This is a genomic window from Pseudomonas sp. NPDC012596 (assembly GCF_042902325.1).
GTDB lineage: Bacteria > Pseudomonadota > Gammaproteobacteria > Pseudomonadales > Pseudomonadaceae > Aquipseudomonas.
Window position 1 is genome coordinate 229213 of record NZ_JBIBEB010000003.1, and the last position, 55773, is coordinate 284985.

Annotated in this window: 54 protein-coding genes (1 of these 54 only partly in view); 27 read left to right on the plus strand and 27 right to left on the minus strand. The window is 63.6% G+C overall.

Annotated features, from left to right (window positions below; genetic code table 11):
• From ACFY68_RS05695 to ACFY68_RS05720, 6 genes are all read right to left on the minus strand, one after another.
• A protein-coding gene (locus ACFY68_RS05695) for a hypothetical protein (RefSeq protein ID WP_387524289.1) crosses the window boundary here: on the minus strand, positions 1–204 show its 5' portion. 117 nt of this gene lie to the left of the window's left edge; only the first 204 of its 321 coding nucleotides appear in the window; it begins with the start codon at positions 202–204; its stop codon lies off the left edge, out of view.
• Between the two features lie 321 nt (positions 205–525).
• Positions 526–939 (minus strand): alternative ribosome rescue aminoacyl-tRNA hydrolase ArfB, encoded by a 414-nt coding sequence (gene arfB, locus ACFY68_RS05700; protein WP_346613376.1) that lies wholly within the window; start codon positions 937–939, stop codon positions 526–528.
• A 182-nt stretch (positions 940–1121) separates the two neighbouring features.
• Positions 1122–1607, minus strand: a complete 486-nt coding sequence (locus tag ACFY68_RS05705) for a heme-binding protein (RefSeq protein WP_387524293.1) — start codon at positions 1605–1607, stop codon at positions 1122–1124.
• A gap of 59 nt (positions 1608–1666) precedes the next feature.
• Entirely contained in the window at positions 1667–2998 is a 1332-nt protein-coding gene (locus tag ACFY68_RS05710) for a cytochrome c (RefSeq protein WP_387524296.1), read from the minus strand.
• Between the two features lie 10 nt (positions 2999–3008).
• Positions 3009–4634 carry a GMC family oxidoreductase gene (locus ACFY68_RS05715; protein WP_387524299.1) on the minus strand — a complete coding sequence of 542 codons (1626 nt, stop codon included), beginning with the start codon at positions 4632–4634 and terminating at the stop codon, positions 3009–3011.
• Positions 4627–5172: a sugar dehydrogenase complex small subunit gene (locus ACFY68_RS05720; protein ID WP_387524301.1), complete on the minus strand. Its 546-nt coding sequence runs from the start codon at positions 5170–5172 to the stop codon at positions 4627–4629. The genes ACFY68_RS05715 and ACFY68_RS05720 overlap by 8 nt, the downstream gene beginning before the upstream one ends.
• Positions 5173–5756: 584 nt before the next feature.
• Between ACFY68_RS05720 and ACFY68_RS05725 the strand changes: the two genes are divergently transcribed.
• From ACFY68_RS05725 to ACFY68_RS05740, 4 genes are all read left to right on the plus strand, one after another.
• A complete protein-coding gene (locus ACFY68_RS05725) occupies positions 5757–6890 on the plus strand; it encodes an alanine--glyoxylate aminotransferase family protein (RefSeq protein ID WP_387524304.1) in 1134 nt (377 codons plus the stop codon).
• A gap of 109 nt (positions 6891–6999) precedes the next feature.
• Positions 7000–7692: a YetF domain-containing protein gene (locus ACFY68_RS05730; RefSeq protein ID WP_346613382.1), complete on the plus strand. Its 693-nt coding sequence runs from the start codon at positions 7000–7002 to the stop codon at positions 7690–7692.
• A 58-nt stretch (positions 7693–7750) separates the two neighbouring features.
• On the plus strand, positions 7751–9325 hold the full coding sequence (locus ACFY68_RS05735; RefSeq protein WP_387524306.1) for a sensor domain-containing diguanylate cyclase: 1575 nt from the start codon (positions 7751–7753) through the stop codon (positions 9323–9325).
• Positions 9326–9402: 77 nt separating this feature from the next.
• Positions 9403–9717 carry a hypothetical protein gene (locus ACFY68_RS05740; protein ID WP_387524309.1) on the plus strand — a complete coding sequence of 105 codons (315 nt, stop codon included), beginning with the start codon at positions 9403–9405 and terminating at the stop codon, positions 9715–9717.
• Between the two features lie 51 nt (positions 9718–9768).
• Here ACFY68_RS05740 and ACFY68_RS05745 read toward each other — a convergent pair whose 3' ends face one another.
• Entirely contained in the window at positions 9769–10770 is a 1002-nt protein-coding gene (locus ACFY68_RS05745; RefSeq protein WP_387524312.1) for a zinc-dependent alcohol dehydrogenase family protein, read from the minus strand.
• Between the two features lie 118 nt (positions 10771–10888).
• Here ACFY68_RS05745 and ACFY68_RS05750 point away from each other — a divergent pair, with 118 nt between their 5' ends.
• Together ACFY68_RS05750 and ACFY68_RS05755 are read left to right on the plus strand one after the other, a co-directional pair.
• Positions 10889–11809 (plus strand): LysR substrate-binding domain-containing protein, encoded by a 921-nt coding sequence (locus ACFY68_RS05750; RefSeq protein WP_387524315.1) that lies wholly within the window; start codon positions 10889–10891, stop codon positions 11807–11809.
• A gap of 53 nt (positions 11810–11862) precedes the next feature.
• Positions 11863–12027, plus strand: a complete 165-nt coding sequence (locus ACFY68_RS05755) for a hypothetical protein (RefSeq protein ID WP_387524318.1) — start codon at positions 11863–11865, stop codon at positions 12025–12027.
• 17 nt (positions 12028–12044) lie between these two features.
• Here the strand turns inward: ACFY68_RS05755 and ACFY68_RS05760 are convergent, their stop codons facing one another.
• The 4 genes from ACFY68_RS05760 to ACFY68_RS05775 all read right to left on the minus strand — a co-directional run bounded on the left by ACFY68_RS05760 (position 12045) and on the right by ACFY68_RS05775 (position 17167).
• Positions 12045–12467 carry a hypothetical protein gene (locus ACFY68_RS05760; RefSeq protein ID WP_387524321.1) on the minus strand — a complete coding sequence of 141 codons (423 nt, stop codon included), beginning with the start codon at positions 12465–12467 and terminating at the stop codon, positions 12045–12047.
• Positions 12455–14545, minus strand: a complete 2091-nt coding sequence (locus tag ACFY68_RS05765; RefSeq protein WP_387524324.1) for a PAS domain-containing protein — start codon at positions 14543–14545, stop codon at positions 12455–12457. Before ACFY68_RS05765 ends, ACFY68_RS05760 begins: the two co-directional genes overlap by 13 nt.
• Before the next feature lie 86 nt (positions 14546–14631).
• Positions 14632–16254, minus strand: a complete 1623-nt coding sequence (locus ACFY68_RS05770; protein ID WP_387524327.1) for a methyl-accepting chemotaxis protein — start codon at positions 16252–16254, stop codon at positions 14632–14634.
• Between the two features lie 106 nt (positions 16255–16360).
• Positions 16361–17167 carry an outer membrane protein OmpK gene (locus tag ACFY68_RS05775; RefSeq protein ID WP_387524330.1) on the minus strand — a complete coding sequence of 269 codons (807 nt, stop codon included), beginning with the start codon at positions 17165–17167 and terminating at the stop codon, positions 16361–16363.
• A 633-nt stretch (positions 17168–17800) separates the two neighbouring features.
• On the opposite strand from ACFY68_RS05775, the gene ACFY68_RS05780 reads away from it, so the two are divergent.
• From ACFY68_RS05780 to ACFY68_RS05800, 5 genes are all read left to right on the plus strand, one after another.
• On the plus strand, positions 17801–18826 hold the full coding sequence (locus ACFY68_RS05780) for an ABC transporter substrate-binding protein (protein ID WP_387524332.1): 1026 nt from the start codon (positions 17801–17803) through the stop codon (positions 18824–18826).
• A 39-nt stretch (positions 18827–18865) separates the two neighbouring features.
• Positions 18866–19891: a Rieske 2Fe-2S domain-containing protein gene (locus tag ACFY68_RS05785; RefSeq protein WP_387524335.1), complete on the plus strand. Its 1026-nt coding sequence runs from the start codon at positions 18866–18868 to the stop codon at positions 19889–19891.
• Between the two features lie 66 nt (positions 19892–19957).
• Entirely contained in the window at positions 19958–20812 is an 855-nt protein-coding gene (locus ACFY68_RS05790) for an ABC transporter ATP-binding protein (RefSeq protein WP_387524337.1), read from the plus strand.
• Positions 20813–20897: 85 nt separating this feature from the next.
• Positions 20898–21626, plus strand: coding sequence for an ABC transporter permease (locus tag ACFY68_RS05795; protein ID WP_346613483.1), 729 nt, complete (start codon positions 20898–20900; stop codon positions 21624–21626).
• Between the two features lie 16 nt (positions 21627–21642).
• On the plus strand, positions 21643–23076 hold the full coding sequence (locus ACFY68_RS05800; protein WP_387524340.1) for an amidohydrolase family protein: 1434 nt from the start codon (positions 21643–21645) through the stop codon (positions 23074–23076).
• 522 nt (positions 23077–23598) lie between these two features.
• Here ACFY68_RS05800 and ACFY68_RS05805 read toward each other — a convergent pair.
• Together ACFY68_RS05805 and ACFY68_RS05810 are read right to left on the minus strand one after the other, a co-directional pair.
• A complete protein-coding gene (locus ACFY68_RS05805) occupies positions 23599–24216 on the minus strand; it encodes a dTMP kinase (protein WP_387524343.1) in 618 nt (205 codons plus the stop codon).
• A gap of 2 nt (positions 24217–24218) precedes the next feature.
• Positions 24219–24725: a peroxiredoxin gene (locus ACFY68_RS05810; protein ID WP_387524346.1), complete on the minus strand. Its 507-nt coding sequence runs from the start codon at positions 24723–24725 to the stop codon at positions 24219–24221.
• Between the two features lie 272 nt (positions 24726–24997).
• Here ACFY68_RS05810 and ACFY68_RS05815 point away from each other — a divergent pair, with 272 nt between their 5' ends.
• Entirely contained in the window at positions 24998–26005 is a 1008-nt protein-coding gene (locus ACFY68_RS05815) for a zinc-binding alcohol dehydrogenase family protein (RefSeq protein ID WP_387524349.1), read from the plus strand.
• A 47-nt stretch (positions 26006–26052) separates the two neighbouring features.
• Here ACFY68_RS05815 and ACFY68_RS05820 read toward each other — a convergent pair whose 3' ends face one another.
• Both ACFY68_RS05820 and ACFY68_RS05825 read right to left on the minus strand, forming a co-directional pair.
• Complete coding sequence (locus ACFY68_RS05820; RefSeq protein ID WP_387524352.1) at positions 26053–27423, minus strand: MFS family transporter; 1371 nt, start codon at positions 27421–27423, stop codon at positions 26053–26055.
• Between the two features lie 137 nt (positions 27424–27560).
• Entirely contained in the window at positions 27561–28484 is a 924-nt protein-coding gene (locus ACFY68_RS05825) for a LysR substrate-binding domain-containing protein (RefSeq protein WP_346613401.1), read from the minus strand.
• Positions 28485–28748: 264 nt separating this feature from the next.
• Here ACFY68_RS05825 and ACFY68_RS05830 point away from each other — a divergent pair, with 264 nt between their 5' ends.
• The 10 genes from ACFY68_RS05830 (at position 28749) to ACFY68_RS05875 (ending at position 37607) form a co-directional block, all read left to right on the plus strand.
• Positions 28749–29279 (plus strand): thiamine pyrophosphate-binding protein, encoded by a 531-nt coding sequence (locus ACFY68_RS05830; protein WP_346613402.1) that lies wholly within the window; start codon positions 28749–28751, stop codon positions 29277–29279.
• Entirely contained in the window at positions 29267–29863 is a 597-nt protein-coding gene (locus tag ACFY68_RS05835) for a thiamine pyrophosphate-dependent enzyme (RefSeq protein ID WP_387524354.1), read from the plus strand. Before ACFY68_RS05830 ends, ACFY68_RS05835 begins: the two co-directional genes overlap by 13 nt.
• 71 nt (positions 29864–29934) lie before the next feature.
• Positions 29935–31098: an acyl-CoA dehydrogenase family protein gene (locus ACFY68_RS05840; RefSeq protein ID WP_346613404.1), complete on the plus strand. Its 1164-nt coding sequence runs from the start codon at positions 29935–29937 to the stop codon at positions 31096–31098.
• Between the two features lie 56 nt (positions 31099–31154).
• Positions 31155–32357 (plus strand): CaiB/BaiF CoA transferase family protein, encoded by a 1203-nt coding sequence (locus ACFY68_RS05845; RefSeq protein WP_387524358.1) that lies wholly within the window; start codon positions 31155–31157, stop codon positions 32355–32357.
• A 30-nt stretch (positions 32358–32387) separates the two neighbouring features.
• Complete coding sequence (locus ACFY68_RS05850) at positions 32388–33137, plus strand: electron transfer flavoprotein subunit beta/FixA family protein (RefSeq protein ID WP_387524361.1); 750 nt, start codon at positions 32388–32390, stop codon at positions 33135–33137.
• A complete protein-coding gene (locus tag ACFY68_RS05855) occupies positions 33137–34066 on the plus strand; it encodes an electron transfer flavoprotein subunit alpha/FixB family protein (protein ID WP_387524364.1) in 930 nt (309 codons plus the stop codon). The genes ACFY68_RS05850 and ACFY68_RS05855 overlap by 1 nt, the downstream gene beginning before the upstream one ends.
• Before the next feature lie 13 nt (positions 34067–34079).
• Positions 34080–34922, plus strand: a complete 843-nt coding sequence (locus tag ACFY68_RS05860) for a MaoC family dehydratase N-terminal domain-containing protein (protein WP_387524366.1) — start codon at positions 34080–34082, stop codon at positions 34920–34922.
• Positions 34919–35734, plus strand: coding sequence for an HpcH/HpaI aldolase/citrate lyase family protein (locus ACFY68_RS05865; RefSeq protein ID WP_387524369.1), 816 nt, complete (start codon positions 34919–34921; stop codon positions 35732–35734). The genes ACFY68_RS05860 and ACFY68_RS05865 overlap by 4 nt, the downstream gene beginning before the upstream one ends.
• Before the next feature lie 86 nt (positions 35735–35820).
• On the plus strand, positions 35821–36381 hold the full coding sequence (locus ACFY68_RS05870) for a TetR/AcrR family transcriptional regulator (protein WP_387524372.1): 561 nt from the start codon (positions 35821–35823) through the stop codon (positions 36379–36381).
• A gap of 86 nt (positions 36382–36467) precedes the next feature.
• The gene (locus tag ACFY68_RS05875) at positions 36468–37607 is read left to right on the plus strand and encodes an FUSC family protein (RefSeq protein WP_387524375.1); all 1140 of its coding nucleotides are present in this window, start codon (positions 36468–36470) and stop codon (positions 37605–37607) included.
• Here ACFY68_RS05875 and ACFY68_RS05880 read toward each other — a convergent pair.
• The 4 genes from ACFY68_RS05880 to ACFY68_RS05895 all read right to left on the minus strand — a co-directional run bounded on the left by ACFY68_RS05880 (position 37596) and on the right by ACFY68_RS05895 (position 41958).
• Complete coding sequence (locus ACFY68_RS05880; protein WP_387524378.1) at positions 37596–38639, minus strand: hydroxyacid dehydrogenase; 1044 nt, start codon at positions 38637–38639, stop codon at positions 37596–37598. The two genes, ACFY68_RS05875 and ACFY68_RS05880, sit on opposite strands and share 12 nt — an antisense overlap.
• 12 nt (positions 38640–38651) lie before the next feature.
• Positions 38652–40007, minus strand: a complete 1356-nt coding sequence (locus ACFY68_RS05885; RefSeq protein ID WP_387524658.1) for an MFS family transporter — start codon at positions 40005–40007, stop codon at positions 38652–38654.
• 147 nt (positions 40008–40154) lie between these two features.
• Complete coding sequence (locus ACFY68_RS05890; RefSeq protein ID WP_387524381.1) at positions 40155–40970, minus strand: alpha/beta fold hydrolase; 816 nt, start codon at positions 40968–40970, stop codon at positions 40155–40157.
• Between the two features lie 91 nt (positions 40971–41061).
• A complete protein-coding gene (locus tag ACFY68_RS05895; RefSeq protein ID WP_387524384.1) occupies positions 41062–41958 on the minus strand; it encodes a LysR substrate-binding domain-containing protein in 897 nt (298 codons plus the stop codon).
• Between the two features lie 104 nt (positions 41959–42062).
• On the opposite strand from ACFY68_RS05895, the gene ACFY68_RS05900 reads away from it, so the two are divergent.
• Genes ACFY68_RS05900 through ACFY68_RS05915 form a run of 4 tightly spaced genes read left to right on the plus strand, consistent with a single transcriptional unit; the run spans position 42063 to position 45266 of the window.
• The gene (locus tag ACFY68_RS05900; RefSeq protein ID WP_387524387.1) at positions 42063–42728 is read left to right on the plus strand and encodes an RraA family protein; all 666 of its coding nucleotides are present in this window, start codon (positions 42063–42065) and stop codon (positions 42726–42728) included.
• Entirely contained in the window at positions 42728–43390 is a 663-nt protein-coding gene (locus tag ACFY68_RS05905; RefSeq protein ID WP_387524389.1) for an RraA family protein, read from the plus strand. The genes ACFY68_RS05900 and ACFY68_RS05905 overlap by 1 nt, the downstream gene beginning before the upstream one ends.
• The gene (locus tag ACFY68_RS05910; protein WP_387524392.1) at positions 43390–44040 is read left to right on the plus strand and encodes an RraA family protein; all 651 of its coding nucleotides are present in this window, start codon (positions 43390–43392) and stop codon (positions 44038–44040) included. The genes ACFY68_RS05905 and ACFY68_RS05910 overlap by 1 nt, the downstream gene beginning before the upstream one ends.
• Complete coding sequence (locus tag ACFY68_RS05915; RefSeq protein WP_387524395.1) at positions 44037–45266, plus strand: pyridoxal phosphate-dependent aminotransferase; 1230 nt, start codon at positions 44037–44039, stop codon at positions 45264–45266. The genes ACFY68_RS05910 and ACFY68_RS05915 overlap by 4 nt, the downstream gene beginning before the upstream one ends.
• Before the next feature lie 7 nt (positions 45267–45273).
• Here the strand turns inward: ACFY68_RS05915 and ACFY68_RS05920 are convergent, their stop codons facing one another.
• Positions 45274–45978 carry a FadR/GntR family transcriptional regulator gene (locus tag ACFY68_RS05920; RefSeq protein ID WP_387524398.1) on the minus strand — a complete coding sequence of 235 codons (705 nt, stop codon included), beginning with the start codon at positions 45976–45978 and terminating at the stop codon, positions 45274–45276.
• Between the two features lie 96 nt (positions 45979–46074).
• Here ACFY68_RS05920 and ACFY68_RS05925 point away from each other — a divergent pair, with 96 nt between their 5' ends.
• Entirely contained in the window at positions 46075–46818 is a 744-nt protein-coding gene (locus ACFY68_RS05925; protein ID WP_387524401.1) for a FadR/GntR family transcriptional regulator, read from the plus strand.
• A 3-nt stretch (positions 46819–46821) separates the two neighbouring features.
• On the opposite strand, the gene ACFY68_RS05930 is transcribed toward ACFY68_RS05925, so the two are convergent.
• The 7 genes from ACFY68_RS05930 to ACFY68_RS05960 all read right to left on the minus strand — a co-directional run bounded on the left by ACFY68_RS05930 (position 46822) and on the right by ACFY68_RS05960 (position 55705).
• Positions 46822–48603: a glycosyl hydrolase family 28 protein gene (locus tag ACFY68_RS05930; protein ID WP_387524404.1), complete on the minus strand. Its 1782-nt coding sequence runs from the start codon at positions 48601–48603 to the stop codon at positions 46822–46824.
• A 153-nt stretch (positions 48604–48756) separates the two neighbouring features.
• The gene (locus ACFY68_RS05935) at positions 48757–49524 is read right to left on the minus strand and encodes an ABC transporter ATP-binding protein (RefSeq protein WP_346613422.1); all 768 of its coding nucleotides are present in this window, start codon (positions 49522–49524) and stop codon (positions 48757–48759) included.
• An 11-nt stretch (positions 49525–49535) separates the two neighbouring features.
• Positions 49536–50375, minus strand: coding sequence for an ABC transporter ATP-binding protein (locus ACFY68_RS05940; protein WP_387524407.1), 840 nt, complete (start codon positions 50373–50375; stop codon positions 49536–49538).
• A gap of 11 nt (positions 50376–50386) precedes the next feature.
• Positions 50387–51304, minus strand: a complete 918-nt coding sequence (locus tag ACFY68_RS05945) for an ABC transporter permease (RefSeq protein ID WP_387524410.1) — start codon at positions 51302–51304, stop codon at positions 50387–50389.
• Positions 51305–51328: 24 nt separating this feature from the next.
• Positions 51329–52945: an ABC transporter substrate-binding protein gene (locus ACFY68_RS05950; protein ID WP_387524412.1), complete on the minus strand. Its 1617-nt coding sequence runs from the start codon at positions 52943–52945 to the stop codon at positions 51329–51331.
• A 45-nt stretch (positions 52946–52990) separates the two neighbouring features.
• Entirely contained in the window at positions 52991–54028 is a 1038-nt protein-coding gene (locus ACFY68_RS05955; protein WP_387524415.1) for an ABC transporter permease, read from the minus strand.
• A 66-nt stretch (positions 54029–54094) separates the two neighbouring features.
• On the minus strand, positions 54095–55705 hold the full coding sequence (locus tag ACFY68_RS05960; protein ID WP_387524417.1) for an ABC transporter substrate-binding protein: 1611 nt from the start codon (positions 55703–55705) through the stop codon (positions 54095–54097).
• Positions 55706–55773 lie beyond the last annotated feature (68 nt).

The window sequence follows — 55773 nt, forward strand, 5'->3', positions numbered from 1 at the left end:
GACCTTGGCAGCGTCCACATTCGCCCTAGCGGATCTGAGCTGCTCGGCATCACCGGAAGACTTCGCGGCTCTTACAGCTCGCCGCGCCTCCATCAGCGCGTGCACAAGGCGCTCGCGCTCTTCCTCCGATAGCGCTGGATCGCTGCACCGCCACAACTGGCCTTTGACTACAAAATAGCGGCCATCTGGTGTTCTCGGGTACATATCGCTGCTCCCATGGTGCGCATAGGGGATTTACGACTGCTCCGCAGCCGATCACAGGCAAGCCAGCTCCTACAAAAACCCTGCAGCGTTGAACGGGACACCACGCTTGCCCTGGATCCGGGCATAGAAGCCGGCCGGCAACCGCTGTTCACCCAGTCCCCAGGAATGGATCGCGGTCCCTGTAGGAGCTGGCTTGCCTGCGATCGGCTGCGAAGCAGTCGTAAAATCGGTACCTGCGCAGTGCCAGACAGAATGCGCATACAAGATTTACGACTGCTCCGCAGCCGATCGCCGGCAAGCAAGCACCATAAAAGTACAGTCCTAGAAGTCCACCTTGCCCCGCCCCGCCTTGACAGTGCTGCGCCGGGCTTTACCTTCGAGGCGCCGAGTCTTCGAGCCGAGAGTAGGCTTGGTAGGGCGGCGTTTTTTCTCGGTCTTGCCAGCAGCGATGATCAACTCGGCAAGGCGCGCCAGTGCGTCAGCCCGGTTCTGCTCCTGGGTGCGGTACTGCTGGCCCTTGATGATCAACACGCCGTCGGCGGTGATGCGGCTGTCACGCAGCGCCAGCAGCCGCTCTTTGTAAAACTCGGGCAGCGATGAGGCCGGGATGTCGAAGCGCAGGTGCACGGCGCTGGACACCTTGTTGACATTCTGCCCACCCGCGCCTTGCGCGCGGATGTATGTCAGTTCGATTTCGGCATCCGGCAGATGTACGTTATTGGAGATGGTCAGCATGACATGGCCCTCTTGATACTCGCCATTATCACAGCCTTCGCCGCTCTCCCATAGACATTCCAATGAAAGGGACTTCAGCAACTGATGCAAGCGGTAGGCCCCAGCTCCACTGGTTTCCAAGGCTCGGGGAACTGGAGCGCGTACTACCGCCATCGATTAAGGCAAGTGCAGCAACTCAACAGTTAGCGAGCGCCGTCCAACGCGTGCGCACCTGCCACCGAAATCGGGTCATCGTGGGCACCTACCGCGGTGCTCACGCCCACTGCACCGATCACCTTGCCGTCGACCAGGATCGGCTGACCGCCCGCCAGGGTGGTGACGTCCAGCGCCAGCAGCGCGGGGTGGCCGTCATTCACACGGTTTTCGAAATTGACGCTGGGCGCGCCGAACAGCGCCGAGGCCTTGGCCTTGCGCATGGCAAGGTCTGCGCTGATGGCGGTAGCGCCATCCATGCGGCGGACCACGATGGGGTAGCCGGCATTGTCGACCACGGCGATCGAACCCGCCCAGCCCTGTTGCCTGGCGTACAGGTCGGCGGCCTGGGCGATACGCTCGGCAGCGGCCAGGTCCAGTTGTTTGATCGAAGGCAAGGCCACCTTTTCGGCAGCCTGGGCGCCACCGGCGACGCCCAGGGCAAGCACGGCGGACAGCAGGAATCGTGCAGACATGAGGTTCTCCTTAGGATGTTGCGAAAGCGCCCGGCAAGCCGGGCGTGTGGGTAAAGGCTTCAGCGCAGCTTGGCTACTTCTGCAGCGGTGACCTGCACCTTGGAGTTGCCGAACTGCTTGAACAAGAAAGTGCTCAAGGTGGCCACCTGGGCATCGCTGAGGTTGGCGAAGCTCGGCATGAACACCTCCTGGCCATCGACCTTGCGGCGCACCCCGCGCAGCAGCACCGACACCACGTTGGTCGAATCGGTTTCGCCGAGCACACTGTTGCCGAACAGCCGCGGGTACTCGCCCACTCCCTTGCCCGTGACTGCATGGCAGGTGGCGCAGTTGGCGTTGAACATCACTTCAGCACCTAGCGCATCGCTGTTCGGGTCGTACTGCGGATGGCTGGCGCGCAGCGCAGTGGTGCCGGTGTAGGCCTGGCCCTGGCCGGTGCGGGCGGGCGTGCTACCCGGGTTGCCGTTGGCGGGCAGGTCACGCAGGTAGGCGACCATGGCGTGCAAGTCGGCATCGGGCAAGTGGTTCAGGCTATTCTCCACCGCCTCGGCCATGGGGCCAGCGGCGTTGGCCTTGCCGTGCACGGCACCGGTCTTGAGGTAGGTGAACAGCTCGTTATCGCTCCAGGTGCCGACACCGCCAGGCCCGCTGGTGATGTCATAGGCCTTCCAAATCCCCAGGTCGCCGCCCGCCAGGTTTGCACTGCCAAGCCCCTGGATGAAGTTACGCGGGGTGTGGCATTCGCCGCAGTGCTCCAGGCTCTGCACCAGGTAGGCGCCGCGGTTCCATTCTTCGCTCTTGCCGGCTACCGGCAACTGGCGCCCGGACTTGAAGTTCATGAGGTTCCAGAACGCCATGGCCCAGCGCTGGTTGAACGGGAAGCTCATGGTATTTTCCGGCGGTTTGCTGTCGATCGGCTTGATCGTGCGCAGGTAGGCCACCAGCGCCAGAGCGTCGTCGTCGGACATGCCCGTGTACGAGGTGTACGGCATGGCCGGGTACAGGCGCCGGCCATGCTGGGAGATACCGTTGCGCACTGAGCCGACGATCTCGGCGTCGGTGAACGTGCCGATGCCGTTGACCGGGTCCTGGGTGATGTTGGTGGAGTAGAGCCTGCCGAACGGTGTGTCGAAGGTCATGCCGCCGGCATAGGGCTTGCTCGCATCGGAGGTGTGACAGGCCACGCAGTCCGAGGCCAGCGCCACGGCGCGGCCACGCTCGACCAGTGCCGCACCGCCCTGCCCCGGCTTGGCCACCGGCATGTCGATCTGCGCTTGCTGCCAGATCACGCTGCCGGCGCCTATACCTGCGGCGACCGCCACGGCAAGGCCGGCCCAGGCCAGCGCCCGCCGGCGTGCGCGCGCTTTGATCGTTCCTGTTTTCATCAGCATGCGTAGGTCCTCACACCGAAGCCTTGATGATGCTGTCGGCGGCCAGCAGCGACAGCGCCACCCCGGTCAGCGTCGAGTTGACCAGCGCGGCGGTAGGCATCACGCCGGTTCCGCCGAAGTACAGGTTCTCGTGGTCGTGGGCCTGGGCCAGCTTGTTGCACACCGAGGTGTGCGGGTCGCTGCCCATGCTCAAGGTGCCGGTGATGTGCTGGCTGTTGGTGTACTGGCCGCGCTCGGAGAACTTAACCTCGGTGCCGCCAGAGGCCTTCACGCAGTCGGCAAAATGCTCGCGGCAAACGTCGTAGCCACGGTGCACGTACTCGGGGAAGCGGTAGTGCACCTCCATCTTGGGGATGCCCCAGGCGTCTTTCTGGTCGCTGAGGACGATGCGGTTTGCTGGGTCCGGCAACATCTCGAACATCGATTTGAGCAGCACGAAACGTTCTGCGTCGCGCTTGATCTTCTCGTTCAGTTCGTTGCCGTAATAACCCTGGGCCACGTACTTCTCGGTCAGGTAACGGGTCGGGTTGTCGTTGTGCACGTCGATGCGCAAGGCCGAACGCTCGCTGCGAAACGCGCCGTCACGGGTGTTGTTGATGCTGCCCGGGCACATCGGCCCACGCCCCACGTACAGGGGTTCGTCGGCCAGGTATTCCACGGCACTGGCCGGGTGATCCATCAGGCGACGGCCAACCTGGTCGGTGGCGTTGGCCACGCCGTTGGGGTTGCGCTCGTCCTTGGACATCAACAGGATCTTCACGCTTTCCATGGCGTTGGCGGTGAGCAGGAAATGCTTGCCGGTGACCCGATGAATCTCCTTGTTGTGGTCGATGAAGTGGGCGGCGACGATGCGGTTGCCCTCCCCGGTCTCGAGCTTGAACACCACCGCGTTGCTGAGCAGGTTCAGCCCCAGGCCCTGGGCGCGGCGCACCGACATGCTGCCGTTGTACTGGGCACCAATCGGGCAAATGGGCATGCAGTTGTTGTTGCCGCAGCATGCGGGGCGATCGTCGTAGGCAGTGCTGTTGCGCGCCTGCGGGCCAGGCAGCAGCTCCAGGCCAACCGATTGGTAGCGCTGGCGCAGGCGCTCGAACGCGTAGGGCAGCGGCAGTACGTCCATGGGGTATGGCATCGAGCGCGGCGAGCCGTAGTCACCGGCCAGTGCACCGCCGCCAGACACGCCCATCTCGACCTCAGCTTCGCAATAGTAGGGTTCGAGCTCGTCGTAGCTGATCGGCCAGTCCACCGATTGGCCATACAGGGACTGCATACGGAAGTCGTTGGGGATCAACCGCCACGCTTGGCCAGCCCAGTGCCAAGTGGTGCCACCGACGCCGCGGATGTACTGCGCGGTATAGGGTGCCGGGCCCTTCTGGATCAGGTAGCCGTTGTCGTGGGGGACGAAGTTCGGGTGTGGCGCCCATGGCATCATCGGGTACGGCGCCATGTGGTTGTTCTTGTACGCGCCATTGCGGTAGTTGGACACCAGCATGCCCTGGTCCAGCGGTGCGCCGGCCTCGAGCATCAGCACCGACAGGCCCTTGCGCAGCAGCTTTACGGCAGCGGCGCCGCCAGCGGCACCGGCGCCAATGATGACCACGTCGGCCGACATGGGGGTGGAATTCGAATCAGGCATGGCGTTCGGCATCTTTTTGCAGGGCGTAGGCAGGAGGATTGACCCAGAAGTTCGGGCTTCCGGTGCAGTAGCTCGGGGGCTCGACGAAATCGGACACGGCCTGGTACGCCGCCACGCTCTCGAACGCCACGCACTCGCGCACCCCTTCGGCATCCTCGACGGTGCCCAGGTACAGCGCAGTATTCATGCGCAGGAACAGGGTCCTTAGGGCCGGGTCTTTGCTGGCCAATCGTTGCAGGCGCTCGGCTGGGGTATTGGGCGCCGACAGTTCCGGTAGCGTAGCCAGCAACTGCTCGACCAGCGTGTCCAGGCCTGGGAGGGTCGACTGCAGTTTGTGGTGAACCAGGTTGATCAGCTCGCGATCGACACCGATCTGGCCGCAGAGCTGGTCTGCGAGAGCGATGAATGGGGCCGGGGCAACAGGGACTTCGAGTGCGCCACCGGCCGCCAGGGCCTTGGGCAGAAGTGTGGGTGCGCCCAGCGTCAGCAGCATCATGCCAGCGCCGCTGGAGACAAAGAATTCTCGTCTACTAAGCATGGGAAGTACCAATGAATGGAGAGCTGCCCAAGAGGGATGGCACAGTGCCCCCCTGCAAGGCGGCGCCACCCTAGCACATGTTACTAAATGTGTAGTTAATTTTTAACGGCGTTGAAACGCCCTTTCTAGAGCGGTTTAGTGCATTTATCTGCGACTTAAGGTGAGTGGTTTTTCGTGGATAAATCAGCTAGCCCCGGGGCTTCTGTGGCTTGAGGCTTAATGTTTACGGCACTCAGGAAAAATCTTGGGATCCAAAACTGACCGCCAATGCCGCGTCCGATAAACGCACACTTTCGTGACGATGACTGGCTTGAGGGGGCATGTTGTGCAGCCGTTCGTGGCTCCGATAGGCCCGCTATGATGATACTGCGTTGTCTGTAGGAGCTGGCTTGCCTGCGATCGGCTGCGAAGCAGTCGTAAATCCTGAATCCGCATCCTGTCTGGCACTACGCAGATACCGATTTTACGACTGCTGCGCAGCCGATCGCAGGCAAGCCAGCTCCTACAATGACGGCGATACACAAGTGTTTGTAAAGCCCTGGCGCAGGGTCGATACCACTGACATCCATGTAAAGGAGTTATCCATGTCAACGATTTACCCCAGCATCGATCCTGAGGGGCTGATCGAGTACTCGGTGGTCTACACCGACCGCTCGCTCAATCACATGTCCCAGGCATTTCAAGGCGTGATGAAGAACATATCCAGCACCCTGAAACAGGTCTACAACGCCCAGGCTGTTGCGGTGGTCCCAGGCAGCGGCACATTCGGCATGGAGGCAGTGGCACGGCAGTTTGCCACGGGCCAGCAATGCCTGGTGATACGCAACGGCTGGTTCAGTTACCGCTGGAGCCAGATCCTTGAGATGGGCAACATTCCGGCGGCCACCACGGTGCTTAAAGCCCGGCCGATCGACTCGGGTCGCCAGGCAGCGTATGCACCGCCCCCTCTTGACGAAGTAGTGGCAGCCATCAAGGCGCACAAGCCGCAGATCGTGTTCGCCCCCCACGTTGAAACCTCGTCAGGGATTATCCTGCCCGACGACTACTTACGGGCCGTCGGCGACGCCGTGCATGCGGTGGGTGGCTTGTTCGTGCTGGACTGCATCGCCTCCGGCACAGTCTGGGTCGATATGCACAAATGCGCCGTGGACCTGCTGATCAGCGCACCGCAGAAAGGCTGGAGCGCCTCCCCTTGCTGTGCCCTGGTGATGTTCAGCGCGCTGGCCCTCGAGCGTATCGAGCAGACACACAGCAGCAGCTTTGCCTGCGACCTGAAAAAGTGGCTTCAGATCATGCAAGCCTACGAACAGGGCGGCCATGCCTACCATGCAACCATGCCCAGCGACTCGCTCGCGCGCTTCAATGCTGTGATGAACGAGATGCAAGCCTACGGTTTCGACAAGGTCCGCAGCGAGCAACAGGCGCTGGGCGACCGGGTGCGCGCCATGTTGGCCGGCAAAGGCATCAGAAGCGTGGCGGCTGCCGGTTTTCAGGCGCCTGGCGTGGTGGTGAGCTACACCGATGATGCAGGCATCAAGACCGGCAAGAAATTTGCCGACCATGGCCTGCAGATCGCTGCCGGGGTACCGTTGCAATGCGACGAGCCCGCCGATTTCCAGACCTTTCGCATCGGCTTGTTCGGGCTCGAAAAACTGCACAATATCGAGCGCACGGTCAGCACCCTCGAGCAGGCGTTGGACGAAGTCTTGGCCAAGTAAGGCATCAGTTTAGCCGCAGCAGCGACGCAGCTTGGCAGTGGGCTGCGTGCTGCTGGGCCACGAGCCCTAAGTCGCTTTGACCCACTGGCCAGCAGAACAGGAAAACCGAATGGTCTCGTTCGATCTTCAACGCATGCTGCTGGGCGACCTGCCCTTGACCTTTCTTCTGGAGGTCGCCCTCAGGGTCTTCGCAGCCTTTGCTGCCGTCTTCTTCTTCCTCAAGTTCAGCGGCCGACGCGGGATCAAACAGCTCTCCCGCTTCGAGCTGGTCGTTATTCTCACACTCGGCTCCGCTGCCGGCGATGTGACGTTCTACGAGGATGTTCCGCTGCTGCCCGTCGCGTTGGTGTTCCTGACCCTGCTCTTGCTGTATCGGGGGACGGTCCACCTCATGAAGCGCAGCAAGACCTGCGAAGCCTGGATTGATGGGTTACCCATCACCGTGGTGAAAGGTGGAATGTACGAGGTTCATTCACTGCGCAATCTGAATATTTCCGCCAACGAGCTGTTCATGGAGCTGCGCCAACGCGGCGTAGAGCATCTGGGGCAAGTACGTTTGGGCCTGCTGGAAACCGATGGCGAGCTCAGCTTGTATTTCTATGAGCCCGAAGACACCAAGCCAGGGCTGTCAGTGCTGCCCTTCGAACATCGCCCGGAATACACCTCACCGCCCTCTGCCGGCCTCTACTGCTGCGTCAGCTGCGGTTTTCCGACCTACCAGGAAGCGCAAGGCACGGCTGCATGTGAGCGTTGCGGCCATGGCGTATGGTCTCCAGCGCTGAGCACACCTCGCAACCGTTAGCCGATCCCCGTCTACGCTTGTGCCAAACTTTCCAGCTATTGAGGGATGAGGCGTACTCATGGGCAAAGTGCTGTCATCGCGTATCGGCCTGCGTGGCCTGGTTCTTGGCTTTGTCCTGCTCGCCGTGCTGGCCACCTTGTGCAACAGCTTGATCACCGCCTACGGTGTGCAGCGCGACGCGTTGGTGCACTCGGCGCTGGAGGCCAACCGTGCCTACGCCTTCAAGGTCGCCTCGAGCATCGATCAGTTCCTGTACTCGGTGAATGAACGCCTCAAGTACAGCAGCCAGCGCCTTGGCGATGGCTTCGCCAATCAAGCGTTGCTCAAGGAAGAAGCGCGTCGCCTGCAAGCGCAGGACTCGGAGTTGAACACCGTGCTGATCACCGACCCTGCGGGCAAGGTAGTGCAGGCTTACCCGCCTGCGGTGCCGATAGGTTCGAGCGTCAGCTCCGCCGAACTGCACGAAGCGCTCGAACTGCGGCGCCCCTTGGTCAGCCAGGCTTTTACCTCAACCAGCGGCAAGCTGATCGTTTTCGTCTCTCAGCCGATCTTCAGCCCCACAGGCCAGTATCTCGGGCTGGTCGGTGGTTCGGTGTTCCTGCAACAGCGCGGGGTGATGCATTCGCTGATCGGCGAACATCACCTGGAAGGCGCCTTCGCCTTCGTCGCCGACGGCAACCGCCGGTTGCTTTACCACCCCGACCAGCAGCGCATCGGTGAAGTGCTCGGCTGGAGCCAGACGGTGGACAAGGCCTTGCTCGGTGACAGCGGCACAATGGAGACGGTCAATTATCAGGGCGTGCCCATGCTCGCAGGCTTTGCCCACGTGCAGGGCTCCAACTGGGCCGTGGTCGTCCAGCAACCCCGGGAACAGGCGCTGGCACCGCTGGGCAAGCTGATGCGCGACATGCTGGTCAGGATTATCCCGGCCGGCGTGATTGGGCTGCTGCTGATCCTGCTAGGCGTGATGCTGATCACCCGCCCCTTGCGGGCACTGGCCGGCCATGCCATCGACCTTTCGACACCCAACGCCACGGCCGAACTGTCCGCGATCAATGCCTGGTACGCCGAGGCAGCGGCGATCCGCCAGGCGTTGGTACTGCAGTCGCAACAGCTGCAGCAGAAGATCGGCACCTTGAACGCCGCAGCCGACACCGACCCGTTGACCGGCCTTGCCAACCGGCGCGCGATGAACGCAGCACTCCAGGCGCTCGACTCGACTCAACAGACCTATTCGGCGCTGGCGTTGGACATCGATCACTTCAAGCGGGTGAACGACACTTTCGGCCATGATGCAGGTGACCTGACTTTGCAAAAGGTCGCCCAAGTGATACGTGACTGCACCCGGGCCGGGGACCTGGCGTGCAGGGCCGGTGGAGAAGAGTTCTGCCTGCTGCTGCCGAACACTGCGCTGAGCACGGCCTACGAGGTGGCCGAGCGCATCCGCACGACGCTCAGCGGTATCTCGCTGCCGCAGGTCGGCACGGTGACCATTTCCATCGGCGGGGCCTGCCGGGACGCAGCCACGCCTGACGCACCGGCAATCCTCAAGCGCGCCGACCAGCGTCTGTACCTGGCCAAACAGAACGGGCGTAACCGGGTGGTGACTGATGATTGCTTGACGCTCAACTGAAGCGCGCACTGTGCATGGCTGTTGGCAGCGCAGTCATGTACCCTCCCTCGCGCCATGCAATCGCCCGGAAATCGATTTTGTCCTCCAATGCCTTGACCCCCCGTGAAACCTACCAGCTGCTACGTGATATCGCGCTGGGTATTCGCACCATGCGCCGCCTTGGCGAGCAAAGCTGGGCGCAGGTCCAGCCCGGCTTGATGACGGTGGAGGTAGAAGGTTGGGTGCTCACCTTCTGCAACGACAGCGACACCCTGGGTTACTGCGCCAGCTGTTACGCACCAGACGGCAGGGCCTATGTCCTGGGCTCAGACCAGAAATTCGGCACCGACCCGATCGAGCTGATGAGTACCTGGGAGCACGGCGAGTTGCAGCGGCTGCTCAAGGCACTTTGACGCCAGCCACGGGCGCCTGGCCCTGCCGCTGTTGCAAGGCCAGGTGCTGCCTCAGGAGGGGTTAGGCACGAGCAGAATCTTGCCGCCCCGCTCGCCCTTGGCTGCGGCAGCGACCGCCGCCTTGACTTGGCTCAGATCATAGGTCGCTTCGATGGGCGCACTGAGCTTCCCTGCGGCTACCAACCCAGCCAGTTCGGCAAAAAGCTGGGCCTGTTGGGCCGGGCTGGTGGTGCGGAACCATCGAGCCAGCCAAAAGCCTTTGGCTGTGACGTCATTGAATACCAGGTCTCGGGCCGACAGCTCGGACGGCGCCCCGCTCAGCGCGCCGTAGGTCACGACCGTACCGCTTTCAGCCAGCGTGGCTGCCAGGTACCGGGTAGATGCGCCGCCCACGGCATCAATCGCCAGCTTGATAGCTGCGCCTTCGGTAGCCGCTTTCACCCGGGCGGCCAGATCGTCGCCATCCACCAGCACAACATCGCCACCCAGCGCAGCGACGCCTGCCACTGCTGACTCCCGCCGTACCACGTTTACAGTTCGAACCCCGCGCAAGGCCGCCAACTGGACCACATAACTGCCTACAGCCGAGTTTGCGGCGTTCTGGATAATCCAGTCCCCTGGCTGCAATTGCACAAAATCACTCAACAACAGCGCTGCGGTCGGCGGGTTGACGGCGAGCATGGACAGCTGGGCGTAATCGGCCACATCCGGTAACGCAATCAGACGCGCGGCATCCGCGACCAGGTGGGTAGCCCAGGTGCCGGAGCCTACGGGCAACAGCACAACCTGGCCGACCGCAATATGGTCGGCCCCGGGCCCGCGTTCGATCACCCGGCCGACACCTTCATTTCCGCCCACGGCAGGCAGTGGCGGCAGCGAGCCGTACTGGCCTGTGAGCGTCAGCACATCACTTGGGTTGATAGGCGCTGCCATCACTTCAAGCAGTACTTGCCCCGGTTGCAGGTCAGGCACTTCAAACGGTACGGCTTCGATAACAGCTTCAGGTACAGGGCCACGTTCAGTGTATCGGGCCTGGAGTTTGGTGGCTGGCATGGGTCGGTTTCCTCGCATTCAGGGTGCCGCAAGACTAGGAAAAAATCCTCCAGCCCGAAATCGTCATAATAGGTAATATGTTTTGTCTTTAAGGCAATAGTGCCCCGAGTGTGATGTGATGGACAAACTGCGTGCCCTGAATTACTTCCTCAAAGTGGCCGAAACACTTAGCTTCACCGAAGCTGCGAAAGCTTTCGACGTGCCAGCCTCATCGATCTCCCGCAGGGTGTCCGAGCTTGAAGCCGCCCTCGGCGCGCAGCTGCTGCACAGGACCACCCGCACGGTCCGGCTCACTGAAGCGGGTGAACTCTACCTGGGGCAGGTGCGAGTAGGCATGGCCCAGCTCACCGCCGCAGAAGAGCATTTGCGCGAGCGCGGCAACAAACCAGGCGGCACGCTGCGCATCAGCTGTATGGCGGGTTACGGCAGGGTCATGCTGATGCCGGTACTGCAGGCCTTCAGTGAGCAGTACCCGGACATCCTCCTCGACGTGCACTTAAGCGACGAATTGGTCGACCTGGGCGGCGACCAGTTCGATATCACCATCCGTGGCGGCGCGCAGCCTGAAAACCGCGTAGTCGCGCGTCGGCTCGACGCGAACCGTTTCGTCCTCGCAGCATCGCCCCGTTATCTCGCGACCCATGGCGTACCGAAATCCCTGGCGGATTTGGCCGGCCATTCGGCGCTGCTGTATCGCGGCCCGAGCAACGTGCTCAAATGGGTTGGCTTCGATGGCACCCACTGGATCAACCCCGCTGTCATACCGGCGTTCATCAGCAATGACGGCGCCAGCCTCCTGGCGCTAGCCTGCCGGCATCGGGGCATGGTTCTGCTACCAGAATGGAGCTTGAAAGGTTACCTTGCGCGGGGTGAGTTGGTGGCGGTGGCGCTCGAGCAGCACTTATCCGTTACCCGGAGCGATCAGGTCGGCATTTTCATGCTTTACCTGCAGGCTCGATACTCGATCCCAAAAATCCGCGTAGCCGTCGAGTTCATTCATGAGCGACTTGCCCGACCAGACGAGGGTGCTGGCAGTTGAGCGCTGTTTCAGCCTGGCTGCGCGACCCACTACTTTTACCGCTGGAAGCCTTGATGAATAAATTGATCCTGCCTGTTGCCATCTTCGTCAGCGTGATCATCGCGGGCAAAATAGCCGAGCATTACGAGATGCAGGGCAGTTGGAAAATCGGCGTGCTGTGCGTTGTGGCCGCCGCCGTGCAGATCGCGGTGACGCGCTACCAACGCTCGCGCCAGTAGCAAGCGCTCACTGCCCCTCACATCAGGCAATAGAACTCGCTGACCTCTGCAACGATCTGGCCCTTGGCATCGTACAGGCGTGCCTCTGGGGTCAGCGCCATGGAGCGCGCTTCCAGCACATAACGTTCGCCCGCTTTGAAATGCCCGTACGGGATCGTCAGGTAGCACTGGCGAACGGTGGTACCGCCCATCATGCTCATCCCTCCACCGCCGCCCACCTCGTAGTCGAACCTGACGATCAGCTCATGGCTACCCGGGCTTACCTGAAAGAAGCGCCCGTCGCTCAGGCGTTGTTTATCCAGACGCTCAGCCATCAGCACGCGGTCATTGGGAAATGGCACCGAGAAATCGACCCAGGCCATCTGTGGATTGGCGGTTGGCATGGGGGCCTGGCAACCCGCAACCGCCAGGGTTGCGAGTAAAGGCATCAATCTGCGCATGATGGGTGTCCCAAGCGTGGTTGCCGCAACAGGGTACTGACGTTCAGCGTCAGCGTTTCGAGCGCAAAGGGTTTGGTCAGTACAGCAGTGTTGGCTTCCAGCGCAGCCCCTTCAAGAATGTGCGGCTGCACGTAGCCGGTCATGAACAGGACCGGCAAACCTGGCCGGGACAAACGCGCGGTCTCGGCCATCTGCCGGCCGTCGATGCCGCCCGGCAAGCCGATGTCCGTCACCAGCAGGTCGATACGGGTGTCTGACCGCAGCAGTTGCAGGCCGGCGAGGCTATCAGCGGCCTCGATGACCACGTACCCGCAGCTGCCAAGCGTTTCGCTCACGAACATGCGCACGGACGGCTCGTCATCGACGACCAGCACCGTTTCCCCTGGCGAGGCTGACGGCGCCTGCACGGGTGGTTTCGAACGTTCCTCGCGCTCGACCTGCGCGGCGTGGCCAGGTAGCTGCAGGTAGACGCGTGTACCAGCCCCCTCTTGCGAGGTGATCTTCACCTGCCCACCCGACTGCTTGGCGAACCCGTACACCATCGACAAGCCCAGGCCGGTGCCCGCGCCGACGGGCTTTGTGGTGAAAAATGGCTCGAATGCCTTGGACAGCGTATCGGCATTCATGCCAATGCCATTGTCGGCTACGCAGATGGTCAGGAAGGTACCCGGTGTAAGTTCAGGGTCCAGGTCCGGCCCCTGCTCGAGCACTTGGTTGCAGGTACTGATGGCAATTTCGACGCCCCCTGCGTCACGCGCGTTGATGCACAGGTTCAGCAATGCATTTTCAACTTGTGCAGGGTCCACCAGGCAGACGCTCGATTGTGCCTGCAATGCCACCCGCAGGTTGATCGATGGGCCAACGGTACGGCGGATCAGCTCTTCCATATCGCTGATCAAACGGTTCACGTCCGTTTGCACCGGCAATAACGTCTGCCGGCGCGAGAACGCCAGCAGCCTGTGGGTCAGTGAGGCCGCCCGCTGCGCGGCGCCATGCGCCACCGACAGATAACGTTCCACGTCGGCGACACGGCCTTGTTTCAGGCGGATCTGGATCAGGTCCAGGCTGCCGGTGATCCCCGCCAGCAGATTATTGAAATCATGGGCGATGCCCCCGGTCAGCTGGCCGACCGCTTCCATCTTCTGTGATTGACGCAGCGCCGCCTGGGCCGCTTCGCGTTCAGCAACCGCCTGCTCGACCCGTGCCTCGAGGGTGCGGTTCAGCTCCAGCAGTTTCGATTCGGCGCTTTTGCGCGCCGTCACGTCGATGGAGGAGCCGATCAGCCCGATCACCTCCCCCGTATCGCTCAGCAGTGGCGCCTTGATCGAGAGCCAGTAGGTTGCCGAGCCATCCGGCATGTCCACGCGTTCTTCCACTTGCTCCGCAACACCACCGCGCATGATGCGCTGATCGGTCTCCATCACCTGGCGGGCCTGGGCCTTGTCTTCCAGAAACTCCACATCGGTCTTGCCCAGATAGAACTGCGGCGGCTTGCCGATCAGCCGAGTGGCGCCATCGTTGGCCACCAGCATGCGCCCCTCAAGGTCCTTGGCGTAGACCACACCGGGTACCGCAGCGGTGAAGGTACGCAGCAACGCTGACATCCGGTCGCGTTCGGCCTCGGCCGAGCGGCGCGATTCGATGTCCATCAGCACGCCTGGGAAGCGCACCGCCACGCCTTCGCTGTTCAGCTCCGCGCGGCCGTTGGCCTCGATCCAGCGATAACAGCCGTCCTCCTGGCGCACCCGATATTCGCAGCGGAACGCCCCGCCCCGGTCCATGGCGCCCTGGATGTCCGCCCAGACGCCCTCGCGGTCGTCTGGGTGAATGGATGCAAAAGCCTCCTCGATCGCTATCCCTGCCATGCACCGGTCCGCGGGCAGCCCGAAGGAACGGGAGAAACGTTCGTCCGCCGTCACGCGGTTATCGGGAATGTCCCACACCCAAGTGCCGATGATGGCGCCGGCGTCGAGGGCCAGTTGCAATCGCTCGGCGGCATTGGTGGGAAAAGCCTTTTCCTGATCCTGCGCCGCAGACGTGCTGGTATGGCTGGAAGTACCCAGGCTCTCGCGATCCATGATTCATCTCTTCGTTGCACTGCCTGTATGGTCGCATATGACAGCCAATTGCGCAGGTGGTGCAACACGCCTGAGCCGCGTGCGGCTCAGAGCTGAAACCGCTTCATCATCCCGTTCAAGCCAATCGACAAGCTGGCCAGCTCCTGGCTCGCCGCGCTGATCTGGTCCGCACCCTCCGAGGTTTGCACCGCCAGGTCCCTGATGTTCAGCAGGTTGCGGTCCACTTCCCGGGCCACTTGAGCCTGTTCTTCAGTGGCACTGGCCACCACCAGGTTGCGCTCATGGATCGCGCTGGCGCCGTTGCTGATCTCATCCAGTGCCTGCCCGGCCAGCTCGGCCACCTGCAAGGTATGGCCCACCTGCTGGCTGTTGCTCTGCATCGACTGCACTACCCGCGCCGTGCCGCTGCGGATGGCATTGACCATTTCCTCGATCTCCAGCGTCGAGCTCTGGGTACGAGCTGCCAGCGCCCGCACTTCATCCGCCACCACGGCAAAACCGCGCCCGGCCTCACCCGCCCTCGCCGCCTCGATCGCGGCATTGAGCGCCAGCAGGTTGGTCTGCCCGGCAATCGCGCCAATCACGTCGAGCACCTTGCCGACCTGCTGGGACTGCACCGACAGCGCTTCGATCTGCCGCGACGCCTCATGCACATCGTCACTCATCTTGCTGATCGAGCTGATCGCCTCGCCCACCCGCTCACGACCGCGGCGTGCCGCGTCTTCCGACTGACGGGAGACTTCGGAGGTGCTGACGGTGTTGCGCGCCACCTCCTCCACCGCGACGCTCATCTCGGTTACCGCAGTGGCGGCCTGCTGGATTTCGTCGCTTTGCCGATTGAGGTCGCGGGAGGTTTGCTGGGTAATCGCCGACATCTGTTCGCTGGCCGCCGCCAGCTGGTGCGAGGAGTCGCCGATCAGGCGCAGGGCATCTTTCAGGCTGGCCTGCATGGCCGCCAAGGCGTGCATCAGCTGGGTGGCCTCATCACGGCCGCTGGCGTGCACGGTGTGGGAAAGATCGCCGCCTGCAATGTTCTGGGCCACGCCGATGGCTTCGCGCAGCGGGCTGACGATGCTGCGGGTCAACAGCCAGGCAAGGGCAATGGTCAGCACCAGCACCAGGCCGATGACGCCGAAGGTCAGGTACAGGGCGCGCTGGTAATCGTCGCGGGCCTTGGCCGTGTACTGTTCGGCGGCGTCGCTGCTGAGCTTGACCAGGTTGTCGTAGAGTTCGCCAATGCGGTTGGAGATGTCCTGCATGGCGCCGCTGAGCATGGCCTGCATCTGCGGCACCTGGTTCTGCTCGGACAACCTTTTGTATTGGTCGAGCAGCACGTGGTACTGCCCGATCAACTGCTGCATCTCGGCAAACACCGGCTTGCCTGCCGCCGGCATCACTGCGCCATAGCCTTTGACGCCGTTGTCCAGCAAACCTTTGAGTACCTCCAGGCGCGCCAGGGTCGGCGCTAGCTGCGCAGGCTCGCGGGCAATGGCCATGCGCAGGGTGATGACCCGCAAGCCCAGCGTATGGCTGCGGACTTCACCCAGGTAGCGGGTGCCGACGTTGGTCACCTGCTCGGTGTACACCACGGCTTCGCGCATGCTGGAGATCTTGTTGATGGAAAACAGCCCGAGCACCACCACAAGGGCGGCGATCAGGCTGAAACTCAGGTAAGAGCGGGTGGCGATGTTGAGGTGGCGCAGGGGCATGGCGACGCATCCAAGTGGCAGTGGAATGTACTGCCCATTACGTTCGGCATGGCTCGCAGAAGGTTTAGTGCTCGAATGCGCCTAATGCTCGATAATCGAACACTACTCAAAAATGCGCCTTCAGCAACACGCTCAGCGCATTCTGATCGGTCGGGAACCCGTGGCTGTCCTCGATCCCATACTTGTCCGACCAGTAATCCCACTCGACCCCCGCGTAAAACCGCTTCGGGGTATGGCCCAGCGCCTTGCCCACGTCGTATTTGATTTGCGGGTTGAAGTGAAAACTCTTCGCCACATAGTTGGACGTGCCCTTGCGCCCGACATCATTCACATACCACTCCAGGTAACCGTCGAACAGAATGTCCGACCTACCCAACGGCAGGGTCATCGCCCAGGTCGGGTTTATCTGCCATTGCCCCGATGCCTTGCCGGTGATGCCGTCGGGCTTGCGGTAGTAGGTGTTGAGCGAAAAGCGGTCGAAGCCCGGGATCAGCAGGTCCACGGCAGGGCCCAGCAGGTACTTGCGATTGCGCCCCTCACCGCGCTCGTAGGTGGCAGCGACCAATACATCCTTGACGATGCCATAGCGCAGGCTCTGCCCGCTGACCTTGCCCAGCGACAAGCGCGGGGAGAATTCACCGTAGTAGGTATGCCCGTCATTGCCGGACAACCCGTTCGACCATTTGTTGTCGACGAACAGGAACACGTCGCCCCAGGTCCAGCCGCTGGCATGCTCGAAGGTGATGGTCTGCTGAATGTCGTTGCCGGTGCCGTCGACTTTGTAGTTATGGCCATACAGGTAGCTAAGGCTGTTGTCGCTCCACATCAACGGGCCGGCCTGCGCGCTGGCGCTGGCCAAGGCGCAGAGTGGCAGGAAGCTGTGGCATAGCCAGGCAAGAGGGTCGAGTTTCATGTGCATCCCTTGGGTCGAGGTGGGTGAGGTTCACCGGCAAGGGACGCAGCGGACGGACCTCTCCTCTGGCCACAGTGCAGACTGTGGCGCCACCCTTGCCGGGCGTGCGGCGCGAGGCCGCCAGAGCAATGTCCCATGCCATTTCAGGCACTGACCGCTTCTACTCGGCTTAGCCTTAGCAGGGCGCGTGCCAAGTGATCGAATACAGTCTTGGTCGGTGATTGTGGCCAATGTGCCAACTCAATGAATACCGATAAGCAGCCATATTGCGCACTTTAATAGCGCTGGCCATCGCTGCCTTGCACCTTCTCGGTTCACGACCTGCCCTCGCCATACGAATGCAGGCGCGGCGTAGGCGGCATTGAGAAATTGGCACGCTTCTGGCTTTGTCCACCTTTGAGTAGAAGCGGTCAGTGCCAGGCATGGCATGGGGCATTGCTCTTGCGCCTCCGGTGGGGCGTACATCCGAGCGGATGTTTGCACGCGGCCTGATAGCCCTGGGCAATAGAGAAGTGTCGGCCGTGATCGTGCGTGCAATGCGCTGTCTCGTGTGCCCCGTTCTCCCCGCTCGGTCCTGTTGCTGGCGTGCTCATGAGCACCCCGGCGGATTTCGAATCGAGGTGGAGAACAATCATGAAAAACCGCTTTGCTTTGGCTCACCCGCTTCGCTCGCTGTTGGCAGCGGCGGTGCTCCCCGCAATGGTCGGCAGTGCCCCGGTGGCGATGGCCAACGACAAGGTCGTGTTGCTCACCTCCTGGTACGCCCAGGCCGAACAAGGTGGCTTCTACCAGGCCGTGGCCGAGGGGTTGTACGCCCAGGAAGGCCTGGATGTCACCATCCGCATGGGCGGCCCGCAGGTCAATGGCATGCAACTGCTGGTGAGCAAGCAGGCCGATTTCATCGTCAACTACGACCTGCAGGTCCTCAAGAGCGTGGAGCAAGGGCTGCCGGTGGTAGCGGTAGCCGCACCGTTCCAAGGTGACCCGCAGGGCTTGATGACCCACGCCGACGTCGCCGCCCTGGACGGCCTAAAAAACAAGCAAGTGCTGGTGTCCACCTCCGGCCAGCAAACCTGGTGGCCTTGGCTCAAGGGCAAGTACCAGCTCGAGGACAACCAGGCGCGGCCCTATACCTTCAACCTGCAGCCGTTCCTGGCTGGCGCTGACACCACCCAGCAGGCCTATGCCAGTTCGGAACTGTTCCAGGCCATCAAGGCAGGCCAGAAACCCAATTTCTTCTTGTTCGCCGATGCCGGCTACCCGCCCTACGGCTCTACGCTGGTTACCCGCCAGGACGTCATCGAGCAGAACCCGGAGCGCGTTGCAGGGTTTGTCCGCGCCTCACTCGAAGGCTGGAAGCGCTACCTGGAAAACCCCGCCGCAGGCAACGCGCTGATCAAGCGCGACAACCCCAACATGAGCGATGAGCTGCTGGCCTGGGGCGTCTCGACCCTCAAGCAATACCAGCTGGTGACCGGTGGCGAGGCAGCCACCCAGGGCATCGGCACGATGAACGACGCCCGCTGGCAAGCCACGCGCGACTTCATGGTCGAGGCCGGCCTGCTTGGCGCCGCCGCCCCTTGGCAGCAGGCCTACACAACCCGCTTCGTGCAAGGCCTCAAGGTGCTGCCCGGCAACTTCCAGGCCGCCAGCCGCTGAACCCCATAACAACATTCAACGCCGTGAGGAAACTGGATCATGTTGGTCACCAAACAACCTGTGTTGCGCCGCTTCTGGTACGCCCTGCTGCCCATGACCGCCCTGGACGACGGGCCAAAACCGTTCACCTTGCTCGGTGAAGCCCTGGTGCTGTGGAAGCACCCGAATGGCACCCCGGTAGCGATGCGCGACCGTTGCTGCCACCGCACCGCCAAACTGTCCAAAGGCTTTGTCAGCGAAGACGGCAATATCGCCTGCGGCTACCATGGCTGGGAATACGACTGCAGCGGCACCTGCGTGAAGATCCCGCAGAACCCCACGGGTGCCATCCCGCCCCGCGCGGCGGTCAAGGCCTATCACTGCCAGGAAAAATACGGCTATGCCTGGGTGGCCCTGGACGATCCGCTGCAGCCGATTCCCGAGTTCCCCGAAGACGGCGCATCCGGCTACCGGCGTATCTTCCAATTCTATGAAGAGTGGAAAACCAGCCCCCTGCGGGTCATGGAAAACGCCTTCGACAACTCGCATTTTTCTTTTGTGCACAAGGCCAACTTCGGCCTGTTCGACCAGCCCCAACCGGCCCGCTACGAATTTCGCGAAACCGATTACGGCTTCGAGGCCGAAACCCGCGTGCCAGTGCGCAACCCCGAAGAAAGCTTCGCCATCACCGGCACCCGTGCGCCGATCACCGAGCGCCACCTGGTCAACCGCTATTACCTGCCGTTCTCCCGGCGTTTTGGCTGCATGTACCCGGACAGCGGCATCCACCACATCATCTACAACTGCGCCACGCCGATCGATGACGGCCGGCTGATGCTGGTGCAGTGGTTGTACCGCAACGACAGCGAAGCACAGTGCTCGACCCAGGCGCTGATCGACTGGGACGCCGCGATCACCGCCGAAGACCGCGACATCCTCGAGGCCACCGACCCGGACGCCTGCATCGATACCCGCCGGCGCGTCGAGCTGCACATGCCCTCGGACAAGCCCGGCCTGGTAATCCGCCGGCAACTGCAGGGCCTGCTCGAAGCCCATGGCGAAAGCGAAGTGTTCGCCAGCCACTGACCGCCTGTTCAGCGCCCCGGTGCGCCGGGGCATACGCAACCGCTCATTGCCCGTGGGGAGAGCGCCATGTTGATGCAGACCCTGTCCAAAGCCAGCGCCCAGTTGCAACTACCACCCAATACCGACGCCGTGGGTGCCGATACGCCGCTGTTCGCCAACCAGGTCGAAAAAACCTACGGCAACGGCACCCATGCCCTGAGCCGCGTCAAGCTGGCGATCCAGCGCGGCGAATTCGTTTCGTTGCTGGGCCCTTCAGGCTGCGGCAAAAGCACCTTGCTGAAGATGTTCGCCGGCCTCGAACAGCCCAGCGCCGGCCACGTGCGCTGGTGGGGCAAGGATGCCCCGGGCGGTGATCCTCGCGCGGCCAGCGTGGGCCGCAACCTCGCGATGGTGTTCCAGGAAGCCACCTTGATGCCGTGGGCCAAGGTGCAGGACAACGTGCGCCTGCCGCTGGACCTGGCGGGTGTGCCCAAAGCCGACAGCCAGGCCAAGGTACAGGCAGCACTGGAGCAGGTAGGCCTGGGCGCGTTCGGCAATGTTTACCCGCGTGAATTGTCTGGCGGCATGCAGATGCGTGCCTCGATTGCCCGGGCATTGGCCACCGAGCCCAACCTGCTGCTGATGGACGAACCGTTTGGCGCGCTCGACGAGTTCACCCGCAACAAGCTCGACAGCGACCTGCGCCAGCTTTGGGCCGAGCGTGACCTGACGGTGGTGTTCGTCACCCACAGCATTTTCGAGGCGGTGTATCTCTCGTCGCGGGTCGTGGTAATGGGTGCTCGCCCCGGGCGTGTGATCGCCGATGTCGCCATCGACGGCCCGCAGGTACGCGACGAGGCCTACCGCACCTCCCCGGCGTTCATCGCGCAATGCGCTTACCTGTCCCAGCTGCTGGCCCAGGCCAACGGCGAACCGGCTTGAGGGCCTCTGAATGAGCCAAACCCCTGCTCCCTGGTTACGTAACCCCGCCGTGCTGCGCATCGTCTCGCCACTGCTTGTCGGCACCTTGCTACTGGGCCTGTGGCAGCTGGCCTGCATCGCCTGGCAGGTACCGGTGTACCTGGTGCCCTCCCCTGCAGACATCGGCCGCACGCTGATCATCGACGGCCCGATGCTGCTCGGGGCACTGTGGATGACCCTGAAAATCACCTTCCTGTCGTTCGCCCTTGCGGTCGTTATCGGCACCCTGGCCGCGTTCGTGTTCGTGCAGAGCCGGGTGATCGAAGCCAGCCTGTTCCCCTACGCGATTCTGCTGCAGGTGACGCCGGTGGTGGCGATCGCCCCGCTGATCATCATCTGGTGCAGCGACACCACCGTGGCGCTGGTGATCTGCGCGACGCTGGTCGCGGTGTTCCCGATCATCGCCAACACGGTACTGGGCCTGCGCAGCGTCAACCCCGGGCTCGTCAACCTGTTCCGCCTCAACCGCGCCAGCCGCTGGCAGGTGCTGCTGCGCCTGCGCATCCCCAGTGCCTTGCCGTGCTTTTTCGCCGGCCTGCGGATTGCCAGCGGGCTGGCGTTGATCGGCGCGGTGGTGGCGGAGTTCGTGGCTGGCACCGGCGGGACCGGTGCGGGGCTTGCGTACCAGATCCTGCAAGCGGGCTTTCAACTCAACATTGCGCGGCTGTTCGCCGCCCTGGTGCTGATCGCCCTCACCGGCGTCGCGCTGTTCAGCCTGATGGCCCTGCTGGCACGCCTGAGCCTGCGCCACTGGCACGAAAGTGAACTGGGCTAAGCCCCTGGAGCCGTACATGAAGCACTATGCCGACAGCTGGCTGATACGTAACGCCAGCGCCATTCTCACCGGGCTACGCGGCGCGCCAGCGCGTCATGCTGGCCCAGACATCCGCATCAGCCACGGGCGCATCGCCGCCCTCGGGGCGCTGCAACCGCTGCCAGGCGAGCAGGTGCTCGACGCCACCGATTGCGTGGTCTACCCGGGGTGGGTGAACACCCACCATCACCTGTTCCAGTCGCTGCTCAAGGGTATCCCGGCAGGTATCGACCAAAGCCTGGGGGCCTGGTTGGGAGCGGTGCCCTACCGCTACCGCAGCCTGTTTGATGAACACAGCTTCCGCCTGGCGGCGCGTATCGGCCTGGTGGAGCTGGCCCGCTCCGGCTGCAGCACGGTGGCCGACCACCATTACCTGTACCTGCCAGGCATGGCGTTTGACAGCGCGCAGATTCTGTTCGAGGAGGCCGAGCGGCTAGGCCTGCGCTTGGTGCTGTGCCGGGGCGGGGCAACCCAGGTGCGCCAGGCCGAAGGCGCGGCAAGCGCTGGGCCGGAAACCCTGGGTCAATACCTGAGTGACGTCGAGCGGCTGGTGCGCACCTACCACGACCCCGCCGCCGATGCCTGGCGCCGGGTAGTGATGGCCCCCACCAGCCCGCCGTATTCGATGCCGCCCGAGCACCTGCGCGAAACCGCCAGGGCTGCGCGCAGGCTGGGTATCCGCCTGCACAGCCACCTGAGCGAAACGGTGGAGTACCAGAACGAAGTGCAGCGCCGCCACAACCTGTCGCCGGTGGCATTCTGCGCGGAGCACGAGTGGCTCGGCGCCGACGTGTGGTTCGCCCACCTGGTCAAGCTCAGCCGCGAGGAAATCCAGCTTTTGGGCGCTACCGGCACTGGCATTGCTCATTGCCCGCAGAGCAACGGCCGGCTGGGCAGTGGCATCGCTGACATCGTCGCCATGGAAGCGGCAGGTATGCCTATTTCGATCGGCGTAGACGGCGCCGCCTCCAACGAGGCCTGCGACATGATCAGCGAAACCCACGCCGCCTGGCTGATGCAGCGGGCCAAGGCTGGCGAGCGGGCCTTGCCAGCCTATGCCGGCGGCCAACAGGAGGGCGGCGCGCATGTTGCCTGCGTGGAAGACGTGGTGCGCTGGGGCACTGCCGGTGGCGCGCAGGTGCTGGGGCTGGAAGCGCTGGGCACGCTGGAGGTGGGCAAGGCAGCGGACCTGGCGCTGTATCGGCTGGACCAGCCGCGCTACTTCGGCCTGCATGACGTAGGCATTGCGCCGGTGGTGGGCGGTGGCCGGCCGACATTGCGCGCATTGCTGGTCGGCGGGCGCCTGAGCGTGGAGAACGACGCTATCCCTGGTCTGGACCTGGCGGAACTGGGCAGCCAGGCGCGCGAGGCCGTGGTGCGGCTGCAACGGGCGGTGGGGGTGCGGGCGTGAGGTGGACAGTCGCTTGGTGCTTGCCATGGCATGTTCAGGGCCTATGAGATCGAGCGCCGCCCGCGCGGCGCTTCGCGGGGCAAGTCGGATCGCCGCACCGCCGCTCCCACATTTGTTGCAACATGCCATGGCCTGATAGGCCATGGTTGTTAGCCTTGGCGCATGGCTGAAGACAGGTGGGGCGCCGGCAGCACCAGCCGAGAAATTGCGTCGTGCCAACAAGGCTGGCAACTATGGCCTCACAGGCCATGGCACGTTGCAACAAATGTGGGAGCGGGCTTGCCCCGCGAAGCGCCGCGCGGGCGGCGCTCGATCTCAAAAGCGCTGAAGATTCCAAGGCAAGCGCTTCGCGATGCGCCGCGCGGGCGGCGCTCGATCTCAAGGGCGCTAAAGATCCCAAGGCAAGCGCTTCGCGCGGGCGGCGCTCGATCTGTGCATCACCACAAAAACCAAGCCAGGCCCCCGGTAGCCCCAACCCTATCTCCCGACAAACCTATCGCAACCCCGACCACCACCCCATTCCTAAAGCCCACCAAGCACCCTACCAACCTGCCCAACCACCTGCCTCGTCGCCTCTTCAACCGTCCCTTCATTCCGGCACAACACCCACCCATTATCAGCAACCGCTCGTTCAAACGCCTCGGTACTGGCCACCTGCTCTGCCAGGTTGAACATCACCGTACTGCGCAGCCCCGCCGTACGCGCCGCGGCCCTCGCCCATGAAATCTCAGCGTCGGTGACCACGCCCACATGCAGGTCTGGCACGCGCACCTCGCGCGCCATGTTCAACCGCAGCACCTCGGCAAACGGGATCAGGCGACGGAACGCGGCATCCGATGGGTACCAGCGATCGATCAGGATGATGCTGTCGGCGGGCTGTTTGGGCAGCACGTTCAGGGTAATCCAGCGACGGCTCTCGGCCAGGCGTTCACACACCTGCAACTCCAGTGCTCGGCTGGGGTTTCTCACGAGTTGGTTGACCAGCGCCATGGTCTCGGCCCGGCCCGGGTCGTTGTTGCGCTCGCACAGCCGCACCACCTTGTGCTTGTCTGCCCTCAAGGCGTGGGTGACGGCCTCCAGCAAGGTGGTCTTGCCGGTTCCTTTTGGCCCATCGAGCGAAACGAACAGTGAGCGGCCCATGTTCAAGCCTGTCGCAGGAATGCAAGCATGGCCTGGGCATCCGCAAGCTCGAGCTTCCCGGGGGCGTCCACGACGACACGCTTGACCACCAAGTCTTCGACCAGCAAGGCATAGCGCTGCGAACGCAGCCCCATACCCCGCGCCGACAGATCCTGGGCCAAACCCAGGGCCTGGGTGAACGTGCCGTTGCCGTCACCGATCATGCTGACCGTGCCACCCACCTGCAGCGCGTTGCCCCAGGCATTCATCACGAAGGCATCGTTGACCGAAACACAAAGCACCTCGTCGACACCGGCGTCTGCCAATTCCTGAGCCGCCACCACATAGCCCGGCACATGACGCTCCGAACAGGTGGGCGTGAATGCCCCGGGCAATCCGAAGATCACTACCTTTTTCTGCTGGCAGCGCTCATGGACTGAAAACGCACTCGGGCCGATCGGGCATTCACCCTCGCCATTGCTGTATTCGTGAAGGGTTGCATCAGGCACCACGTCGCCGGTTTTGATCATCGCTGCCTCCAGAGGCCGATCGGCCCGTTCAAGTCATCGCAGTCTATCAAGATCACGTTGGCACGGCTGGAGCACATTTGTACTCCAGCCGATTTCTGGGCACGATCAAGCAAGCCAACCTGGTGCCCCAACAGATTGCTTTTACAACGGCCGATACAGGTAATTCCGTGGATTTTCATCAAAACAGTGAAAGTCTTACCTCGTCGCGCTGGTTTTTGCAGCCCGCCATTACAGCTAGCCTTGCTGTACTTCCCTATACCGAGGTCACGCCAATGAAGGCCGTTGTTTATACCCAAGCCGGTTTGCCTATCCAGGATCCGCATGCCCTGTTCGACACCGACCTGCCCCTGCCCACGCCAGGCCCGCGCGACCTGCTGGTCGAGGTCAAGGCCATCGCAGTGAACCCGGTCGATACCAAAGTCCGCGCCAGCCGCAACGCTGAACAACCGCAGGTTCTGGGTTGGGATGCAGTCGGTGTCGTGCGCGAGGTGGGCAGCGAGGTGTCGCTGTTCCAAGCGGGCGACGAGGTGTTCTATGCCGGCGCCATCGACCGCCCCGGCAGCTACAGCGAATTGCACCTGGTCGATGAGCGCATCGTCGGCCACAAGCCACGCAGCCTGGACTACGCCAGTGCCGCCGCTTTGCCTCTGACGTCCATCACTGCCTGGGAATTGCTGTTCGACCGGCTGGGTGTCGAGGAAACAGGCGGCAAGGGGCAACGCTTGCTGATCGTCGGCGCCGGCGGTGGCGTTGGCTCTATCCTGGTGCAACTGGCACGCCAACTCACGCAGCTGACGGTGATCGGCACCGCCTCGCGGCCTGAAACCCAGCAGTGGGTCAGGGAACTGGGCGCCCACCATGTCATCGACCACTCGGCCGCGCTCGCTGAGCAACTGGCAGCGCTCGAGCAAGATCCGGTGGACTACGTGATCAGCCTCACCCACACCGACACGTACCTGCCGCAACTGGTGGAAGTGCTACGGCCGCAAGGCAAGCTGGCCCTGATCGACGACCCGGCGCAACTGGATGTCATGCCGCTCAAGCGCAAATCGCTGTCCCTGCACTGGGAGCTGATGTTCACCCGTTCGCTGTACCAGACCGAAGACATGATCAAGCAGCATCAGCTGCTGGAGCGCGTCTGCGCCCTGGTTGACCAAGGCGTCATCAAGACCACGGTCGGCGAGCACTACGGCGCAATCAACGCGGACAACCTCAAGCGCGCCCATGCCCTGATCGAAAGTGGCAAGGCGCGCGGCAAGATTGTCCTCGAAGGGTTCTGACCCACCGCTCAAGGCAGAGCGGCCCGCTGCGGCCGCCCTGCAAACACTCACCGGGCATCCGAGTACGCAACACCCCCACGCAAGCCGGTGTTCTCCTCCACCGTGCCCGCGCCGTCCAGATACCCATGTTTACGCAGGTCCGGCATGAGCACCGCCGCCAGCAGCGTGATCGCACTCATGGCGGCAACGTAGTAATAGAACACCGACTCCACCCCTGCCCCACGCAGCAACAACGCCACATACTCGGCGGTACCACCACACAGCGCATTGCCCAAGGCATACGGCAAACCCACGCCCAACGCGCGGACCGTCGCCGGGTACAGGTCGGCCTTCAGCACGCCGGTGACCGGCGTGTAGAACGCCGCAATCAACAAGCCGCCCATCACCAGTGCAAACGCCTCATACGGGTTGCTGACATTCTTCAACCCCGACAGCAAAGGCACGATGAAAATGCTGGAGAGCAAACCGAAAGCAATCATGCTGTTCCTTGAGCCGATCTTGTCGGCCAGCATGCCAAACACCGGCTGCAGGCACATGAACACCACCAGCGCCGCCGTCATGATGAAACTCACGGTAGAAGGATCGAAGCCTGCCGAGACCACCAGGTACTTCTGCATGTAGGTCGAAAACGTGTAGAAGTGCAGCGAGCAGCCGGCAGTGATCGCCAGGGTCAGCACAATGGCTTTCTTGTGCCGCAGCAGGGCTTTGATCGAGCCCGCTTCCTTATGCTTGTCACCTTGCACATGGGCGGTTTCGAGCATCGAGCGGCGCAGGTAGACGACCACCAGCGCGCTCACCGCGCCGATCAGGAACGGGATCCGCCAGCCCCAGGCTTTCAGGTCTTCCAGCGCCAGCACGTTCTGCAGCACCACCACCGTCAGCAAGGCCAGCAGTTGGCCTGCGATGATCGTGAAGTACTGGAATGAGCCAAAGAAGCAGCGCTTGCCTGGCCTGGACACTTCGCTGATGTAGGTGGCGCCGGTGCCATATTCGGCGCCGACCGAAAGCCCCTGCATCAGGCGGGCAATCAGCAGCAACACAGGGGCTGCCATGCCGACGCTTTCATAGGTGGGCAGCACCGCGATCATCAGCGACCCGCCGCACATCAGAAACACCGAGAGGATCATCGAGAACCGGCGGCCACGGGTGTCGGCCAGGTAACCGAAAATCCACCCGCCCAGCGGGCGCATGAAAAAACCGACGGCGAAGATACCAGCGGTGGCCAACAGTTGCGTGGTCTGGTCACCCTGGGGGAAGAACAACGCGGCAAAGTAGATAGAGGTATAGGCGTAGATGAAAAAGTCGTACCACTCCACCAGGTTGCCGGAGCAGGCCCCGAGGATGGCGCGGATACGTTGCCGGTTGGTGAGGGTGCCGATAGCCGGCGAAACAGCAGCATTATTGTTGTGGGTGTGCATGAGGCACCTTTTGGGATTTATTATTTTTCAAGCCAGTCAAGGGCGCTGGCTTTTAGTCCCAAACCACGCTACGCGCTCTACCACGGGGCTGCCAGACCACCATCCCTCTAGCAGTTATGCCGTGATTGAATAGCTACTCAGAGCATGTGCCCCGCCCAGATGCCTTGGTCGACCAGCTCGGAGGCGATGTCGACGAAGGTCTGCCCAACATAGCGCGTGGCCGGGCTGACGTGGCGATCTGCCGGCGAAACCAGCACCAGCTTGCGCATGGGGGTGGGGTCGATCAACGGGGCAGCGCACAGCGTGCCCTGCTTCAGATGTGCATAGATGGACGCCAGCGGCAGCGCGGTAAACCCGAAGCCGTTGCGTACCAGGTCGATCATCGCGCCAAACGAGTCGGCCTCCACGCTGGTGGTGAGCTTGAAGCCCCGCTCCAGGGCGCACTGGTCCATGATCTTGCGCAAGCCGTGGCGCGGGCTGGGTAGCACCAGTTGCTCATCGGCCAGCACGGCAAAGGGCACGGCGCTGTTCCAGTCGAGGCCAGCCTCCGGTGGCCCCACCAGTACCAGGTTCTCCATCATCACCGGCTCGATCCGCAAGGTGTGCAACGGTTGCGGGTCGTAGGAAATCGCCAGCTCCAGTTCACCGCGTTGCAGCCAATCCAGAAGATAGCCACTGAAGGCAGACGAGAACCTGATGGACAAGTCGGGGTGGGTATCGCGGATGCGTTTGACCAATGGCACGGTGACGATTTCGGCAATGGTCGGCGTAGTACCCACGGCCACCATGCCGCGGAACGCCGCGCGCCCGCCTGCCACCGACGCACGAATGGCCTCGAGCTCATCCATGATGCGCGTGGCGTGCTCGAGCACCTCAAGGCCAGCTTCGGTGATTTCCATGCCACGGCCATGGCGCTCGAACAAATACACGCCCAGTTCTTTCTCCAGCTGGCGTATCTGCCGGCTGAGTGCGGGCTGCGCCACGTGCAGGCGGTCGGACGCCTTGCTCAGGCTGCCCAGCTCGGCCACATGGATCAGGGTCTTGAGTTGCACGACGTCCATCGATGATCACCACAAACGGCAGTAAAGGGCCTGAGCCTAAGGTTACGCCTCAGTCTAAACACCGGCTCATCCAACAGCTATAGCAATTGGGCATATCAGCTAGATGGCTGCACGACGTGACAAGCGGTAGCGGTTTGTGCGTGCACCTTGCGCCCCGTAGCTATGCCCAATCGGCATATCTCAAAGAAAAAAACGGTAGTCGTCCTTGGGGCTGTCTCACCCCATGATGTGGGAAAACAAAAGCAGCATGCCCTGGAGATACCCATGTCATCGCAAGAAGCAGAACAGCACTGGCAAGAGGACGTGTTCCGCGTGCTCAAGGCCCACGACGTCAAACACGTGGTGTTCGTGCCCGATGCCGGCCACTCGGCCGCCATCCGCATGTCCTATGCAGACCCTGATATCAAAGCGGTTGTCCTGACCACAGAAGAAGAAGGCATCGGCTACCTGGCCGGCGCCTGGCTTGGCGGTGAGCGCGGCGCGCTGCTGATGCAGTCCAGCGGCGTGGGCAACTGCATCAACACGCTGGCGTTGCAGAACTGCGCAGGCTTCCCGCTGCTGATGGTGGTGACCATGCGTGGCGACTGGGCAGAGTTCAATGCCTGGCAGAACCCGATGGGCCAGGCCACCGAAGCCTCGCTGCAACTGATGAAGGTGATGACCTGGCGCGCCGACGTGCCGGAAGACGTCGCACCGCTGCTGCATGGCGCTGCCACCATGGCCTTCAACGGTGATTGCGCCACTGCCCTGCTGCTCGGCCAGCGCCTGATCGGAGAAAAGAAATGGGTCAAGTAAGCGCCAACCACACCCTGTGCCGCCGCGAAGTGGTACGCACCCTGCTCGCCGATCGCCAGGACCTGCTGGTGGTAACCGGCCTCGGCTCGGCCTCCTACGACGTGATGGCCGCCGGTGACCATGACGGCAACTACTACCTGTGGGCCGCCATGGGCAGCGCGATCACCGTCGGCCTTGGGCTGGCCAACGCCCAGCCGGGCAAATCGGTGGTGGTCATCACCGGTGACGGCGAGTTGCTGATGGGCTTTGGTGCCCTGGCCACGGTCGCTTTGCAGAAACCCGCCAACCTCACCATCGTGGTGCTGGACAACGGCCACTTCGGCGAAACCGGCATGCAGGTCAGCCATGCCGGCTTCGGCATCAAGCTTGACCAGGTGGCGCAAACCTGCGGCTTCGGCTGGACCCGTGAAATCCGCGAAATGGAAGGTGTGCATGACCTGCGCGAACGCTTTGCCAGCCGCGAAGGCGTGAAGCTTGCGACCGTCAAGATCAAGGCCGAAAACCCGCCCCGGGTGTTGCCGCCACGCGACGGCCACTACATCAAGAACCGCTTGCGCGCGGCCCTGGGCTTCCAGCCGCTTTGACCCCGTTTGCGGGTGGGGCCGGTTGCCGAACCACGCCAAGGCAGCCGGCCCTGCCCACCCTGGAGAACGTTATGACTGCAACCAACCACGAAGAACTGACGGCCATCCGCGAGGGCGTGCGCGCCCTGTGCGCCGATTTCCCGGCCGAATACTGGCGCAAGATCGACGAACAGAAAGGCTTCCCTGAAGCCTTCGTCAAAGCCATGACCGACGCAGGCTGGCTGTCGGCGATGATCCCCGAGCAATTCGGCGGCTCGGGCCTGGGCCTGGCCGAAGCGTCGGTGATTCTGGAAGAAGTGAACGCCTGTGGCGGCAACTCCGGCACCATCCATGGCCAGATGTACAACATGTTCACCCTGCTGCGTAACGGCAGCGAGGAACAGAAAAGCTACTACCTGCCCAAGCTCGCCAGTGGCGAACTGCGCCTGCAGTCGATGGGTGTGACCGAGCCAACCACCGGTACCGACACCACCAAGATCAAGACCACCGCCGTGCGCAAGGGCGACAAGTATGTGATCAACGGGCAGAAGGTGTGGATCTCCCGCGTTCAGCACTCCGACCTGATGATCCTGCTGGCGCGCACCACGCCGCTGGCCGAGGTGAAGAAAAAGTCCGAAGGCATGTCGATCTTCCTGGTCGACCTGCGCGAGGCCATCGGCAACGGCATGACCGTGCAACCGATTGCCAACCTGGTCAACCACGAAACCAACGAACTGTTCTTCGACAACCTCGAAATCCCTGCCAGCAGCCTGATCGGCGAAGAAGGCAAAGGCTTCCGCTACATCCTCGACGGGCTCAATGCCGAACGCACGCTGATCGCCGCCGAGTGCATCGGTGACGGTCGCTGGTTCGTCGAAAAAGCCAGCCAATACGCCCGCGACCGCGTGGTGTTCGGCCGCCCGATCGGCCAGAACCAAGGCGTGCAGTTCCCCATCGCCGAAGCCCACATCGAGATCGAGGCAGCCGACCTGATGCGCTGGCGTGCCTGCGAGGAATACGACAGCGGCCGCAATGCCGGTGCCGCTGCGAACATGGCCAAGTACCTGGCGGCCAAGGCCAGCTGGGAAGCCGCCAACGCCTGCCTGCAAACCCACGGTGGCTTCGGCTTTGCCAACGAATACGACGTCGAGCGCAAATTCCGCGAGACCCGCCTGTACCAGGTGGCGCCGATCTCTACCAACCTGATCCTGTCGTACGTGGCCGAACACCTGCTGGAGCTGCCACGCTCGTTCTGATCCGCAATTCCCCTTGCCCACGGTGAGGGGTGTCTTTGCCAGGAGAGATAATAATCATGAGCCAGCCCACGGCCACCCGCCCACTCGACGGCATCACCGTCATCAGCCTCGAACACGCCATTGCAGCGCCCTTCTGCACCCGCCAATTGGCCGACCTCGGCGCACGCGTGATCAAGGTCGAACGCCCCGGCAGCGGCGACTTCGCCCGCGGCTACGACCAACGGGTCAACGGCCTCGCCTCGCACTTCGTCTGGACCAACCGCTCGAAAGAAAGCCTGGCGCTGGACCTGAAGCAGGACATCGCCGGCGACATCCTTGAGCAATTGCTCGAGCAGGCCGATGTACTGGTACAGAACCTGGCGCCTGGGGCCGCGGCGCGCCTGGGCTTGAGTTTCGAGGCGCTGCATGCGCGGTTCCCCAGGCTGATCGTGTGCGATATCTCCGGCTACGGCAGCGGTGGGCCTTACGAGCAGAAAAAGGCCTATGACCTGCTGATCCAGAGCGAGGGCGGGTTTCTGTCGGTAACCGGCGGCCCAGGCGATGAGTACATGGCCAAGGCGGGCAACTCCATCGCAGACATTGCTGCGGGCATGTACGCCTACACCGGCATCCTCTCGGCGGTATTGCTGCGCGAGAAGACCGGGGTCGGCAGCCAGGTCGAGGTGTCCATGCTCGAAGCCCTGGTCGAATGGATGAACTATCCGCTGTACTACGCCTACCAAGGCGCGCCGCCGCCACCACGCGCCGGCGCCGCCCACGCCACCATTTACCCCTACGGGCCGTTCCCGATCGGTGATGGCAGCACGGTCATGCTCGGGTTGCAGAACGAACGCGAGTGGCAACTGTTTTGCGAGCAGGTATTGCTGCAGCCGGAGCTGGCCAGCGACGACCGCTTCGCCGCCAATTTCAAGCGTGTGGCCAACCGCGATGCCTTGCGTGCACTGATTGTGCAGGCATTCGCTGCGCTGGACTTCGACACCGTCATCCAGCGCCTGGACCAGGCAAGCATCGCCAACGCCAAGGTCAACGACATGCAAGGCGTGTGGCAGCACCCACAACTGAAGGCGCGCGAGCGCTGGCGGCAGATCGGCACAGCCGCCGGCAGCGTACCCAGCCTGCTACCGCCCGCCACCAGCAATGCCTACAGCCCGCGCATGGACCCAGTGCCCGCCCTGGGCGAACACAGCGAAGCCATCCTGGCCGAACTGGGCCTGCCTGGGCAACGTATCCAACAGCTGCGCGCTTCAGGGGTCATCTGACCCCTCTTTTTCAAAAGAGAACTACTGCTTATGAAAGTGCTGGTCGCTATCAAACGTGTGGTCGATTACAACGTCAAGGTTCGCGTCAAGGCGGACAACTCCGGCGTCGACCTGGCTAACGTCAAGATGTCCATCAACCCCTTCTGCGAAATCGCCGTGGAAGAAGCCGTACGCCTGAAAGAGCAAGGTGTGGTGAGCGAGATCGTGGTCGTCTCCGTGGGCCCGACCACGGCCCAGGAGCAGCTGCGTACCGCGCTGGCACTGGGTGCCGATCGTGCCATTCTGGTCGAAGCCGCCGATGAGCTGAATTCGCTGGCCGTGGCCAAGGCGCTGAAAGCGGTTGTCGACACAGAGCAGCCACAGCTGGTGATCCTCGGCAAGCAGGCCATCGACAGTGACAACAACCAGACCGGCCAGATGCTGGCCGCGCTGACCGGCTACGCCCAGGGCACCTTCGCCTCCAAGGTCACCGTGGCGGGCGACACGCTGAACGTCACCCGTGAAATCGACGGCGGCCTGCAGACCGTTGCCCTGAACCTGCCGGCTATCGTCACCACCGACCTGCGCCTGAACGAACCGCGCTATGCGTCGCTGCCCAACATCATGAAGGCCAAGAAAAAGCCGCTGGAAACTGTGACTCCGGACGCGCTGGGGGTATCGCTCGCCTCCACCAACAAAACCCTGAAAGTCGAAGCGCCTGCGGCCCGTAGCGCGGGCATCATGGTCAAGTCAGTGGCTGAGCTGGTCGAGAAACTGAAAAACGAGGCGAAGGTAATCTGATGGCTATTTTGGTAGTAGCAGAACACGACAACCATTCGCTGGCCGCCGCCACGCTCAACACCCTGGCAGCGGCGCAGCAGATCGGCGGTGAAATCGTCGTGCTGGTGGCCGGCCATGATGTGGCAGGGGTGGCGTTCGCCGCTGCCGAGGTTGCCGGCGTCAGCAAAGTGCTGGTCGCCGACCATGCCGCCTACGCGCATCAATTACCGGAAAACCTCGCGCCCCTGGTCGCTAACCTTGGCCGCGACTTCAGTCACGTCCTCGCGCCCGCCACCAGCAACGGCAAAAACACCCTGCCCAGGGTTGCGGCATTGCTGGATGTGGACCAGATTTCCGAGATCATTGCGGTCGAGTCCAGCGACACCTTCAAGCGCCCGATCTATGCCGGTAACGCCATCGCGACCGTGCAATCGAGCGCGCCGGTCAAGGTCATCACAGTGCGCAGCACCGGTTTCGATGCCGTGCCGGCCAGCGGCGGCGGTGCAGTGATCGAAGCACTGGCGGGCGCCACGGATGCACGGCTGTCACGCGTCGTCGACGAGCAACTGGCCACTTCAGAGCGCCCGGAGCTGACCGCTGCCAAGGTTGTGGTGTCCGGCGGCCGGGGCCTGGGCAACGGTGACAACTTCAAGCACCTGTACAGCCTGGCCGACAAGCTCGGCGCGGCGGTCGGTGCTTCGCGCGCGGCGGTGGACGCAGGCTTCGTGCCCAACGACATGCAAGTGGGCCAGACCGGCAAGATCGTTGCGCCGCAGTTGTACATCGCCGTGGGTATTTCCGGCGCCATCCAGCACCTGGCCGGCATGAAAGACTCCAAGGTGATCGTTGCGATCAACAAGGATGAAGAAGCGCCGATCTTCCAGGTAGCTGATTACGGCCTGGTGGGTGATTTGTTCGAACTCGTTCCGGAACTCACCGCTGCCCTTTAAAAGGATAACGATCATGGCTACAGATGCATTGCAGAACTGGGTGGGCCGCAGCGAGACCAGCCACGACCACATCAGCCACAACCTGGTGAAGCGCCTGGCCGCGACGCTCAACGAGCCAACCCCAGCCCCCGGCGACGCCCTGCCCCTGCTGTGGCACTGGGCGTTCTTTCAGGAACCGGTCGGCGAGCCTGGGCTTGGGGCCGACGGCCACCCCGCCCGTGGCGGCTTCCTGCCGCCCGCCGACAACCGCAACCGGATGTGGGCCGGCGGCCGCCTGACGTTCAACCAGCCGCTGCGCGTCGACGCCCAGGTGACGCGCCGTTCGACCATTCTGGATGTGCAGGAAAAGCACGGCCGCACCGGCTCGTTGCTGTTCGTCACGGTGCAGCATGAGTACGTGCAGGACGGCCAATGCGCACTGGTCGAAGAGCAGGACATCGTCTACCGCGAGCCCACGCCGCCCAAGTTGAGCGGTACCGACCCACTGCCGCAAGGCGAGTGGCAGCAGGCTGTGCAACCGACCCCGACGCTGCTGTTCCGCTATTCGGCCGTGACCTTCAACGGCCACCGTATCCACTACGACTGGCCCTATGTCACCGAAACCGAGGGCTACCCAGGCCTGGTGGTGCATGGCCCCTTGATCGCGACCTTGAACCTGCGCGCGTTCGTCCAGGCCCACCCGCACGCACAGGTGCGCCGCTTCAGCTTCCGTGGGGTGCGGCCGTTGATCTGCCCCGACGCCTTCGAAGTCGGCGGCCGCCTGCTGGGCGATGGCGCGGCGCAGCTCTGGGCTGGCAATGCCGCGGGCCAGGCGCAGGTGGGCGAAGTCGAATTCACGCAAGGGGGCCAAGCATGAACCCGGCAACCGTTCGCAGCGCACTGTTCGTTCCCGCCAGCCGCCCGGAGCGCATCCCCAAGGCGTTGGCCAGTGGCGCCGACCGGGTCATCGTCGACCTGGAAGATGCGGTCGAAGAGGCGCTCAAGGAGCAGGCGCGCGATAACCTGGAGCAGTTTCTCAGCGCGCAACCGGGCGCCAGCGTGCTGGTGCGGGTAAACGCACCGGGGCACTGGGCGCATGAAGCGGACCTTGGGCTGTGCCAGCGCCAGCCTGGGGTTGTCGGCATCCTGTTGCCCAAGGCCGAAACCTGCGAGCAGATTGCGCAGGCCCATGCCACCGGCAAACCGGTATGGCCGATCATCGAAAGTGCCAAAGGCCTTACTGCCCTGCCCTCGCTGGCCAGCTCGCCAGGTGTTGATCGCCTGTCGTTCGGCAGCCTCGACCTGGGGCTGGACCTGGGCCTGGCCACGGGCAGTGAAGCGGCAGAACAGGTGCTGGGGCATGCCCGTTATGCCGTGCTGCTGCACAGCCGCGTTGCCGGGCTGGCCGCACCGCTGGACGGCGTATACCCCGCCATCCAGGACACCGCCGGGCTGCAGCGCCACGTGCAGTTCGCCCGCGACATGGGCTTTGGCGGCGCCTTGTGCATCCACCCGAGCCAGGTCGCGATCATTCACGCCGCGCTCAAGCCTGCCGAAGCCGAACTGGACTGGGCGCGGCGTGTGGTCGCCCAGGCCGAAAGCGGCGCCGGCGTGTTTACCCTGGACGGGCAGATGGTCGATGCCCCGGTGATCCTGCGCGCCCGCGCGCTGCTGCTGCACGCAGATTGACTGACATGCCCACGGTACAGGCACGCCCCACTGTTCTGACGCGCAGCGGCGGCCTGTACCGGGGGCGCCCTGGGGAGGCCCCATCGATGGCTGAAGCGTTGAAACAGTGCCCTGCATCCCTGTTGCAGGCGGCAGCACAATTGATGGCGGAGTCCGGCTACGTCGCCATGAGCATGCGCCAGCTGGCCAGCCGGGTCGGGTTGCTGCCCGGCAGCCTCTATCACCACGTCGCCTGCAAGCAGGACCTGTTGCTGAACGTGCTGCTCGATGTGGTCGAACGGCGGATAAACGCCTGGCACAACGGCGCCTACGCCAATGACCTGAACGGGTTCGTCCGCTTCATGCTCAGGCGCCAGCGCAGCCACCCTCACGAATCTATGCTGCTGCGCCACGAGGCACGGCACCTGGACGGCCGGCAGCGCCGGTGGCTGGACCAGGCGCTGGGGCGGTTGAGCCTGCCGCTGACGCACATCGTCCAGGCCGCACAACCGCGCCTGCCTGATACCCAGCGCACCTGTCTGGCGATGCTCACGGTCATCGACGCCGCCGACGGCATGCGCCATGAACTGGGCCACTGCGATGAAGCCTGGGTCGAAGCACGCGTGCTGGCGATGTGTCGCGCCCTGCTGCAACCCTGCCCCGTTTAAACCTGTGGTTACCGAGGCTGGCCTATCCTGTGCTCAGGGGCCTATGGCGCACCTTGCCATGCCGTCGAACAGGTTCACGTCACACAATGTCCGATCACAGCTCCCCCTGGCGTAGCCTGGCAGCCTTCTGCCAGGGCATCCGCGCCGAATTCATTGCCCCGAAACGTTTGCCCCAGCGCCTGCTGGACGAGGCCGAAACCCTGCTCTCGGTGCTGCTGGCCATCGCCATGGCGCATTACCTGGGCGTGGCCAATGTCGGCTGGGCGGCGTTCAGCGGCTACATGGTCATGCGCTCGAGCCTGCACGACAGCGTGTACCGCGGTGGGCTGAGAATCATCGGCACCGCTGCCGGCGCCATGGCCGCTGCGCTGCTGGCAACCCATGCAGGTTTGCCCGGGCATTGGCTGGGGCCGGTGATCGGCCTGGTCGGCGCTGCCACCCTTCTGTGTGCCATCCGCTACGCGCATGGCTATGCCTGGCTGTTCGCCGGGCTGACATTCGCCATGGTCGCCCTCGCCAGCCTGCAGGCAGGCAGCGCCGACGGCGTGCTGTACTTCGCCCGCACGCGGGTCGAGGAAGTCGCCTGCGGCACCCTGGCGTGCTGGTTCGTGGCCATGCTTTCGGGCCGCACCGTAAGGCGCGCCTTGCCCGGTGTCAGTGCGCACGCCAGCCTGGCCAAGGGCGCTGTGCCGGCGCAGATAACCCGCAGCATGCTGGTGCACGTGCTGCAAGCAGGTTTGGCCCTGGCACTGATACCCTTGCTCGGCCACTGGCTGGCGATCGAGGGGCTGAGCCAGGCCGCCATCACCGTCATGGCGGTGATGATGGTGCCGCCGGCGGCGTTGGTGCCGGGCAGCAAAACCGTAACCCTGCGCAATATCCACCGGCTGGTCGGCTGCGCGGCAGGTGCCGCCTGCGCGGGGCTGGCCCTGGCGTTGCTGGGTTCGAACTGGCTCGCCATGACCTTGATAATGTGCATCGGGGTGCTGCTGGGCCGGCATATCGAAAACAGCAACCGCGCTTTTGCCTATGCCGGCACCCAATTCGCCTTGGTGTACCTGGTGGTGATGGTGCCCGACACCTACGCGCATGCCAGCCCGGAACCCGGCTGGATACGCCTGGAAGGTGTGGTTGCAGGGTTTGTCCTGATCGGCGTCGTGCGCCTGGCGAACCTGTTCGTCCGCCAGCGCACGCCGGTCGATCAGCACACACCGTCAGGCGATTGAGGGGGCGCTGGCCCGTAACCGCTCCAGATACACCGGGAACACCTCTGGGTTGACCATGCGTGGCCCGGGCTCGGCGTTCAGTACCTGGAGGATCTGCTGCGCTGCCCAGTGCCCCATCCGCCACCGAGCCTCAGCGGTGACCCCGGCGGTGTGGTAAAGGCCTACAACATTCTTCAGCGCAAGCAACGGGTGATCGAGTGCGGGTGGTTCTTCGTCCCAGACGTCGAGGCCGGCGCCGCCCAGATGGCCGCGGGCGAGCGCGCCATGCAGGGCGGCTTCATCGTGCAGCCCACCGCGGGCCGTGTTGATGAAGATGGCGCCTTGGCGCATCCGCGCAAAAGCAGCCGCGTCCATCAGGTTCAGGGTCGCCGGTGTTCTCGGGCAGTGCAGCGAAACCACGTGGCTTTGCTGAAGCAGCTCATCCAGCGAACACGGCCGGGCTCCCTTGGCGGTGATCTGTTCGGGCTCCAGCAGCGGATCATGGGCGATTACCTGCATCCCCAGTGCTTGCGCAATGCGCGCTACCCGGGTTCCGATTTGCCCCAGGCCGACGACGCCCAGCGTCTTCTCGTACAGTTCTGCCCCCATCAAATCTTCACGGGCGAAGCCCCTTGTCGAGCGCAAGCGCCGGTCCGACTCGCTGATACGCCGGGCGCAATCGAGCATGAGGCCGATGGCCGCCTCCGCCACCGACTGGGCATTGGCGCCAGACTGGTTGACCACCAGCACACCGGCCCGGCTGCACGCGGCAATGTCGACCGTGTCATAACCGGCGCCGTTGGTGGATACGCACAACAGGTTCGGCAACTGGCTCAACAGGGGCGCAGTCACGTGCCAGGCCGGGGGCAGCTCATCACGGGCCGAGGGCACCTGATACACATGGCTGCTGCGCAGTGCCCGCAAGATCACCTCGGGGCTCTCGTCACGGGCCACGGTGGTCAATTCGACCCCTGGCGTCATGGCCAAGGTCTGCGCCATTACTGGGTGGTACCAAACGTCGAAACGCATGACCTTCTTTGAATTCAAGTTCATCTGGCCGGCCCCTCAGTGGCTGACGTGGCTAGGCAACGGCTTGCGCCCCAAGAACTTGCGCACGCCGATGTTTTCCTCGACCTTGCCGTCGCCATCCAGGTAGCCGTGCTGGCGCAAGTCGGGCATCAGCAGTGCGGAAACCAAGGTAATGGCGCCGATAGCGGCCACGTACAGGTAGAAGTAATGCTCCACGCCCAGTGAGCGGAAGGTCAGTGCCACGTATTCGGCCGAGCCACCGAACAACGCCGCGCCCACGGCATAAGGCAGGCCTACCCCCAGCGCGCGTACGGTCGGCGGGTAGAAGTCGGCCTTGAGCACGCCGGTCACCGGGGTATAGAACGCTGCGATGAGCAGCCCGCCCACTACCAGCGCGAACGCAGCCAGCGGGCTGTGCACCGACTTGATGGCGGTCAGCAGCGGGATGACCAGGCAGGTCGACAGCACGCCGAAGATGATCATGTTGCGGCGCACGCCGATCTTGTCGGCGAGCAGGCCGAAGACCGGCTGGCAGAGCATGAAGATCACCAGTGCCGATGCCATGATGATGCTTACCGTCGGTGCAGGCATGCCGACGCTGACCACCAGAAACTTCTGCATGTAGGCCGTGAAGGTGTAGAAGTACAACGAGCAACCGATGGTGATGGTGAAGGTCAGCAACACGGCGCGCTTGTGTTGCAGCAACGCCTTGATCGAGCCGGCCTCCTTGCGCTTCATGTCTTGCTCGGTGGCCGTCTCACGCATGGTCCGGCGCAGGTACACCACCACGACAGAGGCCAATGCACCGATCAGGAACGGCACGCGCCAGCCCCAGGCCTTGAGGTCCTGTTCGGAAAGCACCAGCTGCAGCACGGCCACGGTGAGCAAGGCCAGCAGTTGCCCGGCAATGATGGTCATGTACTGGAAGGAGCCATAGAACGAACGCCGCCCTGCCCTGGACACCTCACTGATGTAGGTGGCCCCGGTGCCATACTCGGCACCGACCGACAGCCCCTGCATCAGCCGCGCCACCACCAGCAACACCGGTGCGGCGACGCCGATGGATGCGTAAGTGGGCATGATCGCGATCATCAGCGAGCCGCCGCACATCATGAACACCGAGATGATCATGGAAATCTTGCGCCCACGGGTATCGGCGATGTAGCCAAAGATCCAGCCGCCCAGCGGGCGCATGAAAAAGCCCACCGCAAAGATGCCAGCCGTGGCCAGCAGTTGGCTGGTCTGGTCACCTGCCGGGAAGAACAGCGAAGCGAAGTAGATCGAGGTGTAGGCGTAGATGAAGAAGTCGTACCACTCCACCAGGTTGCCGGAACACACGCCGACGATGGCGGTGGTGCGCTCTTTGCGCGTCAACGGACGGGCCGTGCCCATGTCTGCATTCATGTTAGTACCCTTGTTGTTATTGTTTTACCGACTCGGCTACAGCTTTGCACAGCGCCGTTTTCGCGGAAGGCCTGCCGGGCGTCTATCAGTTATGCCTGCCCGGCATGGCTAAGTTGCCCAGGCGCCGGTGACCGTTCAGGCGCAATGCCGGGCGTGAAAATCCGCGATCCGGCGCCACATTTCGATGGGGTTGGAATACATCGGGAAGTGCCCGCACCCAGGGATGCTGGCCAGTTCGACGCCCTTGGCTTGGATATCCGCGAGGTAAGACAGGTGGCTGTTCTGCTCGCCGTACATGAACAGGCGCGGGCACGGCAGGCCGAGAAACCGGGCCATCAGCTCGCCTTGGTCGGACAGCCGCACCATCGAGGTGAAAATGCCCCTTACCGCCTCGGCCCGCACCTTGTACGGCAGGCTGGCAGCGTACAGCGCACTGGCCGGGTCGCTGCTGTGGCGGGTGCGCCCGATGAAGGCATCGAAGAATGCCCCGGGTTGCTCAGCCGGGTAGTCGAAAATCTGGCGGCTGAGGAAGCAATCCTCCGGGGCGATGTTGCCTTCGATGTCGACGAAGCTGATCACGCGCTCGGGGCAGTGATCGGCGAGCAGCAGCGCTGTCAGGCCGCCCATCGAGTGCCCCACCAGGTGAAAGCGCTCGACGGCGAAATGATCGAGTACCTTGAGCGCGGTCGCCAGCAACAGCGGGACGTCGATCCGCGACAGGTCGCTGCAACGGCTTTCACCGCACCCCGGCGCGTCATACGCAATGAACCCACGGCCAGCGAACGCTGGCTGTCGCGTCAGGCCGGCGTAATCTTCCTTGGTCGAGCCGAAGCCATGCAGAAACAGGATCGGCGCGCCCTGCCCTTGGCGATACGCAGTAGCCAGCTCAAGGTTGACCCCTTCGATCGTCAAAGGCAGCACGCACTGGCGATAAGATTGCGATTCGGGCACGGGTGAGCTCCTGCTGGGTTGGGGGGCTCACTCTCGACGGTCATCGGCCATCTGTAAATTCCTCATCGACAATCTTTTCCATACGCCAAACCTATCGACTACCCGCCCCCAACTGCGCCACCAACGCCGCCACCAACGGGTTGCCCCGTGCGGTATTCCAGGCGTACGTGGTGGTCACCACGCTGACCTTCTGCGACAGCGGCCGCATCACCACATTGGCAGGCGCGAGCTTTTTCATGGCAGCGGGCACCAGGGCAATACCCTGCCCGCAACTGACGAAGGCGATTTGCGAAGCCACCGAGCGCACTTCGTGCAGTACCCGGGGCGAATAACCATGCGCACGGCAGGTCGCGATCAGGTTGTCGAAGTACAGCGGGCTGACCTTGCGGGCGAACATCACCAGCGGCTCACTGGCCAGGCTCGCCAGGTCGATGCGGCTGCGCTTGGCGAGGGGGTGCTCGGTCGGCAAGGCGACCATCAGCCGCTCTTCAGTCAACGGGCGCCACTCCAGGCTTTTGCCCAGGTCGCCATCGAGCCGGGCGAACGCCAGGTCGATATCGCCTGCCTCCAGCGCGGGTACCGCCTCGACGCTGTCGATTTCACGCACCGACACCGTCACCTGCGGATGATCGTGCTTGAACCGCTCGATCACCCCAGGCAGTACGTCGAACATGGCCGACGAGATGGCGCCGATGGTTAGCATGCCTTGGTGCCCCGCCACCGCCTCCTCTACGGCCAACTCCAGCCGTTCGAGCTGGTCGGCGAATTTGCGCACTGCGGGCAGAATGGCCGCGCCTACCGGGGTCAGGCTCGCGCCGCGCCGGGAGCGCTCGAACAGCTTGACCTTGAGCGCCTGCTCGAGAATCTGGATCTGCTCGGTCAACGGTGGCTGGGTCATGCCCAGGCGCTTGGCTGCGCGGCCGAAGTTGCGTTCCTCGGCCACCGCAAGAAACAGCCAGAGGTGGCGGATGAGGCGGAAATTGATCATGGCGGTTCCATAGGTTGGGCATATGTTAAGCATCCTTGATAAGGAATATACCTATCATATGCGCTGTCGGACACTCAGGCCTCCTTCACCACAGAGGTTCACCCATGAGCCAAGACAGCGTGCTCGACCGCCTGGCCGCACTGGACACCAACACCGTGTCCGACGCCCTGGACTTTCTCGGGCTGCCCGGCGCCACCTTCGGCCTGCGCCCGTTGTGGCCATGCCCCAAGGTGGTCGGCCGCGCCAGCACCGTGCAGCTGGCGGCCAAGGCCGACAGCGCACCCACCGTGCACTTGATCACCCCGGTGGTCGAGGCCATCACCACGGCTGACCGTGTGCTGGTCATCGCCGGCGGGCTTGAAGGCGTTTCATGCTGGGGCGACATCCTGGCCAATGCGGCCCGCGCAAAAAACGTGCGCGGCAGCATCATCGATGGCTGCAGCCGCGACATCGACGGCAGCGCCGCGATCGGCTACCCACTGTACGGCCGCGGTATCACCATGATCAGCGCGCGTAACCGCGTGGTGCAGGTAGCTGCCGCCTGCCCCGTGCAGGTGGCCGGGGTAGCGGTCGCGCAGGATGACTACGTGATCGCCGACAACTGCGGCACCGTGTTCATCGCCCAGGCGCAGATCGCCAAGGTGCTGGACCTGGCCGAGCGCATCGATCGCCGCCAGGCTGGCATGGTCGACGCGGTACGCGCCGGCCGCTCGGTGGCTGAGGTGATGCACGACAGCCAGTTCGAAGCCATCAACACGGAGCAGCCTTGATGAGCGACCTCGATAAAGACCTGGTGGCGCTGTTCGCAGGCCTGGACACGCCCGGTGTTTCGGACGCCCTGGACAAGCTGGGTTTGCCCGGCCAGTGCCTGGGCGTGATGCCACTGGCCAACTACGACACAGTGCTGGTCGGCCCGGCCTACACCGTGCAATACGTGTCGGCCAGCACCCCGCCGGGCACCGTGGGCGACTTCATCGACGATGTCGCCCCGGGCGATGTGGTGGTGATCGACAACCAGGGCCGTACCGACTGCACGGTGTGGGGCGACATCATGACCCAGTACGCCGGGCAACGGTGTATTGCCGCGACGGTGATCGACGGTGTGTGCCGTGATGTAACCAAGGCCCTGGGCGACGGCTACCCGATCTTCAGCAAGGGCCGCTTCATGCGCACCGGCAAAGACCGCGTGCAGGTGCAGGCGATCAACCAGCCGGTGTCGATCGGCACTGCCCGCGTCTGCGCCCGCGACATTATCGTCGCCGACGCCAATGGCGTGGTGGTGGTGCCACGTGAACGCGCCCGCGAAGTCGCCGCAACCGCACGCCGTATCGAAGCGGTGGAGGCGCAGATCCGTACGCAGATCAGCCAGGGCAAATCGCTCAGGCAAGCGCGTGAAGCCCTGGGTTACCACACACTGCAGAGTAAAGCCTGATGAGCATGAACCATTCCGACCTGCCATTTCCCGCCGACTTCGCCGAGCGTGCCCGCCTGCTGGGCACATCCACCCTGTTCGAGGCCTCGCACCTGCCCTGTGCGGTAGACAGCGACATCCGCCCGGTATGGGCAGGCGCCTTCATCGCCGGCCCGGCGTACCCCCTGCAGTGCTCGCCAGGTGACAACCTCGCGCTGCACCTGGCCCTGGAGCGTGTCCCACGCGGCAGCGTGCTGGTGGTCGGCACCGGCAACTTCATTGCCGGTTACTGGGGCGAAGTGCTCACCGTTGCCGCCGAAGCCGCCGGTGTCATCGGCCTGGTGATCGATGGCGGTGTGCGCGATATTGCCGCGCTGCGGCGTCGCGGCTTCCCGGTGTTCGCCCGCGCCATCTCGGTCAAGGGCACGGTCAAGGCCAGCGTGGGCTCGCTGGGCAAACCGTTCAATTTCGCCGGCGCAGCGGTTGCCCAGGGCGACCTGGTGGTGGCCGATGACGATGGGGTAGTCATCGTGCCCAAAGCCGATGCCGCGCGCACCCTCGCCGAGGGCCAGGCGCGTGCTGACAAGGAGGCGTTGATGATGCACGCCATCGAACAGGGCACGACCACGCTGGAGCTCATGCAGCTGACCCAGTGGCGAGAAGCGCAATGACCGGCAATGGCAACCTTCAGCGCCTGAACACGCGCCTGGCCAGCGCCCGCCCCTCCGCCACCTACGCGATCATCGACCGCGTCGCCCAGCGCCGCGCCGAAGGGGCGAAGATCATCTCCCTGTGCGCGGGCGAGCCAGACTTCGACACCCCCGCGCCGATCCGTGAGGCGGCCAGGCAGGCCATCGACCAAGGCCATACCCGCTACACCCAAGTGGCCGGCAGCCGTGCGTTGCGCGAAGCGGTGGCGGCGAAATTCCGTGAGGAGAACGGCTTGCCGGTAGAGTGGCAGGACACCCTGGTGTGCAGCGGCGGCAAGCAGGTGATCTACAACGCCCTGGCAGCCACCCTCAATGAGGGTGACGAGGTGATCGTGCCGGCGCCGTTCTGGGTCAGCTACCCCGAGATGGTCCAGCTCTGCGGTGCACGCAGCGTGATCGTCACCTGCGATGCCCGCAGCGGCTTCAAGCTCACGGCCCAGGCGCTTGCCGAGGCGATCACCCCGCGCACCCGCTGGCTGATCCTCAACTCGCCATGCAACCCGACCGGCGCTGTGTACAGCGGTGAAGAGCTACAGGCACTGGCAGAGGTGTTGCTGGCGAACCCCGATGTGCTGGTGCTGGCCGACGACATTTATGAGCATCTGATCTTCGATAATCAGCGCTTTCACACCCTGGCCCAGGTAGAGCCGCGCCTTGCAGGCCGTACCCTGACCATGAATGGGGTGTCCAAGGCCTATGCCATGACGGGGTGGCGCATCGGCTTCGCGACCGGCCCGCGCTGGCTGCTGGAAGCCATGGAAAAACTACAGGGGCAACAAACCTCCGGCGCCTGTTCGGTTTCACAGCAAGCGGCGCTGGCCGCGCTGCAAGGCCCCAAGGATTTCCTTCACACTTCGCGCGCGGTATTTCAGCGGCGGCGCAACCTGATGGTCGACGCCCTCGCCGCAACCCCCGGGCTGCACTGCGAACCACCGGCCGGTGCGTTCTATGCGTTTGCCAATTGTGCCGGGCTGATCGGCAAGACCTCACCCGGCGGCCGCTACCTGGGCACCGATGAGGATGTGGCCCTGGCGCTGCTCGACGAAGCCGATGTGGCGGTGGTTCATGGCAGTGCCTTCGGGCTCGGCCCGTACCTGCGCATTGCCTACGCGCTGGACGATGATTCGCTGGCCAGCGCCTGTGCGGCCATCGCCCGGTTCTGCCGGGCTGTCATACCGCAGGCTTGAGGCAACCTCACCCGGCCGTTGCCTGCGCCGTGCACTGCGCGCTGTGCAGGCAATTGGTCAGGTGCAGGCGCATCGCCGCACGTGCCACCTCGGCGTCGCCCCGCTCCAGCGCGGCGCAGATCTGCTCGCGCTCACGTGCCTGGCGCATGCGTTGCTGCGGGTCGACGGTGGGTTGAACGCCTTCGATTTGGGTGTTGCCGACATGCGTCATGGCATCGATGAAGAAGCTGTTGCCGGTGCACAGGGCGATTTGCAGGTGGAACTCGAATTCGATGCGGTTGCTGTCCTTGTGCAACGGCCCCACGGCGTTGGCCTGATCCAGCGCTTTGCGCAGGGCAAGCAACTGGCTGGGCGTAGCACGTTGCGCCGCCAGCGCGGCACCCTCCACTTCCAGGCTCAGGCGCAGCTCGATGCGGGCCACGGCATCGTGGGCGGTGCCCTTCTCGCCTTGACTGTCCTGAAAATTACCCGGCCGGGTGGTGTCCACCACGAAGGTACCAATGCCACGGCGCGTCTCTACCAGGCCCTCCGCCTGCAGCCGCGACATGGCTTCGCGCACCACGGTACGGCTGACGCCGCGGGCTTCGGTGAACGCTTGTTCAGTGGGCAGCTTGCTGCCGGCAGGCAGCTCGCCAGCGAGAATCCTGCGCGACAGGTCGAGCACCAGTTGCTGGGCCAGGCTGAGGCGTCGGTCGGGGGTATCGCGCTCCATTCACTTGATCCATTCAAACAAAACGATGCGCGATTATACCCGCAGGCTTGCGCATGAAAGCACTATAATGCCCGCTGATCACACTAGAGCAAAACGATGTCCGACGTTACCTCTACTGCCCCAGTCAAACCTCGCCGCCTCGCCGAAGCGCTGGTCGAGCGCTTTGCCCAGCGCATCCGCGAAGGCACCCTCAAGCGCGGCGACAAACTCCCCACCGAAGCGCAGATCATGGCCGCCGAAAGCGTCAGCCGGGCCGTGGTGCGCGAAGCCATGTCGCGGATGCAGGCAGCGGGCCTGGTCGAGACCCAGCACGGTGTCGGCACCTTCGTGCTCGACATGCCGGCACCCGAAGGCTTCAACGTCGGGCCGGCGACCATCGCCCTGCTGTCCGATGTCCTCGACCTGCTGGATTTTCGTATCAGCCTGGAAGTGCAGGCCGCGGGCATGGCTGCCGAACGTGCCACACCACAGGCCCTGGCAGAGCTTGAGCAAGCCCTGCAGGAGCTGCTGCAAGGCCCGGAAAAGTCCGGCAGCACCATCAATGCCGACTTTCAGTTCCACCTGAAAATCGCCAAGGCCGCCGCCAACCCCTACCTGATCGACATCATGAAGCACCTGGGCACCAAGCTGATCCCGCGCACCCGGATGAACTCCGCCTACACGGGGCAAAGCAACCGCAGCACCTACCTGGCGGGGATCAACGCCGAACATCAACAGATCTATGACGCGATCGCCAGCCGCCAGGTCGACGCAGCACGCGCGGCGATGTTCCTGCACTTGAGCAACAGCCGCATGCGCCTGCGCGAGGCGCAGCAGCGTCAAGCCTTCTACAGCGAATAACGCCTACTTGGCTTGGGGTGCCGGCACCACATTGTGGAACGCCAGGCCGGTACTGCCGCTCACCTGCCAGGGGTTGCTTGCGTTGGTGTCAGAGAACTGCACCGCGTCGAACCGCGAATCCTTCAGGCCATCGATCCGCGCCACGGCCGGCCCGCTGAACCGCACACGCTCGAACGCCAGCCGGTGGTGAAAAGCCCCGTGCTGGCTGTCGCCCTTGACCTCGATGGCAGCCAGCCGGGCGTTTTCTACCGTGACGTCGCTGACCTGCACGTCTCGGAACTGCCCGGCGATGGTCGACTTCTCATAATCCAGTATGGCGTTGGGGTCGTTGTAATCGAGGGTAAAGATGAACGCCTGTTTAACCGTGTTGCGCAGCGCCGAATCGCGGAAAATCACGTTGCGCGCCCCGCCGCCCATGAAGTTGGTGCTTTTCATGCGCAGGCCGGCATCGGTGCCATCGGACACATTGTCCTCGGCCAGGATGTTCTGGATCCATGCGCCGGTGTGGCTGCCCGCGACGACCATGCCGTGGCCTTTGGCGAAGTAGTTGTTGAAGATCCAGGCGTCTTGCTGGGGCTTCTGCTTCACGGCCTGGGCGCCGGTACCGGCGGCGAAGTTGACGCAGTCGTCGCCGGTGTCGAAGAAATTGTTGAACACCATCGCGCCGCGGCTGTTGGCGAATTCGATGCCGTCCCCGTTGTTGGCGTCGTAGGTCTTGTGCGTGGTGTTGGCCAGCACCACGTTTTCGGTTTCCAGGTTCATGATGCCGTGGTACGCCGGGTTGAGCACGGTGAAGCCACCGTAGAAGACATTCCTCACCTCGCGCAGGGTAATCAGTGAAGAACGCATCTGGCCGTAGGCGTCCTTGACGTTCATGCCTTCGGCCACCGCGCGCTCGACCTGGGCCTTGGCTAGCACGCCGTCGTGCATGTACCGCGTGTTGTCGCTGGCCAGGTAGGCCGGCAAGGCATGGCCATGTTCATCGATCAGGTCGGGGTTACGCTTCCAGCCATTGCCGTCAATTGTGCCCTTGCCGACGATGCGGATGTTCTCGAATGCCTGGTGTTTGCGCGGGTCACGCGGCAAGGCGTTGATCAGCGAAGCCGGGCGCACGGTGGTCGAGTACGGGTACTGGATGTAGCCATCGCGGGGGTAATCCTCGGCACGCGCTGACCCCAGCAGGGTCGCGCCTTCGGCGATCTCCAGGGTCATGTTGCTCTTGAGGTAGAGCGCGCCGCTCTTGTAGATGCCCTTGGGCAGCAGCACTTTGCAACCGGGTGTGCAGGCGTCGATGGCGCGTTGAATACCGGCGGTGTCGAGGGTATACCCGTCGCCCTTGGCGCCGAACTTGCGCACATCGAACAGCGCCGGCACGGCGGTGGTGCGCTGCACGACTACCGGGCTATCGGCTGACTCCTTGCCGTCACGGCCAACCGAACGCACGGTGAAGCGGTATTCGTTGTCGGGCTTGAGGCCCAGTGCAGTGAAGCTGTGGATGGCAATGCGGTGGTGAAAGTTGCGCGTGTCCTGCTGGTAGAAGCGGTCGATGTACGGCTTGGCTGGGGATACCTGGCCATTGTTGGCATTGCTGGACCCGAGCAACTGGCCGTTGGCGTAGACGTGGTAATCGACGATCTCAGCGTGGTGGGCAGGCTTTTCCCAGGCGAGGATGATCTGTTGGTCGTCGTAGGCCAACGTCGGGACCAGGACTTTGCTGGGGGCATCGAGTGCCCACAGTGGAAGGGAGAAGCTCATGGCCAGGGTGGCCAGCAGTGTTCGGTGCATGTCTTTATCTTCCTTGTTTTCACCAGAGGCGGGCCGCTTTGCGGCCCATTCGCCGGCAAGCCGGCTCCCACAGTGAGCGTGCCACCCCTGAGCGACACGGTACCTGTAGGAGCTGGCTTGCCGGCGATGGGCTGCAAAGCAGCCCCCGTTCACTCAGGCCGAAGCTGCCTGAGCACTGAAATCGCGGCTGGCCTGCACCAGCATGCGGGTGTACGCGTGGCTGGCCAGGTCCTGGCTCAGCGCCTGGCTGTCCAGGCGTTCGACGATCCGCCCCTGCTGCATCACCGCGACCTTGTCGCACAGATGGCTGACCACGCCCAGGTCGTGGGTCACCATCAGGTAGGTCAGCTTCTCGCGCTGGCGCAGGTCCGCCAGCAGGTTGAGAATTTCTGCCTGCACCGATACGTCAAGGGCCGAAGTCGGCTCGTCAAGCAACAACACCCGTGGCTGCAGTATCAGCGCCCGGGCAATCGCCACGCGCTGGCGCTGGCCGCCAGACAACTGATGCGGGTAGCGGTAGCGGAAACTGTCGTTGAGGCCGACCTTGACCAGAATGTCGTTAATCCGGTCGTCGCGCTCGCCCATGCCATGGATGGTCAGCGGCTCGCGCAAGGCGGTGTCGATGGTGTGCCGCGGGTGCAACGAGCCATACGGGTCCTGGAAAACCATCTGCACCTTGCGAAAGTGCTCCTTGGGCGGCTTGTGCTGCAGCGCCACGCCGGCAATGCTCAGCGCCCCGCTCCAGTGCCGGTATTGCCCGGCCAGGCAACGCAGCACGGTGGTCTTGCCCGAGCCCGACTCCCCCACCAGGCCGAACGATTCACCGTCTTCAACCGTCAGGTCGACATCGTGCAACACCTGGTTGAGCGCCGGGCCAACGCCGAAACTCAGGTTCAGCGCGTGTGCTTGGATCATGGACATCGTCAGTTACCTCAGCAGGTGAGCCAGAGCGGGTCGCGTTGCAACACCGGCAAGCGCGGGCGGCGGTTGTCCATGCTTGGCAAGGCTGCCAGCAGGCCACGGGTATACGGGTGTTCGGCGTACTGCAGGTCGCAGGCGGCAAGCGACTCGACCACGCGCCCGGCGTACATCACCAGCACCCGGTCGCAGTAGTTGCGCACCAGGTTGAGGTCGTGGCTGACGAAAATCAGCCCCATCTGCTGCTCGACCACCAGCTCTTCGAGCACGTTGAGCACCTGCTGGCGCACCGACACGTCAAGCGCCGAGGTCGGTTCGTCGGCGATGATCACCTCCGGGTTGGTGATCACCATCATGGCGATCATGATGCGCTGGCCCATGCCGCCGCTGACTTCATGCGGGTACAGGTTGTAGACGCGCTTCGGGTCGCGGATATGCACCTTTTCCAGCATCAGCAGTACCCGCTCGCGGGCCTCGCTGCGGCTGGCCTTGTGGTGCGCAAGGTAGGCCTCGGCGATCTGCTCGCCGACCTTGACCACCGGGTTGAGCGAGTACTTGGGGTCTTGCATGATCATCGAAATGCGTTGGCCGCGGATCTTCTGCATGGCCTTTTCGCTGGCGCTGAGCAAATCGACTTCGCCGAACTGCAGGGCCTTGGCGGTGATCTGCGTGCTGGCCGGGTGCAACTTGAGCAGGCTGCGCCCGACCGTGGACTTGCCCGAGCCGGACTCACCAACGATGGCAAGTTTCTCGCGGCCCAGGGTGAACGAGACATCGCGCACCGCGTGCATTTCTTTCTTGCCATTGACGAAGCGCACGTTGAGCGAATCGACATTGAGTTTGAGCGTCGACATGTAACCTCCAGTTATTCGCTACGCGGATCGAGAATGTCCCGCAGGCCATCGCCCAGCAGGTTGAACGCCAGGCTCACCAGCATGATGGCCGCACCGGGCACGGCGACCAGCCACCAGCATTCGAGCATGTAGCGCCGGCCAGTGGAGATCATCGCGCCCCACTCCGGCAGCGGCGCCTGCGCGCCCAGGCCGAGAAAACCCAAGGCCGCGGCGGTGAGGATGATGCCGGCCATGTTCATGGTCAGGCGAATGATCACCGACGACAGGCACATCGGCACGATGTGGCGCAGGATGATCCGCGTCGACGAGGCGCCCAGCAGCTCGACCGCCACGACAAAGTCGGCCTTGCGCAGCGACAGCGTTTCGGCCCGTGCCAGGCGTGCGATCGGTGGCCATGAAGTCAGTGCAATGGCCACTACCGCATGCTCAAGGCCAGGGCCCAGTGCGGCGATGAACGCCAGCGCCAGGACCAGGCTGGGGAACGAGATGAAGATGTCGGTGATGCGCATGAACACGCTGTCGACAAGGCCACCGTAGTAGCCGGACACAGTGCCGATGAACAACCCGATCGGGCCGACGATGACGGTCACCAGGGTAATGATGTAGAGGGTGATGCGCGAGCCATAGACCAGCCGGCTGAAGATGTCGCGGCCGTATTCATCGGTGCCGAACCAATGCGCGGCACCGGGTGCCTGCAAGGCGTTGGCAAGGTTTTGCACGACCGGGTCGTGGGTGGCGATCCACGGCGCAAAGGCGGCTACCACCACCAGCAGCAAGGCCACCAGCAGGCCGGCCAGGGTCATGGGGTTGCGCAACAGGTGGCGCAGTACCCGCAGGCTGCTTTTGTACAGCGCATCGACGCTTGAAGCAGGCGAACGGTCGGCCTGCGGCTTGGCGCTTGAACCGGTAGAAGAAATGTTGGCAATCATCGGCATGCTCTCGAAGTGAAAGGTTCAACGTTGCTTGTAGACGCCCAGGTAGCGGGTCGCCTCGGCGTCATCACCGGTAAAACCGCGGACATCCAATGCGCTGACGGCGGTGTCGGTCATCTGCGAGATCATCATGATCGGCCCGGCCTGTTCGTCGTAGCGCTGCTGCGCCTGGTGGTACAGGTTCAGCCGCGCGGTCGCGTCGCGCTCGACCCCGGCCCGGTCGATCAGCGCGTTGAGCTGCTGGTCGAAGAACGACGCCCGCCAGCCCTGGAAGTTAGGCAGGCCGGCGCTGTCGCTGTTGTCCGGGTTGTAGGCAAAGGTGCGCAGGCTGAAGTACGGGTGCGGGTAACGCTCGGCGCCGCGGGCCACGATCATCTCGAAGTTGCGCGCGCGCATGGCGCCATACACCTGGTTGCCGGTGCCGGTGACGATGTTGGCGGTGATGCCGCCTTCGGCCAGGGTAGCCTGCATGCGCGCGGCAATGTCGATGAATGGCGGCTCGGACAGCGTGCGAATGGTGGTGCTGAAACCGTGCGGGTAACCGGCCTCGGTCAGCAGCGCCTTGGCCTTGGCCACGTCGAGTTTGTAGCCTGGGTCTGGCAGGCGGGCCTGCAGCCCCAGTTGCATCGGCTGCTGGTTGAGCATGCCGTAATGCGGCATCACCTGCTGGTCGATGCCCTGGTAGTCGATCAGGTTGCGCACCGCCTCGCGTACCTTGCGGTTGGCAAACTCGGGCTGCTTCATGCTCATTGCCACGTAGTACATGGTGCCGCGTTGCAGCGGCTGCACCTGCAGCGTGGCGGCGCTCTCGATGGCCTTGATGTCGGGCGCGGCCATGCCGTACGCCAGGTCGAGGTCACCGCGCTCGAGCATCAGGCGCAATGATTGCGACTCGGTCATGTGCCGCACCAGCACCCGCTTCATCCTCGCCGGCCCACCCCAATAGCCATCGAAACGGGTCATCACCAAGGTGTCGTTGGCGGTCCATTTGGCCAATGTGAAAGGCCCGCTGCCCGCTTCGTTGGTGACCAGCCAGGCAGCCCCGAGGTCACCATTCTTCTCATGCTTCAACACCGCCAGGCGGTCGACCACCACCGCACTGGGCGAAGTGGCCAGCGAGTCGATCAGCAGCAGAGGGTCTGCCGGTTGCGGCAGGTCGACCACCAGGGTGTGCGCGTCAGTGGCGCGGATCAGCCCCTGGATGTTCTCGGCGGTGTACCCGTAGGCCTTCCAGGTGGTGGCCAGGCCATAGTTGAGTTTCATCACGCGGTACAGCGACCAGGCGACGTCTTCTGCCGTCAGCGGGTTACCGGAGTGAAACTTGACGTCGCTGCGCAAGTGAAAGGTGACCTGCCTGCCGTCGTCGCTGATGGCCCAGCGCTCGGCCAGTTGTGGCAGGTGTTGCTCCGGGTTGCCCTGGTCGCGCTTGACCAGTGTGTCGTAGAGGTTGGCATTGACCCCGGAGGCGTCCAGGCCAGGGGCGTTTGCCGGGTCGATGGAAAACAGGTTGACCATGCTCATGCCGACGATCAGCTGGTCGGCAGGGGTCTTGGCCTGCACCGCGGCCATCGGCGTCAGCGCCAAGGCCACAGCCAGCAGGCGCAGGTGCAGGTGCAGTGGGGAACGTAGAGTCTTCATTGAGCGTCCTTCTTTTTATAATTGTTCACGCCAACCCCGCAGGGCTCAGCGGGTCCTTGGGTCGAACACCTTGTACAGGGCATCGCTGATCAGGTTGAGGGCGACGAAAATCAGGCCGATCACCAGCACGCAGCCCATCACCGCGTTCATGTCACCGAGCATCAGGCTGCTGGTGAGGTACTGGCCGAAGCCGGGCCAGGCGAACACGGTTTCGATCAACACCGCACCTTCGAGCAGTGAGCCGTAGGCCAGGGCCACCACCGTCAGCAATTGCACGAGGATGTTGCGAAACGCATGGCCCCAGACCACCTGGCGCCGCGACAGGCCCTTGACCCGCGCGGTGATGATGTACTCCTGGGACAACTGCTCGAGCATGAAGCTGCGGGTCATGCGGCTGATATAGGCCACCGAGTTCAGGCCGAGAATCAGCCCAGGCAGGATGATATGGCGCACGGCGCTGCTGAAGGCTTCCCAGTCACCGGCCAGGGCCGTGTCGATCAGCAGCAGGCCGGTGACGTCCGGCACCATACCGTCGTAGGCCAGGTCGATGCGCCCTGCCCCGCCCGCCCAGCCGAGCCAGGCGTAGAACACCAGCAGGCCCATCATGCCGACCCAGAAAATCGGTGTGGAATAGCCGAACAGGGTAATGACCCGCGCCACATGGTCGCCCACCCGGCCCTGGTTGCTGGCAGCGACCACGCCCAGCGGCAAGCCGATGAGGATGCCGAACAGGATCGCCAGCGTGGCCAGTTCGATGGTCGCCGGGAACACGCGCCGGATGTCTTCAAGCACCGGGTGGCCGGTGAGCAGCGCGTTGCCGAAATCACCGTGCAGCAAGTCGCTCAGGTAAAGCCCGAACTGGGTCCAGATCGGCTGGTCCAGGCCCATCGCCCGGTACACCTGGTCGTAGGTGGAGCTGTCGGCGTCCGGCCCGACCACGGCCAGCACCGGGTCCAGCGGCATCACCCGGCCAATGAAAAAGGTCAGCGCCAGCAGGCCGAGCAAGGTCACCAGCACCGTGCTGGCGCGGCGGGCGGTAGCGGACACACGGGTGCCCATCACAGAGGCAGTCGAAAGCAACATAACAGGCTCCTGAAAAAACGTTCAGCAAACACCGTGGCGTGCGGGGCGCGCACGCCCCTGGCCCGCTCATCGCGACTTGTAGACGTCTTTGTAACGGGTGGTGGCCGCGCTGTGGGCCTGATAGTTCTGCACATCGTGGTAGAGCACCACGGTGTCGGTCATCTGCGAGATCGGCAAGATCGCCCCCACCTGCGCATCCAGGGTTTGCTGGATCTGCTGGTACTGGGCTTGCTGGCGGGTCTTGTCGGGCTCGACTTCGGCCTGTTCGATCAGGCTGTTCAGCTCCGGGCTGTAGAACGAGGTGCGCCAGCCCTGGAAGTTGCTCAGCTTGGCTTCATCGCGGTTGTCGGGGTTGTACACCAGGGTGCGCAGGCTGGAATGCGGGTGGCGTTCGGCGCCGCCACCGCCACGCCCGACCAGGATGTCGAAGCTGCGTTCACGCATGGCGCCGTAAATCTGGTTGCCGGTGCCGGTCACGATGGTGGCCTGGATGCCGGCCTGGGCCAGGGTCGCCTGCAGGCTGGAGGCGATGTTGATGAACGGCGGCTCGGTGAGCACGCGGATGGTGGTTTTGAAGCCGTCGGGGTAACCCGCGTCGGCAAGCAGCTTTTTCGCCTCGGCCACGTTCAGCCTGTAGCCCGGGTCATCCAGGCGCGCCGGCAAGCCCAGCGGCAGCGGGCGCTGGTTGAGCTGGCCGTAGTGCGGCATGACGGTCTGGTCGATGCCTTGATAATCGATCAGCGACCGGACGGCCTGGCGCACGCGGGCGTCGTCGTAAGGCTTGTTCTTGACGCTCAGCGCCACGTAGTAGAGGGTGCCGCGCTGCACCGTCTGGGTACGCACCCGGTCGGACTTTTCCAGCGCCTCGATGTCGGGCGCGGACATGCCCTTGGCCAGGTCCAGGTCGCCGCGCTCGACCATCAGGCGTAACGACTGCGACTCGGTCATGTTGCGCATGACCACCCGCTTGAGCTTGGCCGGGCCGCCCCAGTAGCCATCGAAGCGGCTCATCAGGATCACGTCGTTGGCGCGCCAGTCATTGAGGATGTAAGGGCCACTGCCGGCCGCATGGGTGGTCAGCCAGGCGCCGCCCATGTCATTGCCCTTCTGGTGTTGCTGGACCACCTTACGGTCGAGGATGAAGGCGCTTGGCGAAGTCGCCAGGGTGTTGAGCACCAGCATCGGGTCGGTCGGGCGCGGCAGTTCGACCACGAAGGTGTGTTCATCGACCGCGCGCATGTGCTGGTCGACGTTGCCGGCAGTGAACCCGTAAGCCTTCCAGGTCGAAGCCAGGGCCAGGTTGAGCTTGAGCACGCGCTGCAGCGACCAGGCGACGTCCTCAGCGCTCAACGCGTTGCCGGACTGGAACTTGACGCCCTGGCGCAGGTTGAACGTAAGGGTCTTGCGGTCATCGCTGACCTGCCAGCGCTCGGCCAGCGCCGGGACCAGTTGGTCGGGGTTGTTCGCATCCTGCACCAGCAGCATGTCATAGAGGTTGGCGTTGACCTCGGATACGTCCAGCCCGGTGGCAGCGGCCGGGTCGAGCGACAGCAGGTTGATCATGCTCATGCCGACGATCAACTGGTCGGCAGGTGTTTTGGCGAAAGCAGCGGGCACTGAGGTCATTGCCAGCGACGCTGCCAGGACCCCCGCCCAGAATTTGGGGAGAACGCTCATGTGAGATTGCCTTTTTATAGTTATTGGACTCTCGGGCGGCACGCTGTGGCGCGTGCCGCCATGCACGC

Excerpts from the sequence above, each read along its gene's own strand:
- arfB (WP_346613376.1), bottom strand. The coding sequence starts at position 939 with ATGCTGACCATCTCCAATAACGTACATCTGCCGGATGCCGAAATCGAA.
- ACFY68_RS05705 (WP_387524293.1), bottom strand. The coding sequence starts at position 1,607 with ATGTCTGCACGATTCCTGCTGTCCGCCGTGCTTGCCCTGGGCGTCGCC.
- ACFY68_RS05710 (WP_387524296.1), bottom strand. The coding sequence starts at position 2,998 with ATGCTGATGAAAACAGGAACGATCAAAGCGCGCGCACGCCGGCGGGCG.
- ACFY68_RS05715 (WP_387524299.1), bottom strand. The coding sequence starts at position 4,634 with ATGCCTGATTCGAATTCCACCCCCATGTCGGCCGACGTGGTCATCATT.
- ACFY68_RS05720 (WP_387524301.1), bottom strand. The coding sequence starts at position 5,172 with ATGCTTAGTAGACGAGAATTCTTTGTCTCCAGCGGCGCTGGCATGATG.
- ACFY68_RS05725 (WP_387524304.1), top strand. The coding sequence starts at position 5,757 with ATGTCAACGATTTACCCCAGCATCGATCCTGAGGGGCTGATCGAGTAC.
- ACFY68_RS05730 (WP_346613382.1), top strand. The coding sequence starts at position 7,000 with ATGGTCTCGTTCGATCTTCAACGCATGCTGCTGGGCGACCTGCCCTTG.
- ACFY68_RS05735 (WP_387524306.1), top strand. The coding sequence starts at position 7,751 with ATGGGCAAAGTGCTGTCATCGCGTATCGGCCTGCGTGGCCTGGTTCTT.
- ACFY68_RS05745 (WP_387524312.1), bottom strand. The coding sequence starts at position 10,770 with ATGCCAGCCACCAAACTCCAGGCCCGATACACTGAACGTGGCCCTGTA.
- ACFY68_RS05750 (WP_387524315.1), top strand. The coding sequence starts at position 10,889 with ATGGACAAACTGCGTGCCCTGAATTACTTCCTCAAAGTGGCCGAAACA.
- ACFY68_RS05755 (WP_387524318.1), top strand. The coding sequence starts at position 11,863 with ATGAATAAATTGATCCTGCCTGTTGCCATCTTCGTCAGCGTGATCATC.
- ACFY68_RS05760 (WP_387524321.1), bottom strand. The coding sequence starts at position 12,467 with ATGCGCAGATTGATGCCTTTACTCGCAACCCTGGCGGTTGCGGGTTGC.
- ACFY68_RS05765 (WP_387524324.1), bottom strand. The coding sequence starts at position 14,545 with ATGGATCGCGAGAGCCTGGGTACTTCCAGCCATACCAGCACGTCTGCG.
- ACFY68_RS05770 (WP_387524327.1), bottom strand. The coding sequence starts at position 16,254 with ATGCCCCTGCGCCACCTCAACATCGCCACCCGCTCTTACCTGAGTTTC.
- ACFY68_RS05775 (WP_387524330.1), bottom strand. The coding sequence starts at position 17,167 with ATGAAACTCGACCCTCTTGCCTGGCTATGCCACAGCTTCCTGCCACTC.
- ACFY68_RS05780 (WP_387524332.1), top strand. The coding sequence starts at position 17,801 with ATGAAAAACCGCTTTGCTTTGGCTCACCCGCTTCGCTCGCTGTTGGCA.
- ACFY68_RS05785 (WP_387524335.1), top strand. The coding sequence starts at position 18,866 with ATGTTGGTCACCAAACAACCTGTGTTGCGCCGCTTCTGGTACGCCCTG.
- ACFY68_RS05790 (WP_387524337.1), top strand. The coding sequence starts at position 19,958 with ATGTTGATGCAGACCCTGTCCAAAGCCAGCGCCCAGTTGCAACTACCA.
- ACFY68_RS05800 (WP_387524340.1), top strand. The coding sequence starts at position 21,643 with ATGAAGCACTATGCCGACAGCTGGCTGATACGTAACGCCAGCGCCATT.
- ACFY68_RS05805 (WP_387524343.1), bottom strand. The coding sequence starts at position 24,216 with ATGGGCCGCTCACTGTTCGTTTCGCTCGATGGGCCAAAAGGAACCGGC.
- ACFY68_RS05810 (WP_387524346.1), bottom strand. The coding sequence starts at position 24,725 with ATGATCAAAACCGGCGACGTGGTGCCTGATGCAACCCTTCACGAATAC.
- ACFY68_RS05815 (WP_387524349.1), top strand. The coding sequence starts at position 24,998 with ATGAAGGCCGTTGTTTATACCCAAGCCGGTTTGCCTATCCAGGATCCG.
- ACFY68_RS05820 (WP_387524352.1), bottom strand. The coding sequence starts at position 27,423 with ATGCACACCCACAACAATAATGCTGCTGTTTCGCCGGCTATCGGCACC.
- ACFY68_RS05825 (WP_346613401.1), bottom strand. The coding sequence starts at position 28,484 with ATGGACGTCGTGCAACTCAAGACCCTGATCCATGTGGCCGAGCTGGGC.
- ACFY68_RS05830 (WP_346613402.1), top strand. The coding sequence starts at position 28,749 with ATGTCATCGCAAGAAGCAGAACAGCACTGGCAAGAGGACGTGTTCCGC.
- ACFY68_RS05835 (WP_387524354.1), top strand. The coding sequence starts at position 29,267 with ATGGGTCAAGTAAGCGCCAACCACACCCTGTGCCGCCGCGAAGTGGTA.
- ACFY68_RS05840 (WP_346613404.1), top strand. The coding sequence starts at position 29,935 with ATGACTGCAACCAACCACGAAGAACTGACGGCCATCCGCGAGGGCGTG.
- ACFY68_RS05845 (WP_387524358.1), top strand. The coding sequence starts at position 31,155 with ATGAGCCAGCCCACGGCCACCCGCCCACTCGACGGCATCACCGTCATC.
- ACFY68_RS05850 (WP_387524361.1), top strand. The coding sequence starts at position 32,388 with ATGAAAGTGCTGGTCGCTATCAAACGTGTGGTCGATTACAACGTCAAG.
- ACFY68_RS05855 (WP_387524364.1), top strand. The coding sequence starts at position 33,137 with ATGGCTATTTTGGTAGTAGCAGAACACGACAACCATTCGCTGGCCGCC.
- ACFY68_RS05860 (WP_387524366.1), top strand. The coding sequence starts at position 34,080 with ATGGCTACAGATGCATTGCAGAACTGGGTGGGCCGCAGCGAGACCAGC.
- ACFY68_RS05865 (WP_387524369.1), top strand. The coding sequence starts at position 34,919 with ATGAACCCGGCAACCGTTCGCAGCGCACTGTTCGTTCCCGCCAGCCGC.
- ACFY68_RS05870 (WP_387524372.1), top strand. The coding sequence starts at position 35,821 with ATGGCTGAAGCGTTGAAACAGTGCCCTGCATCCCTGTTGCAGGCGGCA.
- ACFY68_RS05875 (WP_387524375.1), top strand. The coding sequence starts at position 36,468 with ATGTCCGATCACAGCTCCCCCTGGCGTAGCCTGGCAGCCTTCTGCCAG.
- ACFY68_RS05880 (WP_387524378.1), bottom strand. The coding sequence starts at position 38,639 with ATGAACTTGAATTCAAAGAAGGTCATGCGTTTCGACGTTTGGTACCAC.
- ACFY68_RS05885 (WP_387524658.1), bottom strand. The coding sequence starts at position 40,007 with ATGGGCACGGCCCGTCCGTTGACGCGCAAAGAGCGCACCACCGCCATC.
- ACFY68_RS05895 (WP_387524384.1), bottom strand. The coding sequence starts at position 41,958 with ATGATCAATTTCCGCCTCATCCGCCACCTCTGGCTGTTTCTTGCGGTG.
- ACFY68_RS05900 (WP_387524387.1), top strand. The coding sequence starts at position 42,063 with ATGAGCCAAGACAGCGTGCTCGACCGCCTGGCCGCACTGGACACCAAC.
- ACFY68_RS05905 (WP_387524389.1), top strand. The coding sequence starts at position 42,728 with ATGAGCGACCTCGATAAAGACCTGGTGGCGCTGTTCGCAGGCCTGGAC.
- ACFY68_RS05910 (WP_387524392.1), top strand. The coding sequence starts at position 43,390 with ATGAGCATGAACCATTCCGACCTGCCATTTCCCGCCGACTTCGCCGAG.
- ACFY68_RS05915 (WP_387524395.1), top strand. The coding sequence starts at position 44,037 with ATGACCGGCAATGGCAACCTTCAGCGCCTGAACACGCGCCTGGCCAGC.
- ACFY68_RS05920 (WP_387524398.1), bottom strand. The coding sequence starts at position 45,978 with ATGGAGCGCGATACCCCCGACCGACGCCTCAGCCTGGCCCAGCAACTG.
- ACFY68_RS05925 (WP_387524401.1), top strand. The coding sequence starts at position 46,075 with ATGTCCGACGTTACCTCTACTGCCCCAGTCAAACCTCGCCGCCTCGCC.
- ACFY68_RS05930 (WP_387524404.1), bottom strand. The coding sequence starts at position 48,603 with ATGCACCGAACACTGCTGGCCACCCTGGCCATGAGCTTCTCCCTTCCA.
- ACFY68_RS05935 (WP_346613422.1), bottom strand. The coding sequence starts at position 49,524 with ATGTCCATGATCCAAGCACACGCGCTGAACCTGAGTTTCGGCGTTGGC.
- ACFY68_RS05940 (WP_387524407.1), bottom strand. The coding sequence starts at position 50,375 with ATGTCGACGCTCAAACTCAATGTCGATTCGCTCAACGTGCGCTTCGTC.
- ACFY68_RS05945 (WP_387524410.1), bottom strand. The coding sequence starts at position 51,304 with ATGATTGCCAACATTTCTTCTACCGGTTCAAGCGCCAAGCCGCAGGCC.
- ACFY68_RS05950 (WP_387524412.1), bottom strand. The coding sequence starts at position 52,945 with ATGAAGACTCTACGTTCCCCACTGCACCTGCACCTGCGCCTGCTGGCT.
- ACFY68_RS05955 (WP_387524415.1), bottom strand. The coding sequence starts at position 54,028 with ATGTTGCTTTCGACTGCCTCTGTGATGGGCACCCGTGTGTCCGCTACC.
- ACFY68_RS05960 (WP_387524417.1), bottom strand. The coding sequence starts at position 55,705 with ATGAGCGTTCTCCCCAAATTCTGGGCGGGGGTCCTGGCAGCGTCGCTG.